Source organism: Xenorhabdus kozodoii (assembly GCF_002632875.1).
Classification (GTDB): domain Bacteria; phylum Pseudomonadota; class Gammaproteobacteria; order Enterobacterales; family Enterobacteriaceae; genus Xenorhabdus; species Xenorhabdus kozodoii.
Map to the genome: position 1 here is coordinate 1 of NZ_NJCX01000011.1, position 57,671 is coordinate 57,671.

Consider the following 57,671-nt stretch of genomic DNA (forward strand, 5'->3'; position numbering starts at 1 on the left):
GAGGGCGCGTTTTTGTTCTGGTGTCAGATGAATTTTCATGGTCGTAAGCATGATCGGGTTTGGATAAAAAATCAAGCATCTTCAATGGCGATTGGTATAAATCATTCCCCGTAGCCGGATTCAGTATGCGGTTTTTCGGGATATAACGATGCACTCCAGTTACTGTAAGTGCAGACAAATATTGAAGGATCTTTGTTTGAAAATGGCGTGGCGATGGATTTGATTTTTTCCGCCAATTCAATGGACTCCATCGACGAATTACCGATATAAGTTCCGCCAGGCAGGTGATGCCATTTTCCATTAGGGAAACGGATAGATTGGCTAAATTGATTCGCCGTCATCCTTTTATGTAATTTTTCATAACCCTCAGGACCTGTGCCATAAAGCTCTACGCGAATCAAATAACTTGCCATTTCTCTTTCCTTGTTTTGACTATCGGGCAGACAAGTTATCAGTTTTTGTTTACTGTTTAAAGTCAGAAAAACGGGAGAAAAACCGATATTAATGGCAATTCTGCCAATGACATTATATGCATTTGATATAAAATCCCTTTTACATCAAACAGTAAAATAATTACATTGGTTTATTTAAAATATGGTCTTCCCAATCCACCACTTCCGCTTCACGCACAGCGATATATCTGACAGAAATACGCTCTGCATGCATTGCCGATTTTGAGCCACTAACCAGTGGATGCCAGGGAAGGAGCCTTTTCCCTTCGCCAATCAGACGATAAGCACACGTCTTAGGCAACCACTCAAAAGTGTTCATGTTCTCACGGGTTAATTTGATACAGTCAGGCTCGTATCTGAAACGATCTGCATAGTTCTTGCACTGGCAGGATTTAATATTGAGTTGATTACAGGCAACATTGGTGAAATAAATTTCATCCGTATCTTCATCCATCAACTTATGCAGGCAACACTGGCCGCAGCCATCACATAGTGCTTCCCACTCTTGGTCTGTCATTTGTTCTAAGGTTTTCACCTGCCAGAAAGGTTGGGACATAATTTCTGTCATTCCTCGTTATTAAATCACTCTGGTTGTCAAAACGTGCTCATTGAGAGCGACGTCTAGTACATCACCAGATTGCAATGGCCCTACACCTTCAGGGGTTCCCGTCAAGATAATATCCCCTGGGCGCAAGGTAAAAAAACGTGACATATAGCTAATCAACGGGACGATAGGTGTGCGCATGTCACTCGTATTGCCGTTCTGGCGCAATTCACCATTGACTGTCAAAGACAGTTGGGCATTTTGTGGATCACCAAAGGTATTGACCGGGATAAATCCCGATATCGGGCATGACCTATCAAATGCCTTGCTTTTTTCCCACGGTTGCCCCGATTGTTTAAATTCACGCTGCAAATCACGTAATGTCAAATCCAGTGCAACTGCAAAGCCCGCAATCGCCTGGCTAACTCGCTCTTCATTGGCACTCTTAAGTGCCGAACCCACCAAGACGGCCAATTCTATTTCATGGTGCACAGAACCCAATTCCTGCGGGATAAAAATGGGTTGGCACAGATCACACAGCGCGGTTTCAGGTTTGATGAAGATCACCGGCTCTTCCGTGGAGCAGGAGCCCATCTCTTTCATATGCTTGGCGTAATTACTACCGACACAAACAACTTTATTAGCAGGAAAATCCAACAAGACTCCCTGCCAATCCCGATGCTGGTACATAAAATTGTTCCTTTATCTTGTTTTCAAGCTCTGATTTTCAGCGAGTGAGGAAATGAGTACGTTGCATAATACCGTCTGCCATCATACCAACACTCAGGGCAAAATAGTAAGAACGATTCCAGTGCATAATAGTACGAAAATTTTGCGTTACCCAAAATGCCCGTCGTGCCGCGTCATCAAGGATGACTATCCAGCCCTTGGTATTTGCCGGCAGGTTAGCAAAATGCGGGGATGAAATCCCCAATGCCTGCCATTGGGCAATGGTTTTTCCCTGTTCGGGTTTAACGCCTTCCAATGTAACATCAAATCCCGCAGGTAACGAGATGCTATATCCCCAAGGCAAACCCTGTTGCCATCCTTCCTTATGCAAGTAATTGGCGGTTGAGGCAAAGACATCTGCTTTATTCTGCCAAATATCGATTTTGCCATCCCCATCGCCATCAGCACCATAGGTTAAATAAGAAGTTGGCATAAATTGATTTTGCCCCATTGCCCCCGCCCAAGAGCCTTTGAGTGTTTGATCTTCATCAATATATTGATTTTCCATTATTTCCAATGCGGCCAATAACTGTTTTATGAAAAGCACTTCCCGGCGCCCTTCAAAGGCCAGCGTGGATAATGCTGAAATGACATCTTCTTTTCCCTGAAACTTGCCAAAACCACTTTCTAGCCCCCACAAAGCAACAATGTAAGCGTTTGGTACACCGTATTTACGGCTGATCCTTTCTAATTGCGGCTTATTAACTTCATACTCCTTGACACCCTGTTCAATCTTCCTGATTGACAACACACGGTTTAAGTAATCATCCAGAGTCACTTTTTTTTCTGGTTGGTTACGATCAGCTTTAATAATACGCGGCATAAAACGGACATTGGCAAATGCCCGATCCAACGTTTTTTCACTGAACCCCTGCTTCCGGGCCTGGTGTTTCAGCAAAGCCACATAAGCAGGAAACTGAGCGGGTTCACGGGAGTTCAATGGAAAATCATGTTCCAGCGCCCTGACTTCGGTTTGGGACCGTTCAGATAACACGGATTGATTATACAATTGCTTACTACTTGATGTACTGCACCCTGCCAGCAGAGTTGTTGTCAACAAAGTTAGCCCAGTGATTAATTTCATAAATCAGCGCCTTCTCAATTTAGGATCAAGCCGTTGCCAGCGATTTTTATTGTCTGGATGGTCTGTTTGATGCCAGATGTTCATTGAGCAGACTTTCCACTGGTGGTGGTACTTGCAGGTAAAAACCTTGCTCACTCAACGCAGCTTTTACTTTTTCAATATCAGCATTAGCCAGTTTTTTTCTTTCAGATAATGAAATCATCATTGCATATTGAGGTTCACCAAATGCTTTTAACAGCGCTTCAGGAACGCGCGAAAAATCACCTCTTCGCTCAATATACAGATAGGTATGGTCACGTTTTGGGCTTCTGTAGATTACACAAATCATTGTTATAAACTCTTTTAAATTAACGCTGTGACTTGCTTGAATAATTCACTAACTATAACATGCTTATTATATTTAAGAATATCGCCTCCCAGAGGCTATTCCAGGAAAATGTTTGTGTAAACCACTTTGAGAACCTTAACTTTGCTGAGTCAAAATATCGATGTCACAGTCGCCAATTGAGCTAAAAGGCAGTAATTTTACGCTTTCAGTCGTTCATTTGCATAATGATCAGCCGGAAGTTATTCATAAAGCTATCCAGGATAAAATGGAGCAAGCGCCTGAATTCCTGAAAAATGCGCCCGTTGTTATCAATATCTCTGCTCTCCCTGTTGATGCAGATCTTCTCGCACTCCACCGAGCTATTGAGTCAGTGGGATTGCGCATCGTTGGCATCAGCGGTTGTCAAGACGAGGAACAACGAAAAATTGTTCTAAAATCTGAGCTTCCTTTATTGAAAGAAGGCAAAAGTCAGAAAGTTCTTACCCAAGAAAATAAACCGACTGAACCTATTTTCAAAAAAACTCGTATAATTAATACACCTGTTCGTTCAGGACAAAGAATTTATGCACCAAACAGCGATCTTATTGTGACAAATAATGTGAGCGCTGGTGCAGAATTAATCGCTGATGGAAATATTCATATATATGGTGTGCTGCGTGGACGAGTATTAGCAGGCGCATCTGGCGATCAAGAAAGCCAGATTTTCTGCACCCATTTAAACGCCGAGCTCACCTCTATTGCAGGTCAATATTGGCTCAGCGAAAAAATTCCAGACAATTTTGTTGGCAAGGCAGCAAAATTACGTCTGGTGAATAATGAATTAACTATTGAAACCTTAGTCTAGCCCTTATAACAAGGAATCGCTTCATGGCACGCATTATTGTTGTTACATCTGGTAAAGGTGGCGTTGGCAAAACCACTTCAAGCGCGGCCATTGCTACCGGTCTCGCCCAAAGAGGAAAAAAAACCGTCGTTATCGATTTTGATATCGGTTTGCGGAACCTCGACCTCATTATGGGCTGTGAGCGCCGTGTAGTTTTTGACTTCGTGAATGTCATTCAAGGTGATGCCAGCTTGAATCAAGCCCTTATCAAAGATAAGCGTACAGAGAATCTGCACATTCTACCCGCTTCTCAGACCCGTGATAAAGAAGCCCTTACGCGGGATGGTGTTGAAAAAATTCTGGGTGAATTGGATCAACAGGGATTTGAATTCATTGTCTGTGATTCTCCCGCTGGTATTGAAAGTGGTGCATTGATGGCACTCTACTTTGCCGATGAAGCCATTATTACGACAAACCCAGAAGTTTCTTCTGTTCGTGACTCTGACCGTATTTTAGGTATCTTGGCATCCAAATCACGCCGTGCAGAACAAGGTAAAGAACCCATCAAAGAACATCTTCTACTGACACGCTATAATCCAGGGCGTGTGAACCGCGGCGATATGCTGAGTATGGAAGATGTCCTGGAAATTCTGTGCATTCCTTTGCTGGGTGTCATTCCAGAAGATCAGTCTGTTCTCCGCTCATCTAACCAGGGGGAACCCGTCATTTTGGACAAAGATTCTGACGCGGGTAAAGCATATGAAGATACTGTTTTACGTTTACTTGGTGAAGAACGGCCTTTCCGTTTTATCGAAGAAGAAAAAAAGGGCTTTTTAAAACGCCTGTTTGGGGGGTAACACATGGCTTTGTTAGATTTCTTCCTGTCGAGAAAAAAACCGACGGCCAATATCGCCAAGGAGCGGCTGCAAATCATCGTGGCAGAACGGCGCCGTGGTGACTCTGAGCCTGCCTATTTGCCCGAGATGAAGCGGGATATTCTGGCTGTAATTTGTAAATATGTACAGATTGATCCCGATATGCTTTCTGTGCAGTTTGAGCAAAAAAATGATGACATCTCTGTGCTAGAACTTAATGTAACCTTACCAGAGGTTGAGGAATCGCCAAAATAACCGCCACAAATGAGGCTAGTTAATTTAAGGCGGTGATTTTCCCTGTCTGGTATACAGGCAGGGAATTAAGATTACCTTTCTTCGATATTATATCCGTTAAATAAAACAGGGGTTATTATTGAAACTAACGCTATTATTCCGCATAGTTTGCCAATATCTTAGCAATAGGTTCTGCCAGTAACTTGCCGCGCCAGCCCCGAATTAATTCAGGTTGATGCTCCGGTGATTTCAATTTCCAATGCCAACAAAGTAATTGATTAATTTGGCGGCGAGAAGCCAGCAGCTCGGCACTGAAATGATGAGATTCCCCCACCTGAGTGACCAAGGATTTAATTTCCTTGAACGCCTGGCGATAATCAGGGTAATCAACAAAATTCACAATTTGAGGCGGACATTCTTCTGTTGGAATATCCCTGCACTCCGCAACCATTGCCAACAACCGACGACCATGACAACGAATTTCTTGCCCGCTCAATCCCAGGGCATCCAATTCGGCCAAAGAAGTTGGCATATAGCGGGCAACCTGCCATAAATTTTCTTCGCGGATCACAAAATTGATCGCCAGATCACGCTCACGAGCCTGATTTAAGCGCCATGCCGCCAGTTTTTTCAAACAGGCCAATTGCCTTGGGCGCAGTTGCCATGCATTACCAATATCTTTATAAGCATATTCCGGCATCAATACTTCTTTACGGCGCTGGGCTATCAGAATACTTTCATCTTTTGCCGCCTCTAAATATCCCGCCTGCTCTGTTTTTTCCATCAGAATATCGGCCAGCGGTAATAGATAATAAACATCTGCCGCAGCATATTGACATTGCTTTTCGCTCAATGGCCGAGCCAGCCAATCAGTGCGGGATTCACTTTTATCTAATTCGGTATGCAAATACTCAGCAACCAATGTCGCAAAACCGCATGACATGGGATGACCAATAAATGCGGCCAATACCTGGGTATCAATCATAGGTTCTGGCAAACACTGGAAACTATTACCAAAAACTTCCAAATCTTCACTGCCCGCATGGATAAATTTTAATACATTCGGATCAGTCAACAGTTCCCTAAGAGGTTGCCATTGCGAAATTTCGAGGGGATCAATCAAAGAAAGTTGTTCGCTATCAAACAGTTGTATCAAACCTAATTGGGGGTAATACGTCCGTGTACGTACAAATTCAGTATCGAGTGCAATTCTTGCGTGTTTTTTCGCCCGCTCACAGGTTGACTGCAATTGAGCATCGGTAGTAATCAACTGAAACAAAATATCATTCTCTTAGCCATTCATAAGGCGTACACAACAACGCCGGTAAAAACCGGCGCTATCAATGTGCAATAGGGTATAGCAATAAATAGACTCAATTTTTAGCAGCATTATCTATTTTTGCCAATTCTTCATTGCGCAGTTCTCTGCGAAGAATTTTACCTACATTGGATTTGGGTAACTCATCGCGAAATTCAATGAGCTTTGGCACCTTATACCCTGTCAGGTAACGACGGCAATGCGTTTTAAGTTCATCTTCAGTCAAGCTGGGGTCTTTACGTACCACAAACATTTTGACAATCTCTCCTGAGCTTTCACTCGGAACGCCCACCGCTGCCGACTCTAACACTTTAGGATGGGAAGAAACAACATCTTCTACCTCATTTGGATAAACATTAAATCCAGAAACCAGGATCATGTCTTTTTTCCGATCAACAATGCGGAAAAACCCTTTTTCATCTACGCTGGCAATATCCCCGGTTGCCAACCAGCCGTCTTTCAATACCTCATCCGTCGCATCAGGACGATCCCAGTAACCTTTCATTACTTGTGGCCCACGCACCCACATTTCCCCCACTTCTCCATATGGCACTTCATTGCCATCACTTCCTACCAGTTTGATTTCTGTTGAAGCTACGGGGAAACCAATACTGCCACTGTAATAGGTCAAGTTATGCGGATTAGCGGAAACCAGAGGCGAACATTCCGTCAGTCCATAGCCTTCCAATAAATGACGGCCTGTCAGGTCTTGCCATTTCTCAGCGACCACTTTTTGTACGGCCATGCCACCGCCAACAGATAAACGCAACGAAGAGAAATTCAGTTTCTGGAATTCGGGATTATTCAGCCAGGCATTGAATAACGTGTTAACCCCCGATAACGCAGTAAAACGATAACGAGAGAGTTCCTTGACCGTGCCGTTAACGTCGCGAGGGTTAGTGATCAATAGATTCTGCCCACCTAACTCAATAAAGAACAGGCAATTTATCGTCAGGGCAAAAATATGGTACAACGGCAATGCCGTGACCACTATCTCTTGCCCTGGCTGCAATAACGGAGAATAACAGGCTCTGGCCTGTTCGATATTTGCCAACATGTTACGATGGGTCAGCATTGCACCTTTCGCTACCCCTGTCGTTCCCCCCGTATATTGCAGAAAAGCCAAGTCCTCGATTTTCACGTCCGGTTTGACATACTGCAAGCGATAGCCTTCATGGATCGCGCTACGAAACGAAATGGCATCCGGTAAGTGATATTTAGGGACTAGCCGTTTGACATATTTAACGACGAAATCAACAAGAGTTCCCTTGGGACGGGAAAGCTGGTCACCCATGCGCGTCAAAATAACGTGCTTGACTTGTGTGTTGAAGACGATCTTTTCTAGGGTATGTGCGAAGTTAGAAACGATAACAATAGCAGAAGTCCCACTATCATTAAGCTGGTGTTCCAATTCACGCGGGGTATAGAGTGGGTTCACATTGACAGCAATCATGCCTGCACGCAAAATGCCAAATAGTGCGACGGGATATTGCAATAAATTTGGCATCATCAATGCCACGCGATCCCCTTTTTTCAGCCCTAACCCATTCTGTAAATAGGCAGCAAAGGCACGACTACGCTCTTCCAATTTACGGAAAGTCATTACCTCGCCCATATTGATAAATGCGATTTGATCGGCGTAACGTGTTACAGCATTTTCAAACATCTCAATCAACGATGAATAACGATCGGGATCGATTTCTGCTGGAACATCTGCCGGATAATGTTTTAGCCAAACTTTTTCCAAGTTGAATACTCCTGAAATCTAATTGCGATGTAACCACTGACCATAAAACAAACCAGGACTGTATATTTAACAAATTATTAACTCAGCGTACCAGTTTGAAAAGCGACAATGTTCAGGTTGGCGATGCACATCACTAATTTAATATTATCAACTACTGCAAAAAAATAAGGCAGCTTTTGCCGCCTGGTTGTTTTTTGTTATTTATCAATAAATTAGTTAAACTATTATTAATTTGATTTATAATTTGCTGATTATACATCAAGTTGCTAATTTTTGGTTTAAAGTTCTATCATTATTCTAAATGGTTATAATCAGGATTTTCCAATAAAGGATAATCACCAAGGGTTAATATCACTCACGCGCGGAAAATTGTCTTTTTTATATCCGGGATAACTGACATGCGGAATAATCCTGAATATCCTCAGTGGCAAGTTTAATGCCTGCCACCCGATACCCTTGAATTCAGCAAAAAATTTATTCAGTCAACACTTTTTCAACTGAAGCAGGCTGGAGTGGAGAATAGCCGTCCCAAAATGGGTCGTAAGGATTGCCATAATAGTTCCATGGATCACCCCCTACACCAGAAGGGAAGATCATTCTCTGCGATTCATGCCAACGCTTCACCCCCGTGGCGTTCATCACCACATACTCATACGGGCTATTGCCTACCTTTCCTTTTTCAAGGCCAGTAATCAAGCCTACGACTGTTACATAGTGATTTTTAAAATCACTGGGTTCCAAAAAAGTATTGACATAAGCATACACGCGTCCCAGAGAAGGTGTATCCAAACGTGGGGCAGCATTACTTGCCAGTGGCATGGCAGATATTTCTAGCCGGGTATGATCTTTTTCATTTAAAACACTAAGGACTTTCCCGCCAAATCGCCCTTCATGCCCAATGTATAATTCGGGTATATTTTTGACAGAAAACAGATCCTCCACCGGCGTTTTGGTCGTACCTTTAATAACATCAGGAACGGAGACACAGCCTGCAAGTACTAAAGTTCCCAACAGTACCACCACTTGCAATGCGCTTCGATAGTATGTTCCATTGAGCATAAATCCTCCAATACAGAAAAGTCTTATTAAGCTAACTTAAATCTGGTTAGCCATACTCTGGCCCTTTATACTGATGGACACCGCTTTCTGCCACAAGTTGCATGAATTTTATTGCCTCGGCAGAAGCACTTTAACGGCCCGGCAATTTTTTCCATGTCACTTCATTACGTAAGTAAACAGGTTCAGCCTGTTCAACCGCTGTCGCTTCCCCTGCTTCCCACATCTGAATGGCCAACGGCAACATATCTTCTGCGTGGGGCAAAATAATATCGCTTGCTGTCAGCGTTAAATGGCTATTCGATAATTGGGGATAAGTTTCCCATCCGGTTCCGGCAATCATCCACTCGCCGGACAAGGATGCCATCCTTTCTTGCACCTGTTCCGGTTTCAAAACCGCTTCCGTTTCATCACCTTGCCATTCACCTTGAGAATGACGGGTGTATTGTCCCCAGTAGACTTCCCCCATCCGTGCATCAATGGCAACCAAAACGTTTGTTGCGCCTTTTAGACGAAAAGCCCCTTGTGCCATCGTTTTCAGGGAAGAAACCCCAATCATCGGTAATTCAGCACCTAATGCCAGCCCTTGGGCGATACCAACGCCAATCCGTACACCGGTAAAACTCCCTGGCCCACGCCCAAACGCTAACGCATCCAATTGTTGCAAGTTTATACCACCTCTCGATAATATTTCTTGAACCATCGGTAAAATACGCTGGGTATGTTCTCGTGGGGAAATTTCAAACTGTGCTTCAACAGCACCTTCATTCCAAAGTGCAACAGAACAGGCTTCAGTTGCAGTATCAATAGCTAAAATTCGCGTGGACATGCCTTAACTCCGGCAAGATATAGGTTCCAAAAACAAGGGGCTATACTACCATAGCCCCAACGCCATCGCCCTGACAATTTTATCCAGACCGCGATGGGCGTGATTTCAGAAACGCAATTGCTTTTGATAAATCACGGGTACGGGAAGCGGGAGGCAGGCTATTGAGAAAAACTTCACCGTATGGACGCATCACCAATCGATTATCACAAATGACGACAACGCCATAATCGTCAATATCACGGATCAGCCGTCCAACCCCTTGCTTCAAGTCAATTACGGCATCGGGAAGTTGGACTTCATTGAAAGCATCCCCACCCTTAAGCTGGCAATCTTCAATACGAGCCTTAAGCAAGGGATCATCCGGCGCCGTAAACGGTAATTTATCAATAATAACACAGGACAATGCATCGCCACGGACATCGACCCCTTCCCAAAAACTGCCTGTCGCCACCAGCAATGCATTACCCGCAGAGATAAATTGTGCCAGCAGTTGTGTCTTGCTCGTTTCGCCCTGCACTAATACCGGCAATGTCATACTGGCACGGAACTCTTCTGCCAAATTGCGCATCATTTGGTGAGAAGTACAAAGGAAAAAACAACGTCCTTTATTGCTGTCAATTAATGGTTTCAACATCCTGGCCAGCCATTTGGCTCCGCCATTTTGGTTAGGTGATGGCAAATGGCGCGGAACACATAACAACATTTGGCGCTGGTAATCAAATGGGCTGGGCAGCAGTAACGTTTGGGCTTGTTTTAGCCCTAAACGCTCAGTGAAATGGCTGAGTTGTTCATTGACCGACAACGTTGCCGATGTGAAAATCCAGCAACCCGATTGTTCACGGATCATCTCACTGAACTTATCGGAGACTGATAATGGTGTCAGTGCCAGCAAAAAATGCCGTCCATAACTTTCGAACCAATAACTGTAATTAGGTATATTGACATCAATCAACCGCTTAAGGCGATTACGGTAAATTGTTGCCCGTTCAAAAGCCGCATCCAGCATAGCTGAGCGCCCCAAAGAGAGCTTCATCACGTCATAACAAAGTTCAAGGGCATCATCCAACCGCACCAATGCCCGCTGAACTTGCTGCTGCTGTAAGGCCTCACGAAGATTGCCCCGATAGCTGTTCTCACCCAATGACAAACGAAAATCTTGCGCACTCTGGCTGAGACGATCGGCACTTTTTTGCAATTGTGCTTGATCCCGTACTTCAGTGCGGTAAGCCATGATGATATCACGCGATAAATCCATCAATTGGCGGCTACTTAGCTGCTGGCCGAAATATTGACTGGCAATATCGGGGATCTGGTGAGCCTCATCGAAAATCACGACATCGGCCTGCGGGATTAATTCACCAAATCCGGTATCTTTAACCACCCTATCTGCCATAAACAGGTGATGGTTAACAATCACCACATCCGCTTCCATCGCTTTTCGGCGAGCTTTCAGGACAAAACATTCCTGATAGCGTGGGCAATCACTGCCAAGGCAATTGTCATTGGTACTCGTGACTAACGGCCAAACCGAGCTGTCTTCCGCCACCTGATGGCAGTTGCTGGTATCACCATCTTCTGTGTGGCCTGACCAATGCTTCAATTTGATAACTTCCGCCAATATTTCAGCTTCCAGTTGGGAGTTGCCAATTGACTGTTGTTCAAGGCGCTCAAGGCATAAATAATTCGCGCGCCCTTTTAATAGCGCCAGATTGCCTGTAAAGCCTAACGCATCAATAATGGTAGGAAGATCACGATTGAAGAGCTGATCCTGCAACGCCTTGGAGCCAGTAGAAATGACCACTTTTTTACCGGAGCGCAAAGCAGGCACCAAATAAGCAAATGTTTTACCGGTTCCCGTTCCTGCTTCTACGACCAATTGTTGCTGTTTTTTAATTGCAATGGTAATAGCCGAAGACATTTCCCGCTGAGCATCGCGTGGTTTGAAACCCGGTATGGCTTTGGCAAGTATGCCATTTTTCGCAAAATCGTCTGACACAGCCTGTCTCTTTCAATAAAATGTGGCAGAATTATGCCAATACTGAGTTGTAATAACTACCCAAATTCAACAAGAAACTGTATAAATTAACAGGAAATTTAATGACTATTAAACGCATTGATCCAGATACCCGTTGGTCAGAAGCGGTCGTTCACAATGACACTATCTATTATACCAGCGTACCAGAACAACTGGACGGTGATATTACAGAGCAAACCGCCGATACGCTGGCAGCCATTGATACCCTGTTGCATCGTCTTGGTTCAGATAAAAGCAAGATCCTGGATGCTACGATTTTTCTGGCAGACAAGGCTGATTTTGCAGGCATGAATGCCGCCTGGGACGCATGGGTTGTTGCCGGGAGTGCCCCAGTCCGTTGTACGGTTCAAGCGGCGTTGATGAACCCAAAGTATAAAGTAGAAATCAAAATTATCGCTGCTTTATAATCTGCACTTATCAAAAACAAATATGGCATTGAAAGAGTGATTGCCCGTTCAATGCCATCTTTAGAAATGAATTTAAGGTATGGAGCGTAAAAATTAAGCCATCTTAATCATAATCATGCCAATCAACAGCAGCACAATTCCACTCCATCCCTTAAAATTCAGTCGTTGGTTAAACATTATCCATCCGGCGGCCATGGTGGCAATAATGCCGAATGCTCCCCATAGAGCATAAGCAATGGAAAGCTCAATTCCCTTCACTGCCTGAGCCAATGCACTGAATGCCCCCAAAACAGCAAGCAGAGATAAAATACCCATCCAAAAACGCTGAAAGCCATTGGATAATTTTAATAAAATATTTGCCACAATTTCCAAAACAACCGCCAAAACCAGGAATGCACCATGCCACCATTCAAAGTGATTTAGCATATCATGCCTCCTTGATTTGCTTGCTCAAAGTACCGCTTAATGCCCTTGATGGATGATTCCTGGAAGTATTGTTTGAAGCGTTGCTCTGGTTTTTTTTCACTCCCATTTTTATCAAGGCAATGCCAGCTATCAACAATGTCAAACCACCAATTTTCATCAATGACAGTGACTCATTGAACCACACGACACTAAAAGTGGTAATGACCAAGATCCCAATACCTTCCCAAAGCGCATAAGCCACGCCCAATGCCACTTTTTTCACAGCAAGTGCCAGCAAGATATAAGAAGTTGTGATCATGGTGTACATCACGATCATACCTGTGACATCACCCGAAACGTTGGCTTGTTTCATTGACAGAGTACCAATCACTTCTGTCATAATCGCCAGTACAAGAAACACCCAATAAATCATTTTTTTCTCCTGAACACACTGATAAGCATGCCAAGATATCAAGCTATAAATACCAACAGATCAGCCGCAAATATCATTACGCAATATCAAAACCAAACTGACTTTTTAGCGAAATATTTTGGCAAATAAGAATTGCCGGTGAAGAACCGGTTATCAGGAGAAGGCCCTAAAGGGCGCCGCACCAGTAGTGCTCACTGGATAAGATAGTTGAGAGGAAAAAGACATGGGTACAACGTTGAATTTTGTTACTATGTTGAATGTTGACGCTTTTGGCGCTATTCATGATATTTTTATTCTTTCATCACACGACAACCCCCTGACAAGCGGTCTAACTACGCGTGATATACTACGAACCCTCATATTTGTGCATTAATGTCACATTTCTACCACAACCAAAAATAAAAAGCAATAGTTTTTATTGGGTTAGTCAAACCTCACTTTGAGTCAGAGGTGGAGTAAAAAATTCGTTAGATTAAAAATTGCAGGAAGCTCCCTTACTCCTCGCGTCGCGAGGAGTAAGGGCTGTACTGAATTTGAGTGTCCCACTACGATGAAAGGCTATATATTTAATAAAATCCCCGTCGGGGATTTTATTAATGCATATTTTTGTGCAAACTAACAACACGCAGGCTATTCAAACTCATTCCATGAGCGACCATCGCGCGTAATCATCGCGATAGAAGCCACGGGTCCCCAGGTGCCTGCCTGATAAGGTTTCGGGGGTTCATTATCTGCCGCCCATGCATCCATAATGGAATCCACCCACTTCCATGCTTCTTCGACTTCATCACGACGGACAAACAGCGCCTGAATGCCGCGCATCGCTTCCAGCAATAATCTTTCATAAGCATCAGCAAGGTGCGTCTGGTTAAATGTTTCGGAGAAACTCAGATCCAGTTTGGTCGTTTGCAAACGATGTTTATGTTCCAGTCCCGGTGCTTTATTTAGCACTTCAATATCAATGCCTTCATCTGGCTGTAAACGGATCGTCAATTTGTTTTGCGGCAATTGCTGGTAAGATTCAGCAAACAGATTCAGGGGAGGCTCTTTGAAGTAGACAACAACTTCAGAACACTTAGCCGGTAGACGTTTTCCGGTTCTCAGGTAGAAAGGTACACCAGACCAGCGCCAATCATCAATATCGACCCGTATCGACACAAAGGTTTCTGTTTTACTGGCTTTATTTGCGCCCTCTTCTTCCAGATAACCAGGCACTTTCTGACCATGCACAAAACCCGCGGTATATTGTCCGCGAACTGTTTTTTCCCTGACGTTGGTCTGATCAATCCGGCGTAATGAACGCAACACTTTCACTTTCTCATCGCGAATACGATCGGCGGTCAAATCGGCGGGTGGAGACATGGCAATCATAGTCAGAATTTGCAGAAGATGATTCTGGATCATGTCACGCATCTGCCCTGCCTGATCGAAATAGCCCCAACGCCCTTCGATACCCACTTCCTCGGCAACGGTAATTTGTACATGGTCAATCGTGTGATGATCCCAATTATTGACAAACAGTGAGTTGGCAAAACGCAGCGCCAACAAGTTTAATACCGTTTCTTTCCCCAGATAATGGTCAATGCGATAAATTTGGCTCTCATTGAAATATTTTGCAACTTCATCATTGATCGCTTTGGAAGAAGCAAGATCTGTTCCCAGTGGTTTTTCCATCACGACACGATTGGGTTCCGTATTCAGCCCCGCAGCCCCTAACCCATGACAGACTGCTCCAAACGTACTTGGCGGCATGGCAAAATAGTGAATAGCAGGCAACTCATTCTTATTAAGTCTTTTTGCCAATTCGGTAAAATGCTCTGTTTCATTGACGTCCAAATTACAAAATTCCAGACGTGAACTGAGCTTTTTCCACAATTCTGAATCTGGTTTCTCGGACATAAACGTAACCAGCGCTTCTTCAACGACTTTGGTATAGGCTTTTTTATCCCAGTCAGCTCGGCCAACGCCAATAATTCGGGTATCAGGATGGATATACCCCGCTTTTTCCAACTGGTAAAGGGAAGGCATTAATTTCCGGCGTGCTAAGTCTCCTTTCGCCCCAAAAATTACCAAATTACAAGCCTGAGCTGTAGACGTCACCGCCATGTTGCATCTCCTCAATTACGGGATATTGTAATTTTTTTACAGAACCTGTGGGTAATGTACTCTTTTGGTTATATACAGTAAACACTGATTATTCATGTCATTCTTCGTATTTCACGTTGCGATTGGGTTAGTGACAAGATGAAATCTATTTGGCACAGTCTATTAAACAACCACTCTGCTATTTTCTGTTTACTGCTTTCACCTCCACGATAGTTTTGTATCCACTAACAATATGATTGTAATTTATACCAAACGGTGACTATCAACTGAAAATTTACAACGATTAAGAAGTAATCTTACCAAGTTGAAAGTTAGACACTTGTCATACTTTCATGAAAAATCCCACGTTATCCGGTTATTGCCACTGCCAGCTTTCAATAACAAGTAGTATATTTTCATGAAAATGACATAGATTTCTCCTGTTAATGAAATCGTTAAAACCGAGGTTAAACTTCGTTTTATGAACACACTGGAACGGCTCCAAAATAGTCTTGATGTTTTGAGTAAGTCAGAGAAAAAGGTTGCTCAGGTCATCCTTGCTTCACCACAAACGGCCATCCATTCAAGCATTGCCACTCTGGCTAAAATGGCGAATGTGAGTGAACCGACGGTTAATCGCTTCTGCCGTCGCCTTAATACCAAAGGATTTCCTGACTTTAAATTGCATCTGGCACAGAGCCTCGCCAATGGTACACCTTATGTGAACCGCAATGTGGAAGAAAGTGACAGCGTCACCTCCTATACAAATAAAATTTTCGAATCCGTCATGGCAAATCTGGAAACGGTCAAAAATAATCTGGATATTGCGGCAATTAACCGCGCAGTTGACCTTCTGACACAGGCCAGGAAGCTCTCTTTTTTCGGTTTGGGGGCGTCAGCCGCTGTAGCCCATGATGCCATGAACAAATTTTTTCGCTTCAATATTCCAGTGACCTATTTTGACGATATTGTGATGCAACGAATGAGCTGCATTAACAGTAGCGAAGGTGATGTTGTTGTGCTTATCTCCCATACCGGAAGAACAAAAAGCCTCGTAGAAATTGCCAAACTGGCTCGCGAGAACGATGCAACAGTCATCGCCATCACTTCAACAGGTTCCCCATTGGCACACGAAGCTACTCTCCCCATTCTGCTGGATGTGCCTGAAGATACAGATATTTATATGCCTATGGTTTCAAGGATTGCTCAATTAACCATTATTGATGTGCTGGCAACGGGCTTTACACTGCGCCGAGGCTCAAAATTCAGGGATAATTTGAAGAGGGTCAAAGAAGCATTGCGCAATTCACGGTTTGATAAGCATGAATAAACCAGAAAATAGACTGTGTTTTTGTTCACTATTTATCAACTCTCCAGACTGATAGCATAGGTAGACTTCTCCTCATCTGCCTATTTGCAGTATGGAGTTAATGTTCAATAAATTTAAAGGTTATCCTACGGTAACCGAAAACTCATATACCCAATGGGTTTCGAGTTATAGCCCAACGACGCTGCAACCTGAAAAACAAAGGGTATATCACAGGTCAACGGAGTAATACATGTCCAGACGGCTCAGAAGAACAAAAATCGTCACTACACTTGGCCCGGCTACAGATCGTGACAACAATCTGGAAAAAATTATCAAAGCGGGAGCCAACGTCGTCCGCCTTAATTTCTCCCACGGCACAGCGGAAGATCACATTCAACGTGCTAACAAAGTGCGCGAAATTGCTGCCCGTTTAGGTTGTCACGTTGCTGTCCTCGGTGATCTTCAAGGGCCTAAAATACGCATATCCACATTTAAGGAAGGCAAAATTTTCCTGAATGTTGGGGATAAATTCTTGTTGGATGCCAATCTGGGTAAGGGAGAGGGAAATAAAGAAAAAGTCGGTATTGACTATAAAGGGTTACCCTCTGATGTAACGGCGGGTGACATACTGCTATTGGACGATGGTCGCGTTCAATTAAAAATCCTGGATGTTCAGGGTATGAAAGTTTTTACGCAGGTGACTGTAGGTGGCCCTCTTTCCAACAATAAAGGCATCAATAAACTAGGGGGCGGGTTATCGGCCGAAGCACTGACGATAAAAGATAAGGAAGATATCATCACAGCAGCCAGCATTGGTGTTGATTATCTTGCGGTTTCTTTCCCTCGTTCAGGTGAAGATTTGAATTATGCGCGCCGTCTCGCACGGGATGCCGGCTGTGAAACCCAAATTGTCGCAAAAGTTGAGCGAGCAGAAGCCGTCAGCAGTGACGAAATTATCGATGAAATCATTCTGGCGTCAGATGTTGTCATGGTCGCTCGTGGTGATCTCGGTGTTGAGATCGGTGATCCTGAACTGGTTGGTGTACAGAAAAAATTGATCCGCCGTGCTCGCCAACTGAATCGTGTCGTGATTACTGCCACGCAAATGATGGAATCCATGATCACCAATCCTATGCCAACACGCGCTGAAGTCATGGATGTCGCCAATGCAGTACTGGATGGCACTGATGCTGTTATGCTCTCTGCCGAAACAGCGGCAGGCCAATACCCTGCGGAAACCGTTGCCGCTATGGCGCAAGTGTGTATTGGGGCGGAAAAAATGCCAAGCGTCAATGTCTCTAAGCATCGCCTGGATATTACATTTGATAGCATCGAAGAAGCGATTGCAATGTCTACCATGTATGCCGCCAATCATCTAAAAGGCGTCAAGGCAATTATTGCTATGACTGAATCTGGCCGCACAGCTCGCATGATGTCCCGCATTAGTTCAGGCCTGCCTATCTTCTCCATGTCTCGCCATGAATCAACCTTAAACCGTACAGCCCTTTATCGTGGAGTGACACCCGTTTATTGCAGTTCGCACACAGATGGGATCGCGGCGGCAAACGAAGCGGTGAATCGCCTGCGTGATAAAGGTTATCTCATCTCTGGGGATTTGGTACTCGTCACCCAGGGTGATCAGATGGGAACTATTGGCAGCACCAATACCTGTCGCGTACTTGAAGTAGAATAATTATACCGAATATAGGGCTGTTACTATCACAGCCCTATTTTACCAATAAGTTAAGTCATAGCCTGGAGCCAACAACTACCATCATGCTTTCAATCACAGATCTTCCCTTTTATAAGGTTCAATGTCCCCTTCTTTGCGCGTCTTAAGCAATTTTAAGATCCAAGTGTATTGCTCAGGATTAGGCTCCACCAATGCCTCCAACTCCTCATTCATTCGGCGAGCAATATAGGCATCGTCCTGCCCTGCAATATCATCCATTGGTGGACGGATATAAATATCTAACTGATGGGTCTGGTAATTATAAACCGGAAATAAAGGAACAACGGTTGCGCGACAAACTTTCATTAAACGCCCAAGCGCAGGTAATGTCGCCTTATAAGTGGCAAAAAAATCGACAAATTCGCTATGTTCTTCACCATGATCCTGATCAGGCAAATAATAGCCCCAAAAGCCTTCACGCACTGAAGAAATAAAGGGTTTAATGCCTGCATCACGGGAATGTAAACGTCCACCAAAGTGATTACGCGCTTTATTCCATAAGTAATCCGCTACAGGGTTACTTTGATGGTGAAACATGCCCGATATTTTCTGTCCACGTGCAATCAATAACATAGCCGGGATATCAACAGACCAACCATGTGGAACCATAAAAATCACATTCTTGCCTTGGGCTTTTAAGGATTGAATGATCTCTTCGCCATGCCATTGGGTACGTTCAAGTGTCGCTTTTTCACCCCTAAGGCAGAGTTCCGCCAACATCACAAATGATTGGGGGGCGGTAGCAAACATGCGATCAATCAACTCTTCGCGCTGTTGTTCTGTTAATTCAGGCAAACAGTAAATTAAATTGATTTTCGCCCTGCGACGAGCACTTTTCGCTTTCCTGCCCGCCCAAACTCCAATCCTGGCTAACAATGGATCACGCCATTTTACAGGGACATACGATAATCCTGCCAATATTCCCACGCCAGCCCAAAGCCCCCAATAACGGGGATGTAAATAAGCTCGATGAAACCGAGGGACATACCCCAACTTACTATCTGTATCTTTTTCTTTATTCATGAGCTAACTCTGATAATTTCAACACTTGATTTTAAGGCTCAAGTTTACAACAAAAAATAATATAAAAGCGGATGATAGTAATCATCCGCTTTTATATCTGTCAATAATCAAAAGTTGGTGCACTTAATCCAGCAACAATTGGGGCTTAATCTCCTTAACCATTGCCGTATATTCCGCACGCTCTTTGCCACTCAGCCCACCAGAGCGCGGTAATTTTGCCGTAAGCGGATTCACCGGCCGCTGATTATCCCAGAATTCAAAATGCAGATGTGGTCCTGTTGAACGCCCGGTACTTCCTGATAGCGCAATACGTTCACCTCGTTTCACTTTTTGGCCTGGTTTTACCAAAATTTTCCTCAAGTGCATGTATCGTGTTGTATATTGGCGACCATGCCGAATGGCGATGAAATTACCTGCTGCACCATCAAACTTGGCTACAACAACTTCACCATCACCGACTGCCATAACCGGGGTTCCTACCGGCATAGCAAAATCAACCCCTTTATGTGATGTGATCCTGCCTGTTACCGGATTTAAACGATGGGGATTGAAAGAAGAGGATACCCTAAATTGTTTAGTTGTAGGAAAACGCAGAAAGCCACGTTCCAGACCGGAAGCATTACTGTCATAGAAACGACCGTCATCGGCACGGAAGGCATAATAATCGTCACCACCACTCTGTAAGCGAACACCTAGCAATTGGCTCTGTTCACTTTTTCCATCAAGCATTTCACGGGACATCAGTACAGAAAAACGATCGCCTTTACGCAATTTGCGGAAATCTATCTGCCATTGCAACGCTTTTGTCACTTCTCTGGCTTCACTGCTTGTTAATCCAGCAATCAAGGCACTGCTATTAAAACTGCCATCGACTGTACCTGTAATGACACTGTTTTTCCATTCTCCCTTTTGGAATTCCTGCGTTTCGTTGAAAATATCCCCTTCGCGGGTATAAACGCGAGTTTCACGTCGTGATATATCCCATGTCAGCGTTTTTAAATTCCCATTATCGTCAGTCGTCCACGATAATGACTGACCAATACCTAGGTTACGCAATATCTTATATCGGTTTGCTAATAAAGCGACATCGGAGGAATCAATGCCGAACTGAGTTAAAATTGAACTCAGGGTATCACCACTGGAAACAACGTATTGATGCGGGATATTTGCTGTTGTGTCAGCAGAACTGCCATCGTCATCCTCAATACCTTCATTGGGAAACTGTTCATCAGTATCCCCAGCAACATCATCTGTTGCTTCTGGGATACTATCAGAAGTACTGAGAATGATACTACCTGTTCGTTCTTGTTCATGGTAAACAACAGGCCGCCATATCGCGATAGCCAAAGTGACCAGCGTTAAAGATCCAAGCATGATCTTGTGTGGTTTGGGCAGGTTGTTGTATACCAGAACGATAGTTTTAGCTATCTGCTGCACTAATAAAATTCCTTATTGTACTAATTCAGGCAGCTCGCGTATTGTTTCGATAGTTGAGTTATAAATTTCATATAACTATCTTTGTCCAATGCGATGCCACTCCCTAAAGGGTCAAGTATTCCGATACGCACATCAGTACCTTTTGCTACGGCATGAATAACGGCTGGCCTGAATTGAGGTTCAGCAAAAATACACTTCGCTTTTTGCTCAACCAATTGTGTTCGTATTTTGTGTAATCTCTGCGCGCCAGGTTGTATTTCAGGATTAACCGTAAACACACCTAACGGAGCCAATTGGTAATGTTTTTCAAAATAGCCATATGCATCATGAAAAACAAAATAGCCCTGTCTTCGTATGGGCTTTAAAACATTAGCAATATTCTTATCAGTTTGTGCAAGCTGTCCATTGAATTTACGTAGGTTTACTTCTAATTGCTGTTTTCGTTGAGGATACTGCTCAAGTAGCTGATCATAGATTGCCTGGGCGGCTTTTTCCGCAATTTCTGGAGAAAGCCAAATATGCATATTATATTCGCCGTGATGATGATGTTCGTGATCTTCCTCATGTTTATGCTGATACGATTCAGTATAATGAACATTATTCTCGTCACTATTCTTTAATACTTCACTGTTTTTCAATAATAATGGCTTAATGGTAGATAATTCAGCCAATGCCAGTTGTTTATTTCTTTCAATTTTAGCGATCGGTTTTGCTAAAAAAGTTTCCATATCCGGCCCAATCCAAACAACCAAATCAGCTTGATTAATTTTCTGTACATCCAGAGGCCGTAGCGCATAATCATGTGGAGATGCGCCATCAGGCAGCAGTACCTGAGTATTGGTCACACCATCAGCGATGGCCGCAGCAATAAAACCTAATGGACGAATAGACGTGACAACATCTGCCTGCGCAGAGCCACTCGCGCCTGCCACTAACACAGCCGCTAATGCAGCCTTACGAAAAAATTTATGCGCGTATTTCTGTGAGTTGTGTAACATAATATGAATATTCCATGCAGAAAATCGAATAATGTTATATTATAACATTCCAATGATTCTGCAAGACACTTTTAACTTGTCAACTATGATCACCTTAAAAAACATTACCGTTGAATTTGGTCACCGCAAGGTATTAAACAACATCTCATTCAATCTCAAGCAAGGGAAAATTCTGACCCTAATCGGCCCAAACGGGGCGGGAAAATCGACATTGGTTCGTGTCGTTCTTGGTTTAATCCAACCCACTTCGGGCACTATCGAGCAAAACCCTGCGCTGAGAATTGGTTATGTTCCGCAAAAACTTAACCTTGATCCCACCCTGCCCCTGACTGTTAAACGCTTTATGCTGCTAAGGCCCAATGTGAAACCCGCCGATATCATGGCGGTATTAAATCGGGTCAAGGCTGTTCATTTACTGGAACACCCCATGCAAAAGCTGTCTGGTGGAGAGACTCAGCGAGTGTTACTTGCCAGAGCCTTACTTAACCAACCCCAGCTTTTGGTTCTTGATGAACCCACACAAGGTGTTGATGTCAACGGGCAACTGGCACTTTACGATTTAATTAATCAAATCAGGGCAGAGCTTGATTGCGCTGTACTTATGGTATCCCATGACCTGCACTTAGTGATGGCGAAAACAGACGAAGTTTTATGCCTTAATCAACACATTTGCTGCTCTGGCACACCCGAAGTCGTGGCAATGCATCCAGAGTTCATTGCCATGTTTGGGCGTCATGGTGCAGAACAACTGGCAGTTTACCGCCATCACCACAATCATCATCATGACCTTAAAGGAAAAGTTATTTTGAAAAATAATGGGGGATCACGTCGATGATTGAGTTATTGCTCCCTGGCTGGCTGGCCGGTATCTTTTTGGCCATTGCCGCAGGACCTCTTGGTTCTTTTGTTGTTTGGCGCAGGATGTCCTATTTTGGCGATACACTGGCACACGCATCATTGCTTGGGGTTGCATTCGGTTTCTTACTGAATGTCAATCCATTTTATGCCGTTATTGCGGTTACGCTTATCTTGGCGACGATTTTAGTTTGGCTGGAAAAACGGCCGCAATTGGCAGTTGATACATTATTAGGCATTTTGGCTCACAGCTCCCTGTCGCTGGGTTTGGTTGTCGTTAGTTTTATGACCAGTGTCAGGGTCGATCTCATGGCTTATTTATTTGGCGATTTATTGTCTGTGACTTATGAAGATCTCTGGATGATTGCATCGGGTGTTGCGATTGTGACCGGATTACTGATATGGCAGTGGCGTGCCCTGTTATCAATGACAGTCAGTCAAGATCTGGCTTTTGTCGATGGCATAAAAATCCAACGTCTGCGTGTTCTGCTGATGTTAGTAACAGCTCTAACCATCGGGCTGGCAATGAAATTTGTCGGGGCGTTAATTATCACATCCCTGCTAATTATCCCTGCCGCTACTTCCCGTCGTTTCTCCCGCACGCCTGAACAAATGGCGGCTTTTGCAATTATTGTCGGGATGCTTTCTGTGACGGGCGGGTTAACCTTATCGGCATTTTATAACACACCGGCAGGGCCTTCCGTTGTACTTTGTTCGGCAGTGTTATTTGCATTGAGTTTAACGAGCAAGGCAAGAAGCTGATATTGATCCCCTTTGCCTTTCAATTTGCTGCTTTTTAGTCACAATCCAAATAAAACTAACAAGGGTTATAACTTAGATAAGTTATAACCTTTTTTATGATGAAAGTTATAAGCAAACAATGTAAAGGTTGTTATTCGCTTTCCCTGCTCAATCCAAAATGCCGGTATGCATGATGGGTTGCAATGCGCCCGCGGGGTGTTCTTTGAATAAATCCTTGTTGGATCAGGTAAGGTTCCAGCACATCTTCGATAGTTTCCCGTTCTTCACCGATCGCCGCCGCTAAGTTGTCCAACCCAACGGGACCGCCCATAAATTTATCAATGATGGCAAGCAGCAACTTACGATCAAGATAATCAAACCCGGCTGAATCCACACTCAGCATATCAAGGGCCTGGGAGGCAATATGACTATCAACCGTGCCATTACCTTTCACTTGGGTAAAATCACGTACACGACGCAATAACCGATTGGTAATACGGGGAGTGCCACGGGAACGCATCGCGATCTGCCTGGCGCCATCATCTGAAATATCTAATCCCATATAGCGTGCACTGCGGGAAACGATACTCTGCAAATCATCGACGTTGTAAAATTCAAGGCGCTGTACGATACCAAATCGATCACGTAATGGTGAAGTTAGAGAGCCGGCACGCGTGGTCGCGCCAATCAAAGTAAAGGGAGGGAGATCAATTTTGATGGAGCGAGCCGCAGGCCCTTCGCCAATCATGATATCTAGCTGATAATCTTCCATGGCAGGATAAAGGATCTCTTCCACCACCGGCGATAAACGGTGAATTTCATCAATGAAGAGCACATCATGCGGCTCCAGGTTAGTCAGCATGGCAGCAAGATCCCCCGCCTTTTCCAATACCGGACCCGAAGTGGTACGCAGATTAACCCCCATCTCATTTGCAACAATATTGGCCAGTGTGGTTTTGCCTAATCCGGGGGGACCAAAAATCAATAAATGATCCAGTGCATCACCACGCTGGCGTGCCGCCTGGATAAAAATTTCCATCTGCTCACAGACATGGGGTTGCCCGACATATTCAGCCAGAAACTTCGGCCGAATAGCACGATCAACAACTTCATCATCTTGCAGAATTCCGGCCGAAACCAGACGGTCAGCTTCAATCATCACTTAACTCCTGCGATTACAAAGCCGCACGAAGCGCTTCTCGAATAAGGGTTTCACAATCTGCGCCTGGTTTAGCGATTTTGCTCACCATTCGGCTGGCTTCCTGTGGTTTATAACCCAGGGAAACCAGCGCTGCTGCTGCTGCCTCAATATCGGCAGCGGAATTTGTTTGTTTGGTGGCAACAGGCAAATGAGTATCACTACCTTGGTTAAACAGATCGCCGTTAAGCCCTTTAAAGCGATCTTTCATCTCTACGACCAGCCTTTCTGCCGTTTTTTTGCCAACACCCGGCAACTTAACCAATGAAGTAATCGCTTCTTGCTCTATCGCTGTAACGAATTGTTGGGCAGACATACCTGAAAGGATGGCCAGAGCCAATTTAGGCCCAACGCCATTGACCTTAATCAGTTCACGAAACAGCGCCCGCTCTTGTTTATCATTAAACCCGTATAATAATTGAGCATCTTCGCGCACAATAAATTGGGTAAATAAGATAGCTTCCTGGCCAATTTCAGGCAGTTCATAAAAACAGGTCATTGGCATATGGACTTCATAACCGACACCATTCGTTTCCAATAAAACCAACGGTGGCTGTTTTTCCAACACGGTTCCTCTCAAACGCCCTATCACTGTTTACCCCCTGAAAATAAAATAAATCGTTCCGCTAGCTTATAGCACAAAAAAAGCTGGACGTATATCCAGCACATACTATTTCAGGCGGCCCCGCGTTAAATTTAGTCGCGTATTACCGACCCGAAGTAAATTTTGACTGAAATGGCAATGGGTAATCGCAATCGCCAACGCATCGGCGGCATCGGCCTGCGGATCAGCAGACAATTTCAACATCGAACGTACCATGTGCTGGATCTGGCTTTTTTCAGCCGCGCCCGTCCCGACCACAGTCTGTTTAACCTGACGGGCTGCATATTCAAATACCGGTATTGACTGGTTAGATGCCGCCACAATCGCCACACCACGCGCCTGCCCCAATTTCAAGGCTGAGTCTGCATTTTTTGCCATGAAAACTTGCTCGATAGCAAAAACAGTGGGCTGGAATTGGGTGATGATTTCAGTCACTCCGGCATAGATCTTCTGCAAACGACCGGGTAAGTCATCGACTTTTGTTCGAATACAACCGCTACCGAGATAGATAAGTTGTCGTCCCTGCTGGCGAATAACGCCATATCCCGTGACCCTGGAGCCAGGGTCAATACCAAGAATAATCGTCATATCGAATTATTCACTTAAATTTTGCCTAAATCGGTTCGCCTGTAATATGAGTAAAAACGTTAGAGAAAGTGCCCTGATTTGAGGAACACTTTCTCTACGCTGTGGCATTAATGCCAATTACAGCTGTGCTGCAACCTCATCAGAGATTTCACCATTATGATAAACTTCTTGCACATCGTCAGAATCTTCAAGCATATCGATCAGACGAAGTAATTTAGGCGCAGTTTCTGCATCCAGTTCCGCTTTCGTGGATGGGATCATAGAAACTTCTGCGGAATCTGCCTTGAAGCCGGCTGCATCCAGCGCGTCTTTAACTTCACCAAAAGACTCTGGAGTAGTATAGACGTCAATCGCACCATCATCATAAGTTTCAACATCGTCAGCACCTGCTTCCAACGCGGCTTCCATCACTGCATCTTCATCCAGGCCTGGTGCGTAGGAAATAACCCCTTTTTTGGTGAACAGGTAAGAAACGGAACCGTCAGTCCCCAGGTTACCGCCGGTTTTGGTGAACGCATGGCGAACTTCAGAAACGGTACGGTTACGGTTGTCACTTAAGCATTCCACCATCACCGCTGTACCACCAGGGCCATAGCCTTCATAAATGATGGTTTCCATGTTATCTGATTCATCGTTGCCAACACCACGGGCAATCGCACGATTCAATGTATCGCGAGTCATGTTGTTGGACAGCGCTTTATCAATGGCAGCTCGCAAACGTGGATTAGAATCGGGTTCACTGCCGCCCAAGCGTGCAGCCGTCACCAATTCACGGATAATTTTAGTAAAAATCTTACCGCGTTTTGCATCCTGTGCTGCCTTGCGGTGTTTCGTATTGGCCCATTTACTATGACCTGCCATGAAAATATCTCCGATAAAACGTCTTGTAGACTAAATTACAAATTCTTCAATTGCTTGCCGATTGCTCCACGACTTTGTCAATTTAGCTGCTTCTTCCGCAACTAACCATTGATAAGTCAGATGTTCCGTCAGCAAAATCTCGCGTTCCTCAGGTAACGCCAGAGAGAACCAATGCTCTTTATTGCGCGTTACCCCTGGAGCATATCGATGTCGTAAGTGTGAGAAAATCTCATAATAAAGACAGCGTTGACAATCTTTCAGTTCAAGATCCTCATTGATAATATCAATGCCTATCTCTTCCTGAACTTCGCGTAACGCCGCTTCACACGGTTTTTCATCCCTTTCAAGGCTACCTGTCACGGATTGCCAAAACTCAGGATCGTCCCGTCGCTGTAGCATCAGCACCCTTTTGCTGTCAACGGCATAAATCATAACCAGTACAGATTCAGGGCGCTTATAAGCCATTATTTGCTCTCTTTTTTAACCACAGAAATAGCCAGTTCTTCCAGTGCTGCTGAGCTAGCTGGGCTTGGCGCATCGGTCATCAGACATGCGGCGGCGGTTGTTTTCGGGAAAGCGATCACATCACGAATATTATCAGTATCTGTCAGTAGCATGACGAGGCGATCTAAGCCGAAAGCCAGACCAGCGTGTGGTGGCGTACCGTATTTCAGCGCATTCAACAGGAAACCAAATTTCTCCTGTTGTTCTTGCTCATTGATACCCAAAATACGGAATACAACTTGCTGCATTTCATTGCGATGGATACGGACAGACCCCCCACCCACTTCATAGCCATTGATAACCATGTCGTAAGCGTTCGCGGTAGCCGATTCTGGGTTACTTTCCAGCTCAGCCGCCGACATATCGCGCGGAGCAGTAAATGGATGGTGCATTGCCGTCAAGCCACCTTCCCCGTTGTCTTCGAACATGGGGAAGTCAACAACCCACAGCGGCTTCCAGCTTGCCAAATCGGTGATATTCAAGTCGCGTCCCAATTTCAGGCGCAGCGCCCCCATCGCATCAGTGACAATATTTTTCTGGTCAGCGCCGAAGAACAGGATATCACCATCCTGTGCATGGGTACGGGACAACAGGCCTTCGACCACCTCCACAGACAGGAACTTGGCAATCGGGCTTTGTACCCCTTCCAGACCCGCGGCACGATCATTAACTTTCATCCATGCCAAACCCTTCGCACCATAGATGCCAACAAATTTACCGTACTCATCAATTTGCTTGCGGCTTAGCTCTGCCCCGCCAGGTACACAAATCGCGGCAACACGACCTTTCGGATTGTTTGCCGGTTCTGCAAAAACAGAGAATTCCACGTCTTTAACCAGATCGGCAATATCCACTAATTCCAGAGGGTTACGCAAGTCGGGTTTATCCGAACCAAAACGACGCATAGCTTCTTCGAATGTCATGGTCGGGAAACTACCCAAATCAACGCCTTTTGCCTCCAGCCACAATTCGCGGATCATTTTCTCCATGATTTCACGAACTTGTTCAGCGGTCATAAATGAGGTTTCAACATCGATCTGGGTAAATTCAGGTTGGCGATCGGCACGTAAGTCTTCATCGCGGAAGCATTTTACAATCTGATAATAACGGTCGAAACCGGACATCATCAAAAGCTGTTTGAAAAGTTGTGGGGACTGCGGTAGTGCATAAAATTCGCCTTTATGAACACGGCTTGGCACTAAATAGTCACGCGCACCTTCTGGCGTTGCTTTAGTCAGCATTGGGGTTTCAACATCGATGAAACCTGCTTCATCCATAAAACGACGCACAAAACTGGTGATCTTTGCACGGGTTTTCAAACGCCGTGACATCTCAGGGCGACGCAGGTCAAGATAGCGGTATTTCAGACGCTGCTCTTCGCTGTTGTTCTGGTTGCTGTCCAGTGGCAATGGTTCTGAGCGGTTGAAAATCATCAAACTTTCTGCGAAAACTTCAATTTCGCCAGTGACCATGTCTTTGTTGATTTGGTTATCAGGGCGCGCACGCACGACCCCCGTAATTTGAATACAAAATTCATTACGCAGTTCAGAAGCCTGAGCAAAGACCTCTTTCTGGTCTGGGTCAAAAAATACCTGAACGATACCCTCGCGATCTCGCATATCAATGAAGATCAAGCCACCTAAATCACGGCGACGATTTACCCACCCACAAAGAGTTACTTTCTGGCCTTCATGGGCCAGGCTTAACTGCCCACAATAATTAGTACGCATACAATATCCTTTTACTCAGCTCGTTATGCTTTCTGCTGCGGAAATTTTGGCATTGTTCTTTTTTAAAAAAGAATGGCAAAAAGGCCGTTATTATACTGGAAATTCTAACCGTAGATAAGGCCATAACACCGTTCTTGCCAAGACAATTTTCTGTTATCCGGTTACATTCATAGAATTTAGTATTAAATACTATGATTTATAGCGACAGTTTTCTTTTTGAGGTTTATCATCATTTGGCCGTTTTTTGGTTAGGCGATTGGAGTTAAAAAATGGTTAGCCCGCTTTATATAGTACTAGGCGCACTACTGCTCATTAAGCTATCTTTGGATGTCGTCAAATTGAGAACGCAATATCAGGTAGCCTATGGCGATGGCGGTTTTTATGAATTGCAAACCGCCATTCGGGTTCATGGTAATGCGGTTGAGTACATTCCAATTTCAATGTTGTTATTGATTATGATGGAGATGAATGGGGCACCCGTTTGGATGCTGCACATTTGTGGCTTAGTATTACTTTCAGGCAGAATACTACACTACTTTGGCTTGCGTCATCGAGAAATACGCTGGCGACGTATGGGTATGGCTGCAACCTATATCTCAATGATAGTAATGATTATTAATAACCTTTACTATTTGCCGTGGGAGCAGGTTTTTTCCCTCTATATATAATCTATTTCCTCTATATACATCCTCCCGCATATTTTGCTGTATAGCTCAATGGCAAGAAAGAGGCTTTCTACAAATATTGGTGATTAGAACAATACCTCAGGCGGTATACGACTGCCTGAGGTTTTATCTATTGATTATCCCCCTTTCTGACTTTTCCTGCATTCTGTTAGAATAACCTCTTCTTATTGTTTCCAAAATCAATGTTGTTATGTCAAATCAAGAACCCCATAATCAACGGGACAGCCTGTTCTCTGCCCCAATTGCCAATTTAGGTGACTGGAATTTCGACGAACGTGTTGCCGAAGTCTTTCCTGATATGGTAAAACGCTCAATTCCCGGTTATTCCAATATCATTTCCATGATAGGCATGCTGGCAGGACGTTTTGTCACGCCAGACAGTCAAATTTATGATCTCGGCTGTTCCCTTGGCGCCGCCACATTATCAATCCGCCGTGCCATGAGTGCCGAAGATAGCAATGCCAGTCCTCGTACAGAGGGTTGCCGTATTATTGCCATCGATAACTCACCGGCAATGATCGAACGCTGCCGCCGCCACATTGACGCTTTCAAGGCCAGCATCCCCGTTGACGTCATCGAACAGAACATTCTTGATACCGACATCCAAAATGCATCAATGGTCGTCTTGAATTTCACATTACAGTTCCTGCCCCCTGAAGATCGGCAAAAAATGCTGGATAAAATCTACGCCGGCTTAAAACCTGGCGGTGTTTTGGTCTTGTCGGAAAAGTTCAACTTTGAAGATGATCACATTGGCGAGTTGCTATTCAATATGCACTACGATTTCAAGCGAGCTAATGGTTACAGTGAACTGGAGATCAGCCAAAAACGCAGTATGCTGGAAAATGTTATGCAGACAGATTCTGTTGAAACCCACAAATCACGCCTCAAACAAGCAGGATTCCAGCACGTTGAAGTCTGGTTCCAATGCTTTAACTTTGGCTCACTACTGGCAATAAAAGGGGCTGATCAATGATTGATTTCAGTAACTTTTATCAATTAATCGCCAAAAATCATTTGAGCCACTGGCTGGAATGTTTGCCGGCACAATTAAGCCAGTGGCAGAAAGATTCATTGCATGGTCAGTTCAATTCATGGGTAAAAATTCTGGCGAATCTGCCTGAACTTCATCCCAACCAACTCGACCTCAAAAATGGCGTCATTGCCAACCATGAGCCAGCGCTATCAAAGGGTGAAAAAGCCCGTATCCAAAATATCCTGAAGCTCTTGATGCCGTGGCGTAAGGGACCTTTCTCACTGTATGGCGTGGAAATTGATACGGAGTGGCGCTCTGACTGGAAATGGGAGCGTATCCTTCCCCATATTTCCGCTTTAGAAGGCAAAACCGTACTTGATGTCGGCTGTGGCAGTGGCTACCACATGTGGCGTATGGTGGGTGAAGGCGCCCATTTAGTTGTCGGTATTGACCCAACCCAGCTTTTCCTTTGCCAATTTGAAGCGACCAGAAAATTACTGGGCAACGACCAACGCGCCCATCTTCTGCCTTTAGGCATTGAACAATTACCAGAACTGGCAGCCTTTGATACGGTGTTTTCAATGGGCGTGCTGTATCATCGCCGCTCTCCCCTCGACCATTTATGCCAACTGAAAAATCAGCTAGTTTCCGGCGGTGAATTAGTGCTGGAGAGTCTGGTGATTGAAGGTGACGAGCATCAATGCCTTATCCCAGGTGAACGTTATGCTCAAATGCGGAATGTCTACTTTATTCCGTCTGCCAGAATGCTGAAAGTTTGGTTGGAAAAATGTGGTTTTATTGATGTCAGAATTGTTGATCAGGCGGTCACAACCTTAGATGAACAACGCCAGACAGAATGGATGCGCACTGAGTCGCTGATCGATTTTCTTGACCCAAACGATCACGGCAAAACAATAGAAGGCTACCCGGCGCCACTACGGGCGGCCCTTATTGCCCGCAAGCCCTAATTTTTCTCTTGATCTTTTAGATTGCCACTTTGCTCCCCAGTGACATAGTTAACGACGTCACTGGGGATTTTAGTTTTTCCGTTGAACCAAACTGATCACCCCTTTCATCGATTCAACTAATTGCCCATCGACACAATGATAAGCATACTCATCCACATCACGATCGTCAGAACTCATCGTCACACCAGCTTTTCGATATTTCATGGAAGAAGGCACTATCTTGCCGGCTGAACTATGAACTTCCGTTATGCCAATTTCCAGAAACTTACTGATATTACTCATTCTGACACCCGCCCCGGCCATAATGATCGGCCCTTGGCTGGTTTGTAACAATTCTTTTAACAGAGGCAAACCCAATTCAGCATTTTGTTGCTGGCCTGACGTCAAAATGCGTTTGATACCAAGCCCTGTCAGTTGCTCCAACGCAACATGGGGATTGAAACACATATCAAAGGCGCGATGAAAAGTGATTTCCATACTGCCTGACAATGAGATCAATTGCCTCATGCGAAGCCGATCGATATGGCCTTCTTCAGTTAGCATGCCAAAAACGACACCAGGAAACCCCATATCACGGATACGGGCAACATCATTTTTCATCACTTCGAAATCAGTATTGCTATAACAAAAATCCCCCCCTCTTGGCCGTACAATAGGATGCACAGGAATTGATAAACGCTGTCGCGCGTGCTGCAACGCCCCGAAACTCGGCGTTACCCCGCCTTCCGACGGACTTGCACATAATTCGATGCGATCAGCTCCCGCCTTTTGTGCGACCAAGGCACAATTGATGCTATAACAGCAAATTTCCAGCGTTATCATTCCAAACCCCTCGGATATCAACTCTCAATAACTTATTTATCTATTTATGAAATATCATTGGTGCACTAGGGTCGATTAGCCTACACGTGTCACCTTTCCCACAAGAAAGATATAGGAAAGTGCCCCCATCAGGGTGACAACGGAGATGTAAACCAGTGCTGGTGCAAAACCGTAACTCTGAGCCAAATAGCCAATCACAAGAGGTACAGAGATCCCCCCCAATCCACCGACAAAATTAAAAACGCCGCCGGTCAAACCAATCAAACGTATCGGCGCTAATGAAGAAACCAGTGACCAGGTAATGGATGCAAAGCCGTTACCGAAGAATGCCAGCGCCATGAGTACCGTGATCCCTATCGGATTATTGGTGTAATTGGCGCCCATAATACAGGTGGAAATGATTAAACCGCAAATAATCGGGGTCTTACGCGCCGCGCCCAAAGAAAAACCTTTACGTACCATTTTATCTGCCAGCCAGCCGGAGAGGAGTACGCCGAGAAATGCCGCCAAGAACGGAACGGTTGTCATAAAACCCGCTTTTAGCGCGGTAATTCCTTTCTCTTGAGTCAGATAATTCGGGAACCAGGTTAAAAAAAACCACAGCGTTGAAGCGACGGCAAATTGCCCCAGATAAACGCCCACCAGCTTACGATGGAACACCAATTTCCAGTCAGCAATAGTCAGGGAGTCGCGTGCCGCTTTCTTCGCGGGCGAGTCACCCTCTACCAACCCCCCTCCACTGCGGATATACTCAAGCTCCGCATGACTAAGACTTTTGGTTAACCGTGGAGACCGATAAACACCAACCCAGATGAGTGACCAGATAATCCCGATCCCCCCCGTCATGAAAAAAACCCAGTGCCAGCCCATTAATTCCTGAAACCACATAAGAAATGGCGTCAGGAAAGCCAACCCAACAAACTGCCCTGAGGTGTAAAAGCCAACCGCAAAGGCACGTTCATGTTCAGGAAACCAACTTGTCACCATGCGGTTATTGGTGGGAAATGTCGGGGCTTCAAAAATACCCGTCAGGGCGCGTAGTCCCATAAGTGACACCCGTCCAATGGCAAAGCCCTGTAATAACGTCACCACCGACCAGCCAAGAATGGCAATAAAATAGGTCAAACGTGAACCAACACGATCGAGGAACCAACCGCCGGGAATTTGGCATAGGGTATAAAGCCAGGCAAAGGCGGAAAAGATGTAGCCCATTTCTGTTTTCGTGATCCCAAACTCTTTCTGAATATTTACTGATGCAACAGCAAGGTTGGCTCGATCAACATAACAGATAACGACCGTAATAAAGATCATGATCAGGGTCAGATAGCGCCGACGCCCGATTTTCGCAGTGATTACTGAAATATTCATGCCAATCTGTCTCCCGTTATTGGGCACAGTGAAATCCTTCACTCTGCCCTGTCGTTAAGAGAGGATGCAGAAGAAATGATTAACCTAGTTATTTAATAACGGACCTCATTACCATTCGGCAATCGAGCCATCTTGATGCCGCCACAATGGATTGCGCCAGTCCGGTGCATTTTTGCTGCGCGCAATGACCTGCGGTTCGTCAATTTCAACGCCAAGACCCGGCTTCATTAATGGCTTAAAGAAACCACCTTCCATACTGAAATCGGCTTTATTTCTTACGAAATCAAGTAACTCCGCACCCTTATTGTAATGAATACCCATACTTTGTTCTTGGAATATCGCATTACGTGATATGAAATCGATGTGCAGGCACGCCGCCAGCGCAATCGGCCCCAGTGGACAATGCGGTGCCAGCGCAACATCATAAGATTCAGCCATGCCCGCAATTTTATAACATTCAGTAATTCCTCCCGCATGTGATAAATCTGGCTGGATAATTGCCAGGCTGCCCGTTTCCAGTATCCGTTTAAATTCAAAACGGGAGAACATACGCTCACCTGCCGCAATGGGAATATGGGTTTGCGCCGCCAAACGTGGGTAATATTCCGCCTGTTCCGCCAGCACAGGCTCCTCAATAAATAGAGGACGATACGGTTCTAATTCCTTAATTAATACCTTCGCCATAGGTGCGCTAACCCGGCCATGAAAATCGAGCCCAAATTCGATTTCATTACCGAACACTTCACGGATTTGCGCTACGGTATTGACCGCCGCATCAATTTTTCGGGAATCATCAATGATGCCCAACTCTTCACAACCATTTAATTTGAAAGTATCAAAACCGATCTTCCGTAAGGTCTTAATGCCGTCAATCACCTCCGACGGACGATCGCCCCCCACCCAGCTATACACTTTGATTTTGTCGCGCACCAGTCCCCCCATCAGTTGCCACACCGGTGCGCCCAGGACCTTCCCTTTGATGTCCCATAAAGCCTGATCGATACCCGCTATGGCGCTCATCAGAATTGGACCGCCACGGTAAAACCCTGCGCGGTACATCACCTGCCATAAGTCATTGATGCGGGCAGGATCTTGTCCAATCAAATATTCACCGAGTTCGTGCACTGCGGCTTCTACCGTGCGGGCACGGCCTTCAATGACCGGTTCCCCCCAGCCTGTAACACCTTCATCTGTTTCAATTTTTAGGAACATCCAGCGTGGTGGTAAACGGTAGGTTGTAAATTGAGTGATTTTCATTGCACGGCCTCTCGATAAGCATTAACAAACAAGGTGGCTTGTCGTGCGGTTCGTTCAACCGATTGGCCGGCACGATAAAGATCGTTGCCTAAACCGGCGCCAATGCAACCGGCGTTAATCCACTGGGACAGATTATCTGGCGTGACACCGCCCACGGCGAAAACAGGCACGTCTGGCGGTAAAACGGCTTTCAATGCCTTGATATAAGCGGGGCCGAATGCCGATGAAGGGAAAATTTTTAATGACTGTGCACCCGCTTCCAGCGCGGTAAAGGCTTCTGTGGCCGTCGCACAACCAGGGCACACTGTCATACCATGGGCGACTGCGCAGCGGATCACATCGCGGTGGGTATTCGGGGTAACAATCAGTTTGCAGCCCATTTCCGCCAGCACATCTACCTGCGCTGGTTTCAGTACGGTGCCTGCCCCAACCAGCGCCTGGCCGCCAAACTCTTTCACAATGGCCGGAATACTCTGCTCCCAGTGTGGGGAATTAAGGGGGATCTCCACCGTATCGAACCCAGCATTAATGACCGCAGCGACGTGTTCGAGTGCCTCGCCGGGTTTAATACCGCGAAGAATGGCGATAAGTGGAAGATTGGTTTGCCACTGCATTTGCGATACTCCTTATGCCTACCTGAAAAACGGTATCGCCGTCTGCCAAAGAGACATTGCGCCCGATAACGCTGAACGCGTGCTGATAACGGGCAGCTAATGAAAGTCCGGCAACGAGGGTGATAGTCTGTTGATCCGCAAAATAGTGACTCATGTTCGCCACTTCCGCGCCAATTAACAGACCGGATAAAAATTCACTGACATGTTCGCGTGGCAAGGTTCCCAATATGTGTGAAGCGCGAACTTCGAAGAGGTGCGGCAAAAGTGCCGGAGAATCCATTCCCCGTTGAAGACCCGCATTAAAAGCCTCAGGGCAAGCACGTTGTTCTGGCAACCCCGCTCCCACCAGTGAATGATCCAAAAGTAAATGATGGAGTTCACCGGTCATCACCGTACGGAAATCATGGATTTGCTGGTTGTCAGCCAACACCCATTTGCTGTGAGTGCCAGGCATGACATAAAGAGAAGAAGGAAAAAGCTGATGGGCACCCAATAATTGAGTCTCTTCGCCTCGCATCACGTTATGGTTATCCTCACGTGAAACACACAAGCCTGGAATAATCCAGACATTGTCTGCGACGGGAGTTAATTGCTCGCCTATTGCAGAAAACCGGATGGGAACCGGCAGATAGGGAACGGTTTTCCAACCCACGTTACTACCAATCATACCTGCCATGACAATCGGCGTTTTGTCATTCCGCCAGCCTTGAGTCATTTCGGCTAACACCACTTGCGGGGGTTTTCCATTGAGGCGGGTGACTCCCGCTGCGGACTGCCTGCTTTCCAGACACTCATCGCCCTCATAGAGCCAGGCCCGCAAATTGGTTGATCCCCAATCAATAGTGATGCAGCGTGCTGTTATGTTATTTCCAGTCATTTTCCAGCACCCACTGTAGCACGTCGGAATTCAGGTCATTCCATGGGCTTATGGTTCGGTCAAAGCCCCGGAACCGTTTTACTTCGATTAGCCGTTTCGCCATTAGTGAGACGTTGATGTTGCGTGATGTTTCAGACTCTTCGCACGATCCGGCAAGTACAGCATTGTGTTACAATTTAACCAAATAGGACTAAGATAGAGATCACAAAAAAAGCACCCGTTTTATCGACGACTCGCTTTTGATGATCTCTTTGAGAGAAAAAGGGTGAAATTTGATGGTGACTTCGCCATTTGTCACCGCTAGCGTTGGGTTTGGCAAACGTTCATTATCGCCTTTCGGCTGACTTTCTTTGGTACGAAACACGGCGGGTAGCGGATCAGGCAGTAACTTATAGGCTTCGTGTATCAGTTGCTCTGGTGATACAGGCAGAACAAATTCAACATGTTCCCAACCTTCGTGAACATATTGTTTGTTACCCGGATAAGGCAATTCGACACAATCAATGTGCCAGCCAAGTAAAGGGATTGGCTGTTCTAACTCAAATAAACAGATCGGCCGACCATTAATTCGGCTTTCAGACAGCAATTGACCACATTGCAGAAAACCCTGACGCCAGCGATCAGCGATTGAAATGTCATTACAACGCAGGGAAATGTGGTCTGCTGAATAGGGCGTAATTTCTAAACCAAGCGATTCACCAAACTGCTTTAGCTTTTGTTCAAATCTGGATAAATCAGCCACTAAATCCTGTAATTCAGAAACTGTTGAAAAATGTGTCATCTTTTCCCCATCAAAAAAACCAACAAAATCGTTTTCTCCCCTTGCCCTAAAATCCGGCGGATTTTAGCTGGAATGGCAAAGAATTGTCTGAAAGGCGAGCTTAAAACCCAAAGTCATCTTGTAAGCCACGGCTGATGGTAGCATGCAGGATGTTGAATATGGTATAAAACCCGTTATTTTCTCATAACCCACACGCTTAAAAGTATCTGCATAATTCAAATGCAGGCACTTTTGTGCGTCATTGAAGGTAACACGGTGAATATTCAGGCAATCCTTTCAGAAAAAATCAGCCATGCGCTGATTGCGGCTGGTGCTCCGGCTAACAGTGAAGCTCACGTTCGTCAATCTGCAAAAGTTCAGTTTGGTGACTACCAAGCAAATGGTGTCATGGCGGCAGCAAAAAAAGTGGGCATGCCACCTCGACAATTGGCAGAAAAAGTCGTCAGTTTGCTGGATCTGCAAGGCATTGCCAGCAAAGTTGAGATTGCAGGCCCTGGTTTTATCAATATCTTTCTGGATAAAGCGTGGGTTGCTGCCAATATTGAAACAGCGTTGAAAGATGAAAAACTGGGGATCACCCCGGTAACACCACAAACCATCGTTATCGACTATTCTGCACCGAACGTTGCAAAACAAATGCACATTGGGCACATTCGTTCCACGATCATTGGCGATGCCGCGGCACGTACCCTGGAATTTTTAGGGCACAAAGTCATCCGTGCCAATCATGTTGGTGACTGGGGCACTCAGTTCGGCATGCTGATTGCTTATCTGGAAAAAGTCCAGAATGAAGATGCCAGTGATATGGCATTGGCGGATTTAGAGGTCTTCTATCGTGAAGCGAAGAAAACTTACGACGAAGATGAAGAGTTCGCTGTTCGTGCCCGTAACTACGTCGTAAAACTGCAAGGCGGTGATGAATATTGCCGTACCATGTGGCGCAAACTGGTGGATATCACCATGTCACAGAATCAGGAAACCTACGATCGCCTGAATGTGACGTTGACCCAAAAAGATGTCATGGGTGAAAGTCTGTATAACGATATGCTGCCTGGCATTGTTGCCGACCTGAAACAGCGTGGGTTTGCTGTTGAAAGCGATGGCGCTACCGTGGTTTACCTTGATGAGTATAAGAATAAAGAAGGCGAACCAATGGGGGTTATCATCCAGAAAAAAGATGGGGGCTACCTTTATACCACGACGGATATTGCTTGCGCCAAGTACCGTCATGAAGTCCTGCATGCCGACCGTGTTCTTTACTACATCGATTCACGCCAACACCAGCACTTAATGCAAGCTTGGACAATAGTACGCAAGGCGGGTTACATTCCTGAGTCTATGTCACTCGAACACCATATGTTCGGCATGATGCTGGGTAAAGATGGCAAGCCATTCAAAACCCGTGCAGGTGGTACAGTAAGGCTGTCTGATTTGTTGGACGAAGCCATTGAACGCGCAAACGCTCTGATCCGCGAAAAAAACCCGGATATGCCGGAAGACGAACTGAAAAAGATTGTCAACGCCGTAGGTATTGGCGCAGTGAAATATGCTGACCTTTCCAAAAGCCGTACGACCGATTACGTATTTGACTGGGATAACATGCTCGCCTTTGAAGGCAATACCGCACCTTATATGCAATATGCCTATACCCGTGTGAATTCCATCTTCAAGCGTGCAGACATTGATGAAAATAGCCTGACACAACCTGTCCTTCTGAACGAAGAACGTGAACAAGCCCTGGCGACGCGCCTGTTACAATTTGAAGAGACGATCACAACCGTTGCCCGTGAAGGCACGCCTCACGTGATGTGTGCTTATCTTTATGATCTGGCTGGCCTGTTCTCCGGTTTTTACGAACATTGCCCGATCCTGAATGCTGATAGCGAAGCCGTACGCCAGAGCCGCCTGAAATTGGCACTGCTGACAGCGAAGACGTTGAAGCTAGGCCTTGATACCCTGGGGATCGAAACGGTAGAACGGATGTAATCACTTTGTTCCCACCAAACTGGCATGATCAGGTCATGCCAGTTTCAGGCCGCCCAATCCATCATTGGGCGGCCATTTGATAACAGCTCGTTTACTGCAATCCTCGATGAGCAAAATCCTTTAATCGGAATCCCATCAAAGCCAGTGCGGCAAAATAGCTACCTGCACCTGCAACCACAACCCCCATCAACCGCATCAGGCGTAATGCCATATTGCCCTGTTCCCAGGCGGGCATAACCCACAGTATCGTCAGCAAAACCCCAACCATGACTGCGATTGCCCCCGCCAGTTTCAACAAAAAGATCCCCCATCCTGCCAGCGGCTTAAAAATCTCACGTTTACGCAGTTGCCAATAAAGCATACTGGCATTGAAGCAGGCAGCTAAACCGATAGAAAGCGCTAACCCCGCATGTTTCAACGAACCAATAAAAGCAAGGTTCATTAACTGGGTCAAAATCAGGGTTGCAATCGCAATTTTGACGGGGGTTTTAATATCCTGGCGGGAGTAAAAACCCGGTGCCAGGACTTTAACAACAATCAATCCCATCAGGCCAAAACAGTAGGCAATTAACGCCCGTTGTGTCATTTCTGCATCAAAGGCGGAGAAATTGCCATATTGAAAGAGTGACACGGTCAAGGGTTTTGCCAGAATGCCCAACGCCACCGCACAAGGCAGGGCCAACAAAAAGCAAAGGCGCAATCCCCAGTCCATTAACTTTCGATATTCCTCGTGATCGCCATTGGCAAAACTTTTTGCCAGTGACGGCAAAAGGATCGTGCCTAACGCAACCCCCAGCACCCCCGAAGGCAATTCCATTAAACGATCGGCATAATACATCCACGAAACCGAGCCAGAAACGAGAAATGAAGCAAAAATCGTGTTGATGATCAGTGAAATTTGACCCACTGAAACCCCTAAAATAGCAGGCCCCATCTGACGAATAACACGCCATACCGCGCTGTCACGGAAGGAAATCCGCGGTAATACCAACATGCCTATTTTTTTCAAGTGAGGAAGCTGATAAGCCAATTGTAAAATCCCACCAGCAATCACGGCCCAACCCAATGCCATCACAGGCGGGTTACAGTAAGGGGCGACAAACAGCGAAAAAATAATCATGCTGACATTGAGCAGTGTTGGCGCAAAGGCGGGGACGGAAAAACGGTTCCACGTATTGAGGATCGCCCCCACTAAGGAAGCCAGAGATATCAAAAAAATATAGGGGAACGTCACCCTGAGTAGATCACGGGTTAAAGTGAACTTATCCGGCGTATCAGCAAAACCGGGCGCCGTCACATAGATGACCCAAGGGGCGGCAATCACCCCAATCACGGTGACTATTGCCAAAATCAGCGTCAACATCCCTGATATATAGGCAATAAAAGTGCGTGTTGCTTCATCCCCCTGCTGATTTTTATACTCAGCAAGTATGGGAACAAAGGCTTGTGAGAAAGCCCCCTCAGCAAAAATACGGCGCAATAAATTAGGTAATTTGAAGGCAACGAAAAAGGCATCCGTCGCCATGCCAGCACCAAAGATACGGGCAATGATGGCGTCACGAATAAAGCCCAAGACGCGAGAGAACATCGTCATTGAGCTGACCGCTGCCAGTGATTTCAATAAATTCATAGTATTTTCTAAATTAATTTTTATGAAATGGACATAAAAGATGTAAAGCAATTAGGCCAAAGAAATCAAGATAATATTGTTGAATATTAATAATTTCTATGGCTGGATGAATTGCAAACACCCCACATACAACCAAATGTTCCTGCAAAATGTTGGTTTTTTGTAACCCAAATGCTACTCAGAATCTTCGTTCGTATCCTTATCAACCCTATCTCCTACCCTCAACCCCATGTACCTTAGAGAAAATACCCATCTTCATAAAAACAACTTCATAAAATTCACAAAAAAGAAGTTAATGATTAAAAAACTTATTTATGCCTATTTCAATCATTAAAATCAAAGAGATATTTTCTGATAGAAACTATGTTAACCAGCTTAAAAAGCATTCTATCCAACAAGGCATTCAGGGTTCAATAATCAGCCTGCTTTTCTCAAATATACATTATAAATTAATCTGTTATGCGCTCCAATCTAAAACAATCCCTAACCAATAGGTTTGCCTTATTATCGGGTTAAACAATTTAGTATTTCTTAAAAAATATTATTTAATAAATACATAGACATCTATAGAGACAAAATAAAATAAAACAATAAAAATAAACTTATATATTTCATAAACAGGATAGCGTCTACAGATTGCAAACAGTGAACATTATGCTTAACTCATATCAGAGAAACTATCACCCTATTATTACTCCATTTTCTGTATGTTCCTTAGGTTGCAAGGAATATGCGGTAGCTATGACCTCATGCAAGGATATCCTATGGAAAGACAGTTTATCGCACATACCATATTGCCGAATAAATCTTTATATTTCAAATCCCTTAGAGGGAGAGAAAGGTTATCTGAAGTCTATGAGTTTGAAATTGAATTATTAAGCAAGAAAAGATTATCAGACCCAGTATCCCTGCATAATACGGTACTTACTGTAGAAATAAAAAATAAGTCAGCGCCAACAAGATACTTAAGTGGACAGATAGAAAAAATATCCTACGATCCATTTTATAAATATGATGACAGGCTTTATTTATATACCGCCACCGTCAAGCCTAAGTTATGGGAATTGCAACAGAAATTTGGTTATAGTATATGGCAAGATAAAACTGTACCGGATATTATTGCCGAAGTCCTGAATGAATCTGGCATTTTGTTTGAAAACCAACTTGTTGAAAAGTATCGCACATGGGAATACTGCGTCAAACATAATGAAACTGATTTCGATTTTATCCACCGTCTAATGGAACATGAAGGAATTTACTATTATTTCAAACATGATATGGGAAACCATACCCTGATTTTGGTTGATGCTCCTCAATCACATGAACCAATGCCTGGATATAATAAGATTAAATACATCAATACGGGTAACTCACTGCAAAAACATCTCACAGAATATATCTACCGTTGGAATGTCTCTAGTATCACCATCCCGAACACTTATAGCCTTGACGACTACGACTTCCGTAAGCCACGGGCTGAACTGTATACAGCCATTCAGACTCCAGCCAGCTCTATTGATAATACGGAGATATTCATTTGGCCAGGACACTATGTAGAAAATGAACAAGGACAATTTTATGCCAAAGTTCGTCAGCAAGCTGCCGAAGCAAAAAGTGAGCGGGTTAATGGGAAAGGAAATGTGCTGGGAATGGCGCCTGGGCATATTTTCACACTATCCCTACCCAGTGGCATTAAAGGCGATGATCATGGTGACTATTTAATTATAGGCACACATTACTCTCTTCATGAAAAGCCTTATATGGCTGCACCTTCTGACGATATTTTTGATGTTGTTACTGACGAAATTTTTAATGCCATCACGGGCGACCTTTTTGATTCAGATTCAAATTCAAATACAAGAAAAAATGCGATTCAATTTGAAGCAGTGCCTGCCAGCACCCATTGGAAACCACTGGCAGTGACACCATGGCCAAAAGTGACGGGTCTTGAAACCGCTATCGTCACCGGTCCCAAAGATAAGCAAATATGGACTGACAAATACGGCCGGATAAAAGTGAAGTTCCGTTGGGATAAAGACGACAAAAAAGATGATACCCGCTCTTGCTGGGTACGAGTTGCAACCCGTTGGGCTGGCTGGCGTTATGGCAGCATATCTGTCCCTCGTGTGGGCGAAGAAGTGGTGATTAGTTTTGTTAATGGTGATCCTGATAAGCCTTTAGTCATCGGCAGTACTTATAACAATGAGAATATGCCACCATGGGAGTTACCCAAACATGAAACCCGTGTCGGTATTATGTCGAATACGAAAGGCGGTAAGCATGATCAGGCCAACTATCTTTTTTTAGATGATGAACCCAATAAGGAGTTATTTGATCTGCATGCGGAACGTGACATGAATATCTCGGTGGAAAAAGATAAGAAAGTCACTGTTGATGGAAACCGTACGACTGAAATAAAAAAACAGCAAAAAGACACCGTAACGGGAAATGCCAATTTCACCTATAAAGCAGATCATGAAACAACGATTAAGGGTAAAGATATATTAACGGTCGAAAGTGGCCAGAAAGCGTCTATTAAAAATGGACGAAAAACCGAGATCAATGGCGGTGATACTTACAAACTGACGGGGGATCTCAAAGCAACTATTAATGGAAATTGGATTCAGGACATTACCGGGGTGACAAAGATCTCAAGCCCTAACCTTATTACCATAAAAAGCGATACCAATGTAATAATAGATTGCCCGCAATCTATTTTTTCATCGAAAAATACAGCTATATCCATGGCAGGGTTCGACATGAGTATAGTCGGAACATCAGTATCTTTTATGGGATTACACATGGGTTCGACTGGGACGAATATTTCATCAACTTTATTTGATATCAGTAAGACTATTTGCTCCATCACTAAAGCAGATGTAGGCCTGAATAAATCCACTGTGGAATTGGGCAATTCAACAGTTTTCATTAACATTTCAAACGCCAATATCTCAAATAGCAGCTTACACATCATCAGTTAATAACATATACCGGTTGCCTTTCAATATGTGTCTTATATCTCCCCGCGCCGCGGGGAGATATAAACACTCACATTGGCTGCATCTACAACTTGAAGTTGGACTGGTATAAATCAAAAAGTTATATCACATTGAGATTGTTATGAAAGTGATCAAACCACTGCGACTGAGTATGCTTTATCGACCTTATCGTTGGTCACAAAAAAACCACCTTGGGGTCTCTATTATGGCGCTAGCGGATATGGGTCCTTCCCCACGTTTGCGCCCGGAAGCAGAGCTTTGGCAACTTGCAGCGAGTGAGCTGGAAACCTGTCAGGGTATTATCGATCTCGCGATGCCTAAACCTTGTGCTGAATTTCTGGCTACAGGATATGCCTATACCCATCATCAGGCTGATAAAACCGCCAGTGCTGCCCGTATCCAGGTTGGACAGTTGGATAAGACACTGATTGCTTTCGGTGATCGCCATTGGATCGATGATTCGCCCTCAAAACCACAGCCTTTTGAGCAGATGAGGTTGGACTGGAGTCGAGCTTTCGGCGGCGAAGGCTATGAGGAAAATCCGCACGGAATAGGTTTCAATCCAGAAGAGCTGGGCAATGGGATGAAAATCCATCGTCTGCCTAACATTGAATCACTGCATAATCGATTGATATCGCAACGACAATTAACTTCACAGCCGGAAACCCCTGTTCCGGCAAGTTTTTGCCCCTTAGATTTTATCTGGTCACGCCGTTTTAGCCGTATTGGAAAAAAATATGACAAGGCATGGCTGGAAAACGAATTCCCCGGTTTTTCCAATGACATTGATTGGCGGTTATTTAATGCCGCCCCCGAAGATCAATGGTGGGAAGAAAACACCACATTGCCTGAGCAAGCGAAGTGGCGTATTTGGAATATGCATCCAGAAAAGCCTGTCCAGCAAGGTGTTTTGCCGACATGGCAAGCACGTTGCTTTATCAAACGATTACGTCTCAATGAGGAGATTTTTGAAGAAATTCTCATGCGTAATACCACCGTGTGGTTTTTTCCTCACCTGGAAAAAATGATCCTCATTTGGCATGGCAGCACACAAATTAATGAAGATGACGCCAAGGATGTCTTGCAAATGGTATCAGCACTGGAATTGGGCGATAAACCCCGTTCAACGGAGCATTACTTGCGGGTTGTTGAACAACGTCTGGATAAAGAAAAAGGGGCCTTATACAGTTTTCGGGAAAAAGATCTTATCGCTGAAGAGATTATTGGCCCATGGCTGGATACCGAACAACCTGCTGGTGACTCACCCTTGCTACAAGATTTTAAAAATCATGAAAAACGCCTGCGGGAGCAACAACAAGAACAACTTGATCAATATGGTTACGATATCAATACCTATCTCCCGGCGGAAACAGATCCCCCCTTCCCCTCCCAGCCGAAGCTGGATGAATTACCGGAGTTCATAGAAAAAATCGAACAATATTCTGCTGAAAAACAGGCTGAAGCCCAATTGCAACAAGCAGAAATGAAAGCCTTAGGGACAGAAAAAGGGGTTGATATTGAAAAATCGACGAGTGAGTCACAAGCCACCGGGCCAGAAAACCTGCATCAGATGCGGGATATGTTACAACAACAAAAACAGCAGATGGGTTTCAATGACAAAGAGCTGGCACAAATCGAACAATCATTACACGCAATGTATTTATCTTCGGTACAGACACAAAGCCCTGCCCCGCGCCTGACAGGCAGCCTGTCACAAATCATTCGAAAACGAGTACAAAAAATCATGCAAGAAGGCGGAAATTTCACTGGAATGGATTTTACCGGCGCTGATTTGTCCGGTATGGATCTGCGGGAAGCCAATTTCAATCGCGCCTTGTTGGAAAGTGCATGCTTAAATCATTGCCAACTGGATGGCGCCAATTTCAACGAAGCCATACTAGCCAGAGCCGAAATTTGCCACGCTTCGTTACGTGCAGCCAAATTCGATAATGCCAACCTATCGCTGGCTAAATGTGAACAAAGTGACTTTTCTTCTGCACGTTTCACCGAAACCCAATTACAAGAAACCCGGTTTGATCATTGTCACTTTGACCATGCCATATTGACCGACCTGCTCTTGCAAAAAATTTTCATTACACATTGCCAATTCCAATACTCACAATGGCAGAACTGTACGTTTATGGAACTCGAACTTCCTGCACTCAAGTTCAACCACACAAATCTGAATAAAGTTTCATTTATTAAGTGCAAGCTACAAAAAGCCATTTTTGATCATGCCGAGCTGGAAAGTTGTTCATGGGTGGAAACGGAAGCAAACGGTATCCGATTTCATTCAGCCACGTTGCTGACCTGCGCCTTTGCTATGGACAGTGAGCTTAATCAAGCCGATTTCAGCTATGCCACCTTGACGGAATGCAACCTACGCCAAATTCCCCTGGTCAATGCGACATTCTATGCCACGACCCTGAATAACAGTGATCTCAGTGAATCCAACTGCCAGTCAGCGAATATGCAGTACCTTGATGCAGGAAAAAATACCTTTATTAGAACAGACTTTAGCGGGGCGTTACTGAATAACGCCAACTTGATGGGCGCATTTATGCAGAAATGCAGCTTCAATAAGGCAGATTTACGCGAAGCCAATCTCTTTCGTACTGATATGTCCCAATCGATTATCAGTGATTCAACCTCAATCACGAATGCTTATATTAAGCGCACCAAGACCTTGCCCAAACGAGATAAGGATGTGATATGAGTTTACTGACGCTCGATGAACTGGTAAACAAAATCAAGCATGGTGAGATTATTGAAAAAATCAGTTTGCAACATATCGCCTTGGCCGGGCGTGAGTTATCCAGGGGTATTTTTAAAGAAGTCGATTTTTCAGGCGCTGATTTATCCCATGCTTTAATAAAAGAGTCCACGTTTATCGAGTGCCAGGCAGAAGGGGTAAATTTCGCCTCTTCCACACTTGAGCAAAATACATTTGAACAGTGCAATCTTGGGCGAGCCGTTTTCAATGAAAGCGCATTAACAGACACTGTATTTAATCAATCTGTCTTAAAAAAAACACAATTTACGGCGACAAAACAAAAGAATACCCAGTTTTTATCTTGTTCACTGCAATATGCGGATTTCAGCCACAGTCAATTTGATAGGATCACCTTTCTTTCCTCATCCATGGATCACACAAAATTTAGCCATGGTCACTATTTTTTAGTCACGTTTTTTCGTCAGGATTTACGGACAAGCGATTTTTCTGCCACTGAATTTGGCAAAACCACTTTTTTTGAATGTGATTTACGTCAGCAAAATTTCCATAAACAAACCCTTAAAGCGTGCCAGTTTATGGGAAGCCAGCTTGAATCCGCCAATTTCAATGATGCCATACTGAATAATTGCAATTTCAAAAATGCGATTTTAAAAAATGCCTCATTATCGAATGCCAATGCAACTCAGGCGTTATTTATCGACGCGGATTTAACCCTGGCCTGTTGTAAAAACAGCGGGTTTGAACAAGCCCTTTTTATCGGTGCATGCCTTGAATCTGCCGATTTCCGGCACAGTAATCTGGCATTGGCCGTCATGCACAAGGTACATGCAGTGAATGCACAATTTACGGGTTGTCATATGCCTTACGCGGATTTTTCCTATGCCAACGTTAACAACAGTGATTTTCGCACGGCTCACTTCACGAGAACACTGTTTCATCGTACCCAACAAGTTGGGGCCATGTTCTCTGACCGTCAGGGGATTCTGGAAAATGATCCTGAGCTGTTTGCCGCTGAAGAGTGGAGTATGCAACATAACAAGATTTAATCGGGAGAATCAAAATGACTAAGCCTTCTTATGCGCTTTCCCCATCCCCCTTTACTACTACCCTGACCACTGAGCCATTGCAGCAGATGACAGGCCAAATTGTTGATATTCTTCAAGGGGGTAGCTTTATGGCGGAAAGCAATAACCATCGTGGCTGGCATTGCCGGCAAGCTGCCAGTTGCCTGTTGACGCCCAGCATGGGAGATACGGTACTGATGACTAAAATCAATAATCAACTCTGGATATTAGCCATATTGGAACGGGCGCAGCAGCAACCCGCTGAAATCAGTATCCCCGGTGATCTTTCCATCGTTTCACAAGGAAACTTAAGTATGCACAGCAACGGATTTGCGATCACCGCCAACAAGGGAAATTGCCATATCAGTGAAATGCAATACCGCGGGAAATCCCTGTCTGCATGGGTATCCGTCACTCGTTTGGTCGGCAATCAGCTCGAATCTCTCTGGAAAACAGTCACGCAACTCAGCCATCACCTGTTTCGCCATACAACCCAAACAGAGCAGGTTCGTGCTGGCCAGTTAGATATGCAAGCTGAAAACTATGCCCGATTGCATGCTCAACAGACGATTGTCTCTGCAAAAGCCATCACCAAAATCGATGCTGAACAAATTCATATCGGCTAATTCATTTCTGCTAAAGGAAAAAGGCTATGTTTGCTAACACTCAAGGCGGTGGAATGGATATCGCCACTCCCGATGTTTGCCTGACCCCAATGTTTACGCCTGTTCCTGTGCCTTACCCCAATATGGCACAAGGCGTTACCGGTATAAGCAATGCAATTAACATTCTATTTATGGGGTGTCCAGCCCATAATCTGGCCACAACCATACCAATGACAACAGGAGATAATGCCGGCACCAACCTTGGCGTAGCTTCTGGCACCGTAATGGGCCCTGCCCGTCATACTATGGGTGCCAACTCCGTCTTGATTAAAGGCTCTCCGGTCACCCGAATGTCAAGCTCTACCATGCAAAACTCAACGAATGCCATGGGTTCACGCATTGCTCCCAGCCAAACAAAAGTCCTGATCATTGCTGCCTGATATTTTTATTTTTTCTTTATTAAAAGAATATTATACCAGTCGCCTTTCAAGATGCGTCTTATATCTCCCCGCTTCGCGGGGAGAAATCACACGCATATTGAAGTTAGATTGGTATATGTCTAAATAGGCTTCGACTAATATTATGACAACATCTCTTTCCCCCAGAAAGAAAGCGGCAAAAAAGGGTTTAAATCCAATCAAGCTGTGGCAAAAGGGAGGCTTCCTATCCATAGTACCGATAATCACAGCGCTAATAGTCATAACCGGTTGCTCATCAAAGGAAAAAGCACCTCCCTATCGATTAATTTTCGATACAAAACCTAATGTGAATAATTCAGCACCGATGAAAATAGACATCTTTTTATTAAAATCTAATGAAGAGTTTATGTCTGCCGACTTTTTTTCCCTGCAAGACAATGCCCGGAAGAATATGTTGGGCGATAAGCTGGTTAATAAGAACCAGTTATTTATACGCCCTTCCCAAGCCACGCATTGCCTATTGGAAAAAAGCCAACCAGAAGCCAATTATATTGGGCTTATCGCTGAGTATAAGGAATTAAATGGCAAAAAATGGCGTATTTCATTTCCCGTACCTGTACCTGAAAAACCCTCTTTTTACGAGTTCTGGCGCTCTCCTTCTGACGAATTACGGGTGTGCGTAAAAGTCACTAATCATGGCTTAAGTCTCATTAAAGAATGTCACTTAAGTTGCGTGGCAGGAGCTGAAAAAAATAATGAATAGATCAGAAAAAGTTATCTGGACAGAGGGGATGTTTTTGCGCCCCCACCACTTCCAGCAGGCCGAAAACTATTTGGAAGCCTATATTCGTGACTGGGGGGTAGCACAGAATCCTTACTATTGGGGCTTTTTGACCCTCGAATGGGATCAAGAATCACTTAATCTGGGCAAAGTCAGTCTTTCCACAGCCTGTGGTATTTTTCCTGACGGAACCCCCTTTAGTTTTGATGCCACCGATGCCCCGACCCCTTTACAGCTTGGTGAAAACCCGTCGGATAACCATGTTGTTCTGGCTTTACCCACTTTCCGGCGAGGAAAAGAAGAAGTTATTTTCAGTGAAAAAAACGACTCTTTAGCACGCTTTGTCAGCTTTGAAACTGAAGTCAACGACTTTAATGCCATGTCAGTTGGTAATGCGGCAATCCAATTTGGCAAAATGCGTTTGCGCCTGATGCTGGAATCTGATTTAACCCCTGAGTGGACGGCATTGAGCCTTGTGCATGTCATGAATAAAACAAATGACAAAAAAATCCACCTTGATCCACTGTTTATTCCTCCCGTGCTTAACTGCCATGCAAGTCCACAACTATCCACCTTTATCAAAGATATACAAGACTTGCTAGAGCAACGCCGACAACAAATTAGCCAACGCCTGCTACAATTAGGCCAATACCACGATTCAGAGATTATGGATTTTCTCTTGTTGTCACTGTTGAATCGCTATAGTGGTCAGGTGAGCCATATGAGAAACCTGTCATTACTGCATCCAGAACGGTTATTCAGTGAGTGGTTACAATTTGCCACGGAATTAGCGACATTCTCCCAACGCCGTATACCCGGAGAGGATTTACCCTCCTATGATCATGACAATTTAACACGGTGCTTCAATCAGCTCATGTTCCAATTGCGCCAAGGGTTATCCATCATTCTGGAAGAACATGCCATTCAGTTACCCTTAACGGAATACTCCCATGGTTTGAATATTGCGACCTTGCCCGACGCCAATATGATAAATATGTTCAGCTTTATTCTGGCCGTCCATGCTGATGTTGCGAATGAGATGCTGGTGAGCAATTTCCCAGCCCAAATGAAAATTGCCCCCGTTGGACGTATACGTGAATTGGTTCAATTGCAATTACCCGGCATCTCGCTGCGGGCAATGCCATCCGTACCCAGGCAAATTCCCTGGCATTCAGGTTATGTCTATTTTGAATTAGAAAAAGAAGGTGACTTATGGAAACAAATGGAGAAATCCAGCGGCTTTGCATTGCACTTGGCCGGTGATTTCCCTGGCTTAAGAATTGAGTTTTGGGCTGTCCGTAATCAGGAAAAATCGAGGTAACAAAGCCAATGACGCAAGAGAAGCAAGAAACCGGATATAAAAGGCTTTCTATTGATGGCAATCATAATCCTTTGGTTTTTGCAGCAAACCCATTGTTAAATACTATTCCTCAAATCCGGCATTCGCTTGTTCACCCTGATCCCGCCAATTTACGTCAGCAATTGATCAATGAAATCCGGCGCTTTGAAGTAGAATGCCAGCAAGCCAACTTGCCCTATGAAGTGATCATTGGCGCACGTTACTGTTTATGTACTGCATTGGATGAAGCGGCTGCACTCACGCCTTGGGGACTGCGCAGTGTTTGGTCTGGCAGTGGGCTGCTCGTCACTTTTCACAATGAAACATGGGGGGGAGAAAAATTTTTCCAGCTGTTAGCCAAATTATCACAAAATCCAAAAGATAACCTGTTCCTCTTAGAGCTCATTAACTTCTGTCTCCAACTTGGATTCGAAGGACGCTATCGAGTCATGGATAACGGACGTACTCAATTAGAAACCGTGAAACAACGTTTGTTTCAGTTAATACACTCAATGAGAGGCAACTACCCGGCCGAATTGTCACAACAAGTACAAGCCATCACTGTGCCAAATAAATCTTGGCATTTCTCTTTATCGATATGGATCTCTACAACAATATTAATTTTTTTGGTCTGTATCTTATATATAGGCTTGAATTGGCGATTGAACGACACAATTAACCCCGTTTTGGCAAAAATCTACCAGACTCATTTACCCGATGTGATTGTCAGCAACAGAGTGTTGCCATCTGCCCACCCCACCCTGAACCTGCAAAGCATGTTGCAAGAGGAAGTGGCTGCGGGATTATTAAATGTTACTGACATGCCTGACAAAAGCGTGATCACGTTACAGGGGGATGGTTTGTTCAGCACGAGTTCTGTTCAGGTTAAACACCGATATTTGGATGTCATCAGGCGTATTGCTGAGGCATTGGATCATTTTAACGGAGAAATCCTGGTCGTCGGGTATACCGATAATGTTCCCATTAACAGCCGTCACGCCCGCTTTTCATCCAATTATTCTTTATCGCTGGCGAGAGCTAAATCTGTACAAAAAGCGCTTCAGCCTTACCTGAACCAACCAGAACGAATCATCACAGAGGGAAGAGGTGCCCGCGATCCTTTGGTTCCCAATAATACGCCGGGTAATCGGGCTAAAAACAGGCGAGTCGAAATCACACTGTTAGTTTCTCCTGTAAATCAACCGATAGAAGGAAACTAAGATCATGTTGAGTGTACTCTTTTCTATCATTACCAGTCGATTAACATGGAGCTTTTTAGGGACAACGGTTATTGCTTTCGTTATCTGGTTTATTGGCCCGACTATTTCTATTGGTCATTCGCTCCCTTTTGAGACAAAAGCGGCACGGATTATAACCATTGTTTCTTTCTTCTTTATTTGGTTACTGAGTCAAGTCACGCCAAGGCTGTACCGGGCATGGTTCAACCAGAAGCTGGCCAAGCAATTGAATATCACTCAGGATGAGAACAAGGAAAAACAGCAGAGTGAACAACATATTACATTAGCAGAACGTTTTTCTGATTCAGCAAAGTTATTGAAAAAAGCCTATTTTTCTGGCTTGTATAACAAAAATAAACCAAGCTGGATAAACTTTTTCAACCGCCAATATATCTATCAATTACCCTGGTATCTGGTTATCGGCGCGCCCAATTCGGGTAAAACAACCGCTCTGGCAAATTCTGGCTTACATTTTCCGCTATCGGACTATCTTGGTAAATCGGCACTGTACAGCATGCAAGGCATGGATAGCTGTAATTGGTGGTTCACCAATAAAGCGGTCCTACTCGATACCGCAGGCCGCTATACCACACAGGACAGTCTCCATCAGCAAGATGCCGATGAATGGAAAAATTTCATCAGGTTGTTGAAAAAGTACCGTATCCGCCAACCCCTCAATGGCGTCATTGTGACTATCAGTGTGGAAGATTTACTGAGCGCCTCAACGGAAAAACGGGATCAGCAGGCTTATATGCTGCGCAGGCGCCTGACAGAGTTACATGAACAACTCAAGATACGGCTCCCTATTTACATCATGGTGACCAAAACGGATCGGTTAAAAGGGTTTAGTGCGTATTTCGCCCATTTTGACAAAAAAGCTCGTGAGCAAATTTGGGGATTCAATTTCCCGTGGGATAATTTTTCACAAGATAAATGGAATAAAGCCCTTGACTTTAATCTGAATGAAATCTTTGAGCAACAATATGACCAATTACAATTGCGATTAGATGCTGAGTTACCTTCTATTCTGTTAAACGAACCTCATTCACGGCAATGTGCTGAAAGTTATTTGTTCCCACAAGAAGTTACGTCCCTGCGCCCACTGATTGCGCAATACCTTGAAATTGTATTTGCAAAGTCAGGATTCGAAATACCTTACTACCCAAGAGGGATTTATTTCACCAGTGGAACACAAGAAGGGGTAACCTTTGACAATGTTATGGCAAAACTTAACGACAATTTTCAGTTACCGACAGATAACAATAGCGATGCCATGTCATGGGATAATGATAAAGGAACAAAACCCCCGACCCACCAAACTTATTTTCTGAAAAATCTACTGGAAAATATCTTTCAGGAAGCAGGCATTGCCGGTTATAACCGCTGGTGGATATATCGAAAACGCCTTCTGGCCGGATTGGGATATCTTGTTTCGGTTGCAGTACTGGCATTGGCAGCGAATTTACTGTTGACCAGCTACAACAATAACAAAAATTACCTGATGGAAGTGCAAAACAAAATTCCAGAAATTGTGGCACAAGGCGATAAATTAAAGAAAAATTCCAATGATATTTATGCCTTACTTCCCATTTTAAATGCCTTGTCCTATCTAGATAAAAGCCATAGTTTTTCCTTGGAAAAGCCCCCCTTATCCTATCGGATGGGGCTATATAGTGGTAAACAAATCAGTGAGGCCAGCCAATCCCTATATCAAAAAGCACTACATACATTATTGTTGCCTCAAATAGCGGCTATTATCACGCACCAGATGCATGATGATAACAATGATGACATAGAGAAAAGCTACAATACGCTAAAGGCTTACCAAATGTTATACCTGCCTAAACATTATGATGGTCAGTTTCTGCATAATTGGGTCATGCAATATTTGAAAAACCACCTAAAAGACGATACAACCCAACAGCAGTTGCAACAAATTGAGGGGCACATCAGCCAGCTGTTAGATAACCAGGTTGTCACATCGCCCTTTATTCGTGACGACTATCTGGTCGAAAAAAAACAGGCATTAATTAGCAGTATTCCCCCCGCACAACGTGCCTATAATTATTTGAAGGAAAAATTAATTGATGATCCCAATCTAGCTCCCGTAAATTTGGAAACCCTCGCGGGTCCCCAGGCTGAATTCGTTTTTTCGCGCCTTAGTGGTGCACCCATGACGGATGGCATACCGGGTATGTTCACCCCAGCCGGTTATAAGCAAGGTCTTGAGAAAAATCTCAATACTTTTCTAACCACTTTGTACTCGCAAGATAATTGGGTACTCGGTACTTATACCCAAAAGCAGGCCGATGAAGAGATCAAATCACTCGTTAAACAATTCTATATTGACGACTATATCGATCAGTGGAGCACGTTTTTGGAGGATATTCGCCTGAGAAATATCGATAGTTTAGAACAACGGATCAACACAGCGCGTTTATTATCTTCTTTTGATTCACCGATGCGTAACCTTTTAATTAATGTCAGTAAAAATGTCACGTTGAATAAAAATGACAATAATACCAAGCAGCTCAACAAGATCGTAAAGAATCAATCAGGGAAGTTGACAAAATTAGTGCCCAACCAAATCATCAAACAAATACCCGCATATCATGCCCAACCGACATCAGAACAAAAATTAGAAGTGCACTTTGCACAATTAATTAAGCTGGCAACAAGACTAAATAAAAATAGCCAAAGTATCCCCTTTGATAAAACGTTAAAAGAAATCGGTGAATTATATTTGTATTTAACATCAGTACGAAATGCAACTAATACAGGTATGCCCTTGCCTCCCAATAAGATTATCACTCAGTTACAAACAACATCAGAACTTTTGCCTACGCCGTTCAACGGCATGGTTTCCTCGCTCGCAGTGGGTGCCAGTAGCGATACCCAGATGAGTGATATGAAAAATGTCGGTAAACACCTCAATGCAGAAATTGGCCGCTTTTGCAATCAAGCGATTGCCAATCGCTACCCATTGATGCCGAACGCACAGCGAGACATCAGGCCTGATGACATGGCGCGGATGTTCGCTCCCTCAACCGGCTTAATGGACAGTTTTTTCCAGAAAAATTTAGAGGATAAAGTCGATACGACCTTACCAAAATGGCAATTTATGCCCGGCGTGAATGGCAAGCCTTTGCCTGGCGGGACAGCGTTACTCCAACCTTTTCAACAGGCGCAAGTTATCCGTGATACGTTATTTACCAGCGGAACGCCAACGCCACTGTTTCACGTTATGGTTCGTCCAGTCAGCATGGATAACGACATATTAAGTATGGTGCTGGATGTCGATGGGCAGAAATTAGAATACAGCCACGGCCCGCAACTTTTACAACTGATTAACTGGCCAGGTCCCGCCAGAAACAATATGGTTCGCATGCAATTGAATTTAAATGATGGTACTACCGCGAATTTATCAACGACGGGGTTCTGGGCACTGAACCGATTGTTGGATCAGGCAAAACGTATCAGGCATGATAAGACAGAAAAGTCATCCTATGCTAGTGATATGAGTTTATGGGCAAAATTTGATATCAGTGGTCATACTGTCTTGCTGGAGTTTACCCCAAACAGCATTTTCAGCCCATTTAGTCTCCCTCGTTTTTCGTGCCCAAACCCAAAATTGTTTCAACTAGCCTGACCAATATTTCCACTTTGAACCAAATACAAGCTGAAAATACTATGAATATTGATGCTTTACTCTCCCCAATCAGTGCGGAATTTCCCTGCGGGGAAAACCTCGAATACGATAATGAATTTCTGGCCTTAGAGCAGATCCTCATCGAAAAACCCGAACAGCAGTTTGGCGATGTACTCATCCCAGCTGAGCCACCCAACTGGATAGAGGTAGAAAAAAAAGCCATTCTCTTGCTGTCCCGTTCTAAAGATCTGCGGGTCATCATCGCCCTGATGCAAGCATGGTTAAGTATACGGGGAATATGTGGGTATGCCGATGGCCTCGTTTTACTCCGCCAGACCCTGGAGCGCTATTGGGAAGAGGCATGGCCAAAACTGGAGTTCAATGGTGAATATGATCCCTTATTTCGCTTAAACACTCTGGCCGCTATTGAAGACGGTTCTCCGTGTACAATAAGCGCCCAAGATTCAATAATACTCAGAAGTGTTCCGACAGAATTGTCATTACAGGAAGTTTGCTTACTGCTTAATGGTACGGTAACAGAAATCAAAGATTATACTGGCGGACGCACTCGATTAGTTAATGAATTGAAACAACAACCTAATAGCCCTGAGATTCTGGCAATCATCTCCATTCGCCAACAACTTACGGCCCTGATTGAAATTATTCGCCACAATTTATCCGACATTCATGTGCCTGAATTGCCGCATTTTTTAAAGCAGTTAGATACCATCATTGAATTTTACTCCAGTCATAAATCAGGAATAGGCACCCCCAACACGGGAACATTTCATTCCTCGCCCCTGATGCAACAACAAACGGCAACAGAACAAACAGCCGCATCAACACCCCTTACACCACCTGAAAAGGGTGTTTTTCCCTATTGGCACGAGATCGAAGTCTGTGACCGTGATGAGGCGCGAATTTTATTGGAAAAAGCCAAAATTTATTTTCTTAAACATGAGCCAAGCCATCCGGCTCCGATAATGATTGACCGCATTCTACGGCTGATTGACAGCGATTTTATCAATATTATCTACGATCTTGTTCCAGAAGGCTTAAATCAGCTTGAAACCATTTTCGGCCGCCCGAATAACCCTGATACGGATTAATGAGTCCTTACTTTAACCCTTTCATTTATTTGCCGCCGAATCCCCTATACCCAGCCATTTTCTAGCCGCAACCTGATGAAGAAGTGAACGTCTCTTGAGATATATAGCTAACGATTGTATGGCTATATGGCCAAGATACGTGTACGTCACGCTTACCGAACTGCGGCTTAAAGATAAAAGGGTATCAACTTAGTGATCCAGCCAGTAATGGAGAATTTGTTATGAAATCCAGTGGACAAAAGTTTATCGCAAGGAATCGCCCTCCTCGCGTACAGATTGAATACGATGTTGAACTTTATGGTTCAGAGAAAACTGTCCAATTACCCTTTGTTATGGGAGTGATGGCTGACTTGGCAGGAAAACCCGCCGAAGCCTTACCCGACGTCAATGATCGCAAGTTCTTGGAAATTGACATTGACAACTTTGATGAGCGTATGAGTTCAATCAAGCCCAGGGCTGCCTTTCAGGTTGAAAACAGCCTGACGGGTGATGGCAAGTTAAATATCGATTTAACCTTTGAAAATATGGAAGATTTTCAACCCGATTCCATAGCCAAAAAGGTAGAGCCCTTAGCCCAATTGCTGGAAGCACGTACTCAACTGGCAAATTTGCTTTCTTATATGGACGGTAAAAACGGCGCAGAAAAACTGATTGCCGAGATATTGCAAAACCCCGCCCTGCTGAAATCCTTGGCGGAAGCTCCAAATCCTGAAGATAGTCATTCAGGAGAAGGTACTGAAGATAAGGAGTAATTGATGAACCCAACCGAACAAGAAACCCAGATTCAACAAGCACTGGTCTCAAA

53 protein-coding genes and 1 pseudogene (1 of these 54 running past the window's edge) are annotated in these 57,671 nt (G+C 44.5%); 24 read left to right on the forward strand and 30 right to left on the reverse strand.

Features of this window, described 5'->3' with window-relative positions; genetic code table 11:
* Positions 1-101: 101 nt before the first annotated feature.
* The 5 genes from ghoS to Xkoz_RS08970 form a co-directional block, all read right to left on the reverse strand.
* Positions 102-413, reverse strand: a complete 312-nt coding sequence (gene ghoS / locus Xkoz_RS08950) for a type V toxin-antitoxin system endoribonuclease antitoxin GhoS (RefSeq protein WP_099141830.1) — start codon at positions 411-413, stop codon at positions 102-104.
* A 160-nt stretch (positions 414-573) separates the two neighbouring features.
* Positions 574-1,011 (reverse strand): YcgN family cysteine cluster protein, encoded by a 438-nt coding sequence (locus Xkoz_RS08955; protein WP_208615238.1) that lies wholly within the window; start codon positions 1,009-1,011, stop codon positions 574-576.
* 18 nt (positions 1,012-1,029) lie between these two features.
* Positions 1,030-1,686, reverse strand: a complete 657-nt coding sequence (locus Xkoz_RS08960; protein ID WP_099141832.1) for a fumarylacetoacetate hydrolase family protein — start codon at positions 1,684-1,686, stop codon at positions 1,030-1,032.
* Between the two features lie 37 nt (positions 1,687-1,723).
* Positions 1,724-2,809, reverse strand: a complete 1,086-nt coding sequence (locus Xkoz_RS08965) for a lytic murein transglycosylase (protein WP_099141833.1) — start codon at positions 2,807-2,809, stop codon at positions 1,724-1,726.
* A 46-nt stretch (positions 2,810-2,855) separates the two neighbouring features.
* A complete protein-coding gene (locus Xkoz_RS08970; RefSeq protein WP_099141834.1) occupies positions 2,856-3,137 on the reverse strand; it encodes a YcgL domain-containing protein in 282 nt (93 codons plus the stop codon).
* A 160-nt stretch (positions 3,138-3,297) separates the two neighbouring features.
* Between Xkoz_RS08970 and minC the strand changes: the two genes are divergently transcribed.
* The 3 genes from minC to minE are packed head-to-tail and all read left to right on the forward strand — an operon-like array spanning position 3,298 to position 5,090.
* A complete protein-coding gene (minC, locus tag Xkoz_RS08975; protein WP_099141835.1) occupies positions 3,298-3,981 on the forward strand; it encodes a septum site-determining protein MinC in 684 nt (227 codons plus the stop codon).
* A gap of 23 nt (positions 3,982-4,004) precedes the next feature.
* A complete protein-coding gene (gene minD / locus Xkoz_RS08980) occupies positions 4,005-4,817 on the forward strand; it encodes a septum site-determining protein MinD (protein ID WP_099141836.1) in 813 nt (270 codons plus the stop codon).
* 3 nt (positions 4,818-4,820) lie between these two features.
* Positions 4,821-5,090 carry a cell division topological specificity factor MinE gene (gene minE, locus Xkoz_RS08985; RefSeq protein ID WP_045970705.1) on the forward strand — a complete coding sequence of 90 codons (270 nt, stop codon included), beginning with the start codon at positions 4,821-4,823 and terminating at the stop codon, positions 5,088-5,090.
* A gap of 133 nt (positions 5,091-5,223) precedes the next feature.
* Here the strand turns inward: minE and rnd are convergent, their stop codons facing one another.
* The 5 genes from rnd to yoaA form a co-directional block, all read right to left on the reverse strand.
* Positions 5,224-6,351 (reverse strand): ribonuclease D, encoded by a 1,128-nt coding sequence (gene rnd, locus Xkoz_RS08990; RefSeq protein WP_099141837.1) that lies wholly within the window; start codon positions 6,349-6,351, stop codon positions 5,224-5,226.
* Between the two features lie 91 nt (positions 6,352-6,442).
* Entirely contained in the window at positions 6,443-8,134 is a 1,692-nt protein-coding gene (gene fadD / locus Xkoz_RS08995) for a long-chain-fatty-acid--CoA ligase FadD (RefSeq protein WP_099141838.1), read from the reverse strand.
* 474 nt (positions 8,135-8,608) lie between these two features.
* On the reverse strand, positions 8,609-9,193 hold the full coding sequence (locus tag Xkoz_RS09000) for a Slp family lipoprotein (RefSeq protein WP_099141839.1): 585 nt from the start codon (positions 9,191-9,193) through the stop codon (positions 8,609-8,611).
* 130 nt (positions 9,194-9,323) lie between these two features.
* Positions 9,324-10,019: a tRNA (adenosine(37)-N6)-threonylcarbamoyltransferase complex dimerization subunit type 1 TsaB gene (tsaB, locus tag Xkoz_RS09005; RefSeq protein WP_099141840.1), complete on the reverse strand. Its 696-nt coding sequence runs from the start codon at positions 10,017-10,019 to the stop codon at positions 9,324-9,326.
* Positions 10,020-10,098: 79 nt separating this feature from the next.
* Positions 10,099-12,015, reverse strand: a complete 1,917-nt coding sequence (gene yoaA / locus Xkoz_RS09010; protein ID WP_099141841.1) for a DNA repair helicase YoaA — start codon at positions 12,013-12,015, stop codon at positions 10,099-10,101.
* Between the two features lie 101 nt (positions 12,016-12,116).
* On the opposite strand from yoaA, the gene Xkoz_RS09015 reads away from it, so the two are divergent.
* Positions 12,117-12,461: a RidA family protein gene (locus tag Xkoz_RS09015; RefSeq protein WP_099141842.1), complete on the forward strand. Its 345-nt coding sequence runs from the start codon at positions 12,117-12,119 to the stop codon at positions 12,459-12,461.
* 93 nt (positions 12,462-12,554) lie between these two features.
* On the opposite strand, the gene mdtI is transcribed toward Xkoz_RS09015, so the two are convergent.
* The 3 genes from mdtI to zwf all read right to left on the reverse strand — a co-directional run bounded on the left by mdtI (position 12,555) and on the right by zwf (position 15,405).
* Positions 12,555-12,887 carry a multidrug/spermidine efflux SMR transporter subunit MdtI gene (gene mdtI, locus Xkoz_RS09020; protein ID WP_099141843.1) on the reverse strand — a complete coding sequence of 111 codons (333 nt, stop codon included), beginning with the start codon at positions 12,885-12,887 and terminating at the stop codon, positions 12,555-12,557.
* A gap of 1 nt (position 12,888) precedes the next feature.
* The gene (gene mdtJ, locus Xkoz_RS09025) at positions 12,889-13,299 is read right to left on the reverse strand and encodes a multidrug/spermidine efflux SMR transporter subunit MdtJ (protein WP_099141844.1); all 411 of its coding nucleotides are present in this window, start codon (positions 13,297-13,299) and stop codon (positions 12,889-12,891) included.
* 630 nt (positions 13,300-13,929) lie between these two features.
* Entirely contained in the window at positions 13,930-15,405 is a 1,476-nt protein-coding gene (gene zwf / locus Xkoz_RS09030; RefSeq protein ID WP_099141845.1) for a glucose-6-phosphate dehydrogenase, read from the reverse strand.
* Between the two features lie 460 nt (positions 15,406-15,865).
* Between zwf and Xkoz_RS09035 the strand changes: the two genes are divergently transcribed.
* Together Xkoz_RS09035 and pyk are read left to right on the forward strand one after the other, a co-directional pair.
* Positions 15,866-16,714, forward strand: coding sequence for a MurR/RpiR family transcriptional regulator (locus Xkoz_RS09035; RefSeq protein WP_099141846.1), 849 nt, complete (start codon positions 15,866-15,868; stop codon positions 16,712-16,714).
* A gap of 229 nt (positions 16,715-16,943) precedes the next feature.
* Positions 16,944-18,386, forward strand: a complete 1,443-nt coding sequence (gene pyk / locus Xkoz_RS09040) for a pyruvate kinase (RefSeq protein ID WP_099141847.1) — start codon at positions 16,944-16,946, stop codon at positions 18,384-18,386.
* A 93-nt stretch (positions 18,387-18,479) separates the two neighbouring features.
* Here the strand turns inward: pyk and lpxM are convergent, their stop codons facing one another.
* From lpxM to znuA, 3 genes are all read right to left on the reverse strand, one after another.
* The gene (gene lpxM / locus Xkoz_RS09045; protein ID WP_099141848.1) at positions 18,480-19,448 is read right to left on the reverse strand and encodes a lauroyl-Kdo(2)-lipid IV(A) myristoyltransferase; all 969 of its coding nucleotides are present in this window, start codon (positions 19,446-19,448) and stop codon (positions 18,480-18,482) included.
* 123 nt (positions 19,449-19,571) lie between these two features.
* Positions 19,572-20,885, reverse strand: a complete 1,314-nt coding sequence (mepM, locus tag Xkoz_RS09050; RefSeq protein ID WP_099141849.1) for a murein DD-endopeptidase MepM — start codon at positions 20,883-20,885, stop codon at positions 19,572-19,574.
* Between the two features lie 20 nt (positions 20,886-20,905).
* On the reverse strand, positions 20,906-21,883 hold the full coding sequence (gene znuA, locus Xkoz_RS09055; protein WP_099141850.1) for a zinc ABC transporter substrate-binding protein ZnuA: 978 nt from the start codon (positions 21,881-21,883) through the stop codon (positions 20,906-20,908).
* Between the two features lie 76 nt (positions 21,884-21,959).
* Between znuA and znuC the strand changes: the two genes are divergently transcribed.
* Positions 21,960-22,718 (forward strand): zinc ABC transporter ATP-binding protein ZnuC, encoded by a 759-nt coding sequence (gene znuC, locus Xkoz_RS09060; RefSeq protein ID WP_099141938.1) that lies wholly within the window; start codon positions 21,960-21,962, stop codon positions 22,716-22,718.
* Positions 22,715-23,500 (forward strand): zinc ABC transporter permease subunit ZnuB, encoded by a 786-nt coding sequence (gene znuB / locus Xkoz_RS09065; RefSeq protein WP_099141851.1) that lies wholly within the window; start codon positions 22,715-22,717, stop codon positions 23,498-23,500. Before znuC ends, znuB begins: the two co-directional genes overlap by 4 nt.
* 130 nt (positions 23,501-23,630) lie before the next feature.
* On the opposite strand, the gene ruvB is transcribed toward znuB, so the two are convergent.
* The 6 genes from ruvB to aspS all read right to left on the reverse strand — a co-directional run bounded on the left by ruvB (position 23,631) and on the right by aspS (position 28,964).
* Positions 23,631-24,638 carry a Holliday junction branch migration DNA helicase RuvB gene (ruvB, locus tag Xkoz_RS09070; RefSeq protein ID WP_099141852.1) on the reverse strand — a complete coding sequence of 336 codons (1,008 nt, stop codon included), beginning with the start codon at positions 24,636-24,638 and terminating at the stop codon, positions 23,631-23,633.
* A 16-nt stretch (positions 24,639-24,654) separates the two neighbouring features.
* On the reverse strand, positions 24,655-25,269 hold the full coding sequence (gene ruvA / locus Xkoz_RS09075; RefSeq protein WP_099141853.1) for a Holliday junction branch migration protein RuvA: 615 nt from the start codon (positions 25,267-25,269) through the stop codon (positions 24,655-24,657).
* A gap of 78 nt (positions 25,270-25,347) precedes the next feature.
* The gene (gene ruvC, locus Xkoz_RS09080; RefSeq protein ID WP_099141854.1) at positions 25,348-25,869 is read right to left on the reverse strand and encodes a crossover junction endodeoxyribonuclease RuvC; all 522 of its coding nucleotides are present in this window, start codon (positions 25,867-25,869) and stop codon (positions 25,348-25,350) included.
* A 117-nt stretch (positions 25,870-25,986) separates the two neighbouring features.
* Positions 25,987-26,730: a YebC/PmpR family DNA-binding transcriptional regulator gene (locus tag Xkoz_RS09085; RefSeq protein ID WP_099141855.1), complete on the reverse strand. Its 744-nt coding sequence runs from the start codon at positions 26,728-26,730 to the stop codon at positions 25,987-25,989.
* A gap of 30 nt (positions 26,731-26,760) precedes the next feature.
* On the reverse strand, positions 26,761-27,195 hold the full coding sequence (gene nudB / locus Xkoz_RS09090) for a dihydroneopterin triphosphate diphosphatase (RefSeq protein WP_099141856.1): 435 nt from the start codon (positions 27,193-27,195) through the stop codon (positions 26,761-26,763).
* On the reverse strand, positions 27,195-28,964 hold the full coding sequence (aspS, locus tag Xkoz_RS09095) for an aspartate--tRNA ligase (protein WP_099141857.1): 1,770 nt from the start codon (positions 28,962-28,964) through the stop codon (positions 27,195-27,197). The genes nudB and aspS overlap by 1 nt, the downstream gene beginning before the upstream one ends.
* 269 nt (positions 28,965-29,233) lie before the next feature.
* On the opposite strand from aspS, the gene Xkoz_RS09100 reads away from it, so the two are divergent.
* The 3 genes from Xkoz_RS09100 (at position 29,234) to cmoB (ending at position 31,594) form a co-directional block, all read left to right on the forward strand.
* A complete protein-coding gene (locus tag Xkoz_RS09100; RefSeq protein WP_099141858.1) occupies positions 29,234-29,632 on the forward strand; it encodes an MAPEG family protein in 399 nt (132 codons plus the stop codon).
* Positions 29,633-29,840: 208 nt separating this feature from the next.
* Positions 29,841-30,626: a carboxy-S-adenosyl-L-methionine synthase CmoA gene (gene cmoA / locus Xkoz_RS09105; protein ID WP_099141859.1), complete on the forward strand. Its 786-nt coding sequence runs from the start codon at positions 29,841-29,843 to the stop codon at positions 30,624-30,626.
* Complete coding sequence (cmoB, locus tag Xkoz_RS09110; RefSeq protein WP_099141860.1) at positions 30,623-31,594, forward strand: tRNA 5-methoxyuridine(34)/uridine 5-oxyacetic acid(34) synthase CmoB; 972 nt, start codon at positions 30,623-30,625, stop codon at positions 31,592-31,594. Before cmoA ends, cmoB begins: the two co-directional genes overlap by 4 nt.
* 69 nt (positions 31,595-31,663) lie before the next feature.
* Here the strand turns inward: cmoB and cutC are convergent, their stop codons facing one another.
* The 7 genes and pseudogenes from cutC to Xkoz_RS09140 all read right to left on the reverse strand — a co-directional run bounded on the left by cutC (position 31,664) and on the right by Xkoz_RS09140 (position 37,313).
* Complete coding sequence (gene cutC, locus Xkoz_RS09115) at positions 31,664-32,416, reverse strand: copper homeostasis protein CutC (protein WP_099141861.1); 753 nt, start codon at positions 32,414-32,416, stop codon at positions 31,664-31,666.
* A gap of 75 nt (positions 32,417-32,491) precedes the next feature.
* Positions 32,492-33,784 carry an MFS transporter gene (locus Xkoz_RS09120; RefSeq protein ID WP_099141862.1) on the reverse strand — a complete coding sequence of 431 codons (1,293 nt, stop codon included), beginning with the start codon at positions 33,782-33,784 and terminating at the stop codon, positions 32,492-32,494.
* 108 nt (positions 33,785-33,892) lie between these two features.
* Entirely contained in the window at positions 33,893-35,041 is a 1,149-nt protein-coding gene (gene dgoD, locus Xkoz_RS09125) for a galactonate dehydratase (protein WP_099141863.1), read from the reverse strand.
* Positions 35,038-35,655, reverse strand: coding sequence for a 2-dehydro-3-deoxy-6-phosphogalactonate aldolase (locus tag Xkoz_RS09130; protein WP_099141864.1), 618 nt, complete (start codon positions 35,653-35,655; stop codon positions 35,038-35,040). Before Xkoz_RS09130 ends, dgoD begins: the two co-directional genes overlap by 4 nt.
* Complete coding sequence (locus Xkoz_RS09135) at positions 35,606-36,517, reverse strand: 2-dehydro-3-deoxygalactonokinase (RefSeq protein ID WP_099141939.1); 912 nt, start codon at positions 36,515-36,517, stop codon at positions 35,606-35,608. Before Xkoz_RS09135 ends, Xkoz_RS09130 begins: the two co-directional genes overlap by 50 nt.
* Positions 36,518-36,524: 7 nt before the next feature.
* A pseudogene (locus Xkoz_RS22940) lies at positions 36,525-36,677 on the reverse strand (transcriptional regulator); the annotation flags it as partial.
* Positions 36,678-36,734: 57 nt separating this feature from the next.
* Entirely contained in the window at positions 36,735-37,313 is a 579-nt protein-coding gene (locus Xkoz_RS09140) for a VOC family protein (RefSeq protein WP_099141865.1), read from the reverse strand.
* A 255-nt stretch (positions 37,314-37,568) separates the two neighbouring features.
* Between Xkoz_RS09140 and argS the strand changes: the two genes are divergently transcribed.
* On the forward strand, positions 37,569-39,299 hold the full coding sequence (gene argS / locus Xkoz_RS09145) for an arginine--tRNA ligase (protein WP_099141866.1): 1,731 nt from the start codon (positions 37,569-37,571) through the stop codon (positions 39,297-39,299).
* 91 nt (positions 39,300-39,390) lie between these two features.
* Here argS and murJ read toward each other — a convergent pair whose 3' ends face one another.
* A complete protein-coding gene (gene murJ, locus Xkoz_RS09150) occupies positions 39,391-40,929 on the reverse strand; it encodes a murein biosynthesis integral membrane protein MurJ (RefSeq protein WP_099141867.1) in 1,539 nt (512 codons plus the stop codon).
* Between the two features lie 764 nt (positions 40,930-41,693).
* On the opposite strand from murJ, the gene Xkoz_RS09160 reads away from it, so the two are divergent.
* The 12 genes from Xkoz_RS09160 to tssC form a co-directional block, all read left to right on the forward strand.
* Entirely contained in the window at positions 41,694-43,910 is a 2,217-nt protein-coding gene (locus tag Xkoz_RS09160) for a type VI secretion system Vgr family protein (RefSeq protein ID WP_099141869.1), read from the forward strand.
* A gap of 139 nt (positions 43,911-44,049) precedes the next feature.
* A complete protein-coding gene (locus tag Xkoz_RS09165; protein ID WP_099141870.1) occupies positions 44,050-46,644 on the forward strand; it encodes a DUF2169 family type VI secretion system accessory protein in 2,595 nt (864 codons plus the stop codon).
* On the forward strand, positions 46,641-47,708 hold the full coding sequence (locus Xkoz_RS09170) for a pentapeptide repeat-containing protein (RefSeq protein WP_099141871.1): 1,068 nt from the start codon (positions 46,641-46,643) through the stop codon (positions 47,706-47,708). The genes Xkoz_RS09165 and Xkoz_RS09170 overlap by 4 nt, the downstream gene beginning before the upstream one ends.
* Before the next feature lie 14 nt (positions 47,709-47,722).
* Entirely contained in the window at positions 47,723-48,352 is a 630-nt protein-coding gene (locus tag Xkoz_RS09175; RefSeq protein ID WP_099141872.1) for a DUF3540 domain-containing protein, read from the forward strand.
* 26 nt (positions 48,353-48,378) lie between these two features.
* A complete protein-coding gene (locus Xkoz_RS09180) occupies positions 48,379-48,771 on the forward strand; it encodes a DUF4150 domain-containing protein (protein WP_099141873.1) in 393 nt (130 codons plus the stop codon).
* Positions 48,772-48,913: 142 nt separating this feature from the next.
* Positions 48,914-49,513 (forward strand): type VI secretion system lipoprotein TssJ, encoded by a 600-nt coding sequence (gene tssJ, locus Xkoz_RS09185; RefSeq protein ID WP_099141874.1) that lies wholly within the window; start codon positions 48,914-48,916, stop codon positions 49,511-49,513.
* The gene (tssK, locus tag Xkoz_RS09190) at positions 49,506-50,852 is read left to right on the forward strand and encodes a type VI secretion system baseplate subunit TssK (protein WP_099141875.1); all 1,347 of its coding nucleotides are present in this window, start codon (positions 49,506-49,508) and stop codon (positions 50,850-50,852) included. Before tssJ ends, tssK begins: the two co-directional genes overlap by 8 nt.
* A gap of 8 nt (positions 50,853-50,860) precedes the next feature.
* Positions 50,861-52,090, forward strand: coding sequence for a DotU family type VI secretion system protein (locus Xkoz_RS09195; protein ID WP_099141876.1), 1,230 nt, complete (start codon positions 50,861-50,863; stop codon positions 52,088-52,090).
* Positions 52,091-52,094: 4 nt separating this feature from the next.
* On the forward strand, positions 52,095-55,757 hold the full coding sequence (gene tssM, locus Xkoz_RS09200) for a type VI secretion system membrane subunit TssM (RefSeq protein ID WP_099141877.1): 3,663 nt from the start codon (positions 52,095-52,097) through the stop codon (positions 55,755-55,757).
* Between the two features lie 41 nt (positions 55,758-55,798).
* Positions 55,799-56,866 (forward strand): type VI secretion system protein TssA, encoded by a 1,068-nt coding sequence (gene tssA, locus Xkoz_RS09205; RefSeq protein WP_099141878.1) that lies wholly within the window; start codon positions 55,799-55,801, stop codon positions 56,864-56,866.
* Positions 56,867-57,087: 221 nt separating this feature from the next.
* The gene (tssB, locus tag Xkoz_RS09210; protein WP_099141879.1) at positions 57,088-57,618 is read left to right on the forward strand and encodes a type VI secretion system contractile sheath small subunit; all 531 of its coding nucleotides are present in this window, start codon (positions 57,088-57,090) and stop codon (positions 57,616-57,618) included.
* 3 nt (positions 57,619-57,621) lie between these two features.
* Positions 57,622-57,671, forward strand: partial view of a type VI secretion system contractile sheath large subunit gene (gene tssC, locus Xkoz_RS09215; RefSeq protein ID WP_099141880.1) — the beginning only. Its footprint extends 1,453 nt past the window's final position; 50 of the gene's 1,503 nt are visible here — the first part of the coding sequence; the start codon lies at positions 57,622-57,624; the stop codon falls past the right edge of the window.

Excerpts from the sequence above, each read along its gene's own strand:
- ghoS (WP_099141830.1), bottom strand. The coding sequence starts at position 413 with ATGGCAAGTTATTTGATTCGCGTAGAGCTTTATGGCACAGGTCCTGAG.
- Xkoz_RS08960 (WP_099141832.1), bottom strand. The coding sequence starts at position 1,686 with ATGTACCAGCATCGGGATTGGCAGGGAGTCTTGTTGGATTTTCCTGCT.
- Xkoz_RS08965 (WP_099141833.1), bottom strand. The coding sequence starts at position 2,809 with ATGAAATTAATCACTGGGCTAACTTTGTTGACAACAACTCTGCTGGCA.
- Xkoz_RS08970 (WP_099141834.1), bottom strand. The coding sequence starts at position 3,137 with ATGATTTGTGTAATCTACAGAAGCCCAAAACGTGACCATACCTATCTG.
- minC (WP_099141835.1), top strand. The coding sequence starts at position 3,298 with ATGTCACAGTCGCCAATTGAGCTAAAAGGCAGTAATTTTACGCTTTCA.
- minD (WP_099141836.1), top strand. The coding sequence starts at position 4,005 with ATGGCACGCATTATTGTTGTTACATCTGGTAAAGGTGGCGTTGGCAAA.
- minE (WP_045970705.1), top strand. The coding sequence starts at position 4,821 with ATGGCTTTGTTAGATTTCTTCCTGTCGAGAAAAAAACCGACGGCCAAT.
- Xkoz_RS09000 (WP_099141839.1), bottom strand. The coding sequence starts at position 9,193 with ATGCTCAATGGAACATACTATCGAAGCGCATTGCAAGTGGTGGTACTG.
- tsaB (WP_099141840.1), bottom strand. The coding sequence starts at position 10,019 with ATGTCCACGCGAATTTTAGCTATTGATACTGCAACTGAAGCCTGTTCT.
- Xkoz_RS09015 (WP_099141842.1), top strand. The coding sequence starts at position 12,117 with ATGACTATTAAACGCATTGATCCAGATACCCGTTGGTCAGAAGCGGTC.
- mdtI (WP_099141843.1), bottom strand. The coding sequence starts at position 12,887 with ATGCTAAATCACTTTGAATGGTGGCATGGTGCATTCCTGGTTTTGGCG.
- mdtJ (WP_099141844.1), bottom strand. The coding sequence starts at position 13,299 with ATGATTTATTGGGTGTTTCTTGTACTGGCGATTATGACAGAAGTGATT.
- zwf (WP_099141845.1), bottom strand. The coding sequence starts at position 15,405 with ATGGCGGTGACGTCTACAGCTCAGGCTTGTAATTTGGTAATTTTTGGG.
- Xkoz_RS09035 (WP_099141846.1), top strand. The coding sequence starts at position 15,866 with ATGAACACACTGGAACGGCTCCAAAATAGTCTTGATGTTTTGAGTAAG.
- pyk (WP_099141847.1), top strand. The coding sequence starts at position 16,944 with ATGTCCAGACGGCTCAGAAGAACAAAAATCGTCACTACACTTGGCCCG.
- lpxM (WP_099141848.1), bottom strand. The coding sequence starts at position 19,448 with ATGAATAAAGAAAAAGATACAGATAGTAAGTTGGGGTATGTCCCTCGG.
- znuA (WP_099141850.1), bottom strand. The coding sequence starts at position 21,883 with ATGTTACACAACTCACAGAAATACGCGCATAAATTTTTTCGTAAGGCT.
- znuB (WP_099141851.1), top strand. The coding sequence starts at position 22,715 with ATGATTGAGTTATTGCTCCCTGGCTGGCTGGCCGGTATCTTTTTGGCC.
- ruvB (WP_099141852.1), bottom strand. The coding sequence starts at position 24,638 with ATGATTGAAGCTGACCGTCTGGTTTCGGCCGGAATTCTGCAAGATGAT.
- ruvC (WP_099141854.1), bottom strand. The coding sequence starts at position 25,869 with ATGACGATTATTCTTGGTATTGACCCTGGCTCCAGGGTCACGGGATAT.
- Xkoz_RS09085 (WP_099141855.1), bottom strand. The coding sequence starts at position 26,730 with ATGGCAGGTCATAGTAAATGGGCCAATACGAAACACCGCAAGGCAGCA.
- nudB (WP_099141856.1), bottom strand. The coding sequence starts at position 27,195 with ATGGCTTATAAGCGCCCTGAATCTGTACTGGTTATGATTTATGCCGTT.
- aspS (WP_099141857.1), bottom strand. The coding sequence starts at position 28,964 with ATGCGTACTAATTATTGTGGGCAGTTAAGCCTGGCCCATGAAGGCCAG.
- Xkoz_RS09100 (WP_099141858.1), top strand. The coding sequence starts at position 29,234 with ATGGTTAGCCCGCTTTATATAGTACTAGGCGCACTACTGCTCATTAAG.
- cmoA (WP_099141859.1), top strand. The coding sequence starts at position 29,841 with ATGTCAAATCAAGAACCCCATAATCAACGGGACAGCCTGTTCTCTGCC.
- cmoB (WP_099141860.1), top strand. The coding sequence starts at position 30,623 with ATGATTGATTTCAGTAACTTTTATCAATTAATCGCCAAAAATCATTTG.
- cutC (WP_099141861.1), bottom strand. The coding sequence starts at position 32,416 with ATGATAACGCTGGAAATTTGCTGTTATAGCATCAATTGTGCCTTGGTC.
- Xkoz_RS09120 (WP_099141862.1), bottom strand. The coding sequence starts at position 33,784 with ATGAATATTTCAGTAATCACTGCGAAAATCGGGCGTCGGCGCTATCTG.
- dgoD (WP_099141863.1), bottom strand. The coding sequence starts at position 35,041 with ATGAAAATCACTCAATTTACAACCTACCGTTTACCACCACGCTGGATG.
- Xkoz_RS09130 (WP_099141864.1), bottom strand. The coding sequence starts at position 35,655 with ATGCAGTGGCAAACCAATCTTCCACTTATCGCCATTCTTCGCGGTATT.
- Xkoz_RS09140 (WP_099141865.1), bottom strand. The coding sequence starts at position 37,313 with ATGACACATTTTTCAACAGTTTCTGAATTACAGGATTTAGTGGCTGAT.
- murJ (WP_099141867.1), bottom strand. The coding sequence starts at position 40,929 with ATGAATTTATTGAAATCACTGGCAGCGGTCAGCTCAATGACGATGTTC.
- Xkoz_RS09160 (WP_099141869.1), top strand. The coding sequence starts at position 41,694 with ATGGAAAGACAGTTTATCGCACATACCATATTGCCGAATAAATCTTTA.
- Xkoz_RS09165 (WP_099141870.1), top strand. The coding sequence starts at position 44,050 with ATGAAAGTGATCAAACCACTGCGACTGAGTATGCTTTATCGACCTTAT.
- Xkoz_RS09170 (WP_099141871.1), top strand. The coding sequence starts at position 46,641 with ATGAGTTTACTGACGCTCGATGAACTGGTAAACAAAATCAAGCATGGT.
- Xkoz_RS09175 (WP_099141872.1), top strand. The coding sequence starts at position 47,723 with ATGACTAAGCCTTCTTATGCGCTTTCCCCATCCCCCTTTACTACTACC.
- Xkoz_RS09180 (WP_099141873.1), top strand. The coding sequence starts at position 48,379 with ATGTTTGCTAACACTCAAGGCGGTGGAATGGATATCGCCACTCCCGAT.
- tssJ (WP_099141874.1), top strand. The coding sequence starts at position 48,914 with ATGACAACATCTCTTTCCCCCAGAAAGAAAGCGGCAAAAAAGGGTTTA.
- tssK (WP_099141875.1), top strand. The coding sequence starts at position 49,506 with ATGAATAGATCAGAAAAAGTTATCTGGACAGAGGGGATGTTTTTGCGC.
- Xkoz_RS09195 (WP_099141876.1), top strand. The coding sequence starts at position 50,861 with ATGACGCAAGAGAAGCAAGAAACCGGATATAAAAGGCTTTCTATTGAT.
- tssM (WP_099141877.1), top strand. The coding sequence starts at position 52,095 with ATGTTGAGTGTACTCTTTTCTATCATTACCAGTCGATTAACATGGAGC.
- tssA (WP_099141878.1), top strand. The coding sequence starts at position 55,799 with ATGAATATTGATGCTTTACTCTCCCCAATCAGTGCGGAATTTCCCTGC.
- tssB (WP_099141879.1), top strand. The coding sequence starts at position 57,088 with ATGAAATCCAGTGGACAAAAGTTTATCGCAAGGAATCGCCCTCCTCGC.